This is a genomic window from Allobosea sp. Root483D1, from assembly GCF_001429505.1.
Lineage (GTDB): Bacteria > Pseudomonadota > Alphaproteobacteria > Rhizobiales > Beijerinckiaceae > Allobosea.
The window spans coordinates 194-55167 of sequence record NZ_LMJW01000019.1 but is presented as its reverse complement, the minus strand read 5'-3'; the positions used below and the strand labels follow the sequence as shown (position 1 = coordinate 55167).

At 65.8% G+C, this 54974-nt stretch carries 56 protein-coding genes, 3 tRNA genes and 1 riboswitch; of the genes, 29 read left to right on the top strand and 30 right to left on the bottom strand.

Annotated elements, in window-relative coordinates:
- Positions 1 to 73: 73 nt before the first annotated feature.
- Positions 74 to 985: a cell wall hydrolase gene (locus tag ASE66_RS32735; protein ID WP_244494978.1), complete on the bottom strand. Its 912-nt coding sequence runs from the start codon at positions 983 to 985 to the stop codon at positions 74 to 76.
- 228 nt (positions 986 to 1213) lie between these two features.
- Between ASE66_RS32735 and ASE66_RS18405 the strand changes: the two genes are divergently transcribed.
- On the top strand, positions 1214 to 1909 hold the full coding sequence (locus tag ASE66_RS18405; protein ID WP_057191220.1) for a pentapeptide repeat-containing protein: 696 nt from the start codon (positions 1214 to 1216) through the stop codon (positions 1907 to 1909).
- Positions 1910 to 1953: 44 nt separating this feature from the next.
- On the opposite strand, the gene ASE66_RS18400 is transcribed toward ASE66_RS18405, so the two are convergent.
- The 3 genes from ASE66_RS18400 to ASE66_RS18390 all read right to left on the bottom strand — a co-directional run bounded on the left by ASE66_RS18400 (position 1954) and on the right by ASE66_RS18390 (position 3365).
- A complete protein-coding gene (locus tag ASE66_RS18400; protein WP_057191174.1) occupies positions 1954 to 2178 on the bottom strand; it encodes a DUF4167 domain-containing protein in 225 nt (74 codons plus the stop codon).
- 414 nt (positions 2179 to 2592) lie between these two features.
- Positions 2593 to 2850 (bottom strand): hypothetical protein, encoded by a 258-nt coding sequence (locus tag ASE66_RS18395; RefSeq protein WP_057191173.1) that lies wholly within the window; start codon positions 2848 to 2850, stop codon positions 2593 to 2595.
- A gap of 182 nt (positions 2851 to 3032) precedes the next feature.
- Entirely contained in the window at positions 3033 to 3365 is a 333-nt protein-coding gene (locus ASE66_RS18390) for a DUF1236 domain-containing protein (protein ID WP_057191172.1), read from the bottom strand.
- Positions 3366 to 3587: 222 nt separating this feature from the next.
- Between ASE66_RS18390 and ASE66_RS18385 the strand changes: the two genes are divergently transcribed.
- Entirely contained in the window at positions 3588 to 6401 is a 2814-nt protein-coding gene (locus ASE66_RS18385; protein ID WP_057191171.1) for a phosphoenolpyruvate carboxylase, read from the top strand.
- Between the two features lie 253 nt (positions 6402 to 6654).
- On the opposite strand, the gene ASE66_RS18380 is transcribed toward ASE66_RS18385, so the two are convergent.
- The 3 genes from ASE66_RS18380 to ASE66_RS18370 all read right to left on the bottom strand — a co-directional run bounded on the left by ASE66_RS18380 (position 6655) and on the right by ASE66_RS18370 (position 8078).
- The gene (locus tag ASE66_RS18380) at positions 6655 to 6945 is read right to left on the bottom strand and encodes a hypothetical protein (RefSeq protein WP_057191170.1); all 291 of its coding nucleotides are present in this window, start codon (positions 6943 to 6945) and stop codon (positions 6655 to 6657) included.
- Between the two features lie 107 nt (positions 6946 to 7052).
- Positions 7053 to 7412, bottom strand: coding sequence for a hypothetical protein (locus ASE66_RS18375; RefSeq protein ID WP_057191169.1), 360 nt, complete (start codon positions 7410 to 7412; stop codon positions 7053 to 7055).
- A gap of 147 nt (positions 7413 to 7559) precedes the next feature.
- The gene (locus ASE66_RS18370) at positions 7560 to 8078 is read right to left on the bottom strand and encodes a hypothetical protein (RefSeq protein ID WP_057191168.1); all 519 of its coding nucleotides are present in this window, start codon (positions 8076 to 8078) and stop codon (positions 7560 to 7562) included.
- 259 nt (positions 8079 to 8337) lie between these two features.
- Between ASE66_RS18370 and ASE66_RS18365 the strand changes: the two genes are divergently transcribed.
- The 3 genes from ASE66_RS18365 (at position 8338) to ASE66_RS18355 (ending at position 10748) form a co-directional block, all read left to right on the top strand.
- The gene (locus ASE66_RS18365; RefSeq protein WP_057191167.1) at positions 8338 to 9918 is read left to right on the top strand and encodes an AMP-binding protein; all 1581 of its coding nucleotides are present in this window, start codon (positions 8338 to 8340) and stop codon (positions 9916 to 9918) included.
- Positions 9919 to 9947: 29 nt separating this feature from the next.
- Positions 9948 to 10601, top strand: a complete 654-nt coding sequence (locus ASE66_RS18360) for a DUF1190 domain-containing protein (protein ID WP_057191166.1) — start codon at positions 9948 to 9950, stop codon at positions 10599 to 10601.
- Positions 10602 to 10661: 60 nt separating this feature from the next.
- Positions 10662 to 10748: transfer RNA gene (locus ASE66_RS18355), tRNA-Leu, on the top strand.
- Between the two features lie 168 nt (positions 10749 to 10916).
- Here ASE66_RS18355 and ASE66_RS31455 read toward each other — a convergent pair.
- Together ASE66_RS31455 and ASE66_RS31450 are read right to left on the bottom strand one after the other, a co-directional pair.
- Positions 10917 to 11666 carry a phosphatase PAP2 family protein gene (locus ASE66_RS31455; protein ID WP_082613554.1) on the bottom strand — a complete coding sequence of 250 codons (750 nt, stop codon included), beginning with the start codon at positions 11664 to 11666 and terminating at the stop codon, positions 10917 to 10919.
- A gap of 56 nt (positions 11667 to 11722) precedes the next feature.
- Positions 11723 to 13495, bottom strand: coding sequence for an adenylate/guanylate cyclase domain-containing protein (locus tag ASE66_RS31450; RefSeq protein ID WP_082613553.1), 1773 nt, complete (start codon positions 13493 to 13495; stop codon positions 11723 to 11725).
- A 219-nt stretch (positions 13496 to 13714) separates the two neighbouring features.
- On the opposite strand from ASE66_RS31450, the gene ASE66_RS18345 reads away from it, so the two are divergent.
- Positions 13715 to 14080: a DUF1127 domain-containing protein gene (locus ASE66_RS18345; RefSeq protein ID WP_057191164.1), complete on the top strand. Its 366-nt coding sequence runs from the start codon at positions 13715 to 13717 to the stop codon at positions 14078 to 14080.
- Between the two features lie 50 nt (positions 14081 to 14130).
- Here the strand turns inward: ASE66_RS18345 and ASE66_RS18340 are convergent, their stop codons facing one another.
- On the bottom strand, positions 14131 to 15132 hold the full coding sequence (locus ASE66_RS18340; RefSeq protein WP_082613552.1) for a helix-turn-helix transcriptional regulator: 1002 nt from the start codon (positions 15130 to 15132) through the stop codon (positions 14131 to 14133).
- 226 nt (positions 15133 to 15358) lie between these two features.
- Here ASE66_RS18340 and ASE66_RS18335 point away from each other — a divergent pair, with 226 nt between their 5' ends.
- Together ASE66_RS18335 and ASE66_RS18330 are read left to right on the top strand one after the other, a co-directional pair.
- Positions 15359 to 16192, top strand: coding sequence for an acid phosphatase (locus ASE66_RS18335; protein WP_057191163.1), 834 nt, complete (start codon positions 15359 to 15361; stop codon positions 16190 to 16192).
- A 42-nt stretch (positions 16193 to 16234) separates the two neighbouring features.
- Positions 16235 to 17251, top strand: coding sequence for a DUF1254 domain-containing protein (locus tag ASE66_RS18330; RefSeq protein ID WP_156412226.1), 1017 nt, complete (start codon positions 16235 to 16237; stop codon positions 17249 to 17251).
- A 250-nt stretch (positions 17252 to 17501) separates the two neighbouring features.
- Here the strand turns inward: ASE66_RS18330 and ASE66_RS18325 are convergent, their stop codons facing one another.
- From ASE66_RS18325 to ASE66_RS18300, 6 genes are all read right to left on the bottom strand, one after another.
- Positions 17502 to 17828: an NIPSNAP family protein gene (locus tag ASE66_RS18325; protein ID WP_057191161.1), complete on the bottom strand. Its 327-nt coding sequence runs from the start codon at positions 17826 to 17828 to the stop codon at positions 17502 to 17504.
- Between the two features lie 106 nt (positions 17829 to 17934).
- Positions 17935 to 19158, bottom strand: coding sequence for an MFS transporter (locus ASE66_RS18320; RefSeq protein ID WP_057191160.1), 1224 nt, complete (start codon positions 19156 to 19158; stop codon positions 17935 to 17937).
- 175 nt (positions 19159 to 19333) lie between these two features.
- Entirely contained in the window at positions 19334 to 20260 is a 927-nt protein-coding gene (locus tag ASE66_RS18315; protein WP_156412225.1) for an ABC transporter substrate-binding protein, read from the bottom strand.
- A gap of 76 nt (positions 20261 to 20336) precedes the next feature.
- Positions 20337 to 21080 (bottom strand): ABC transporter permease, encoded by a 744-nt coding sequence (locus tag ASE66_RS18310; RefSeq protein WP_057191158.1) that lies wholly within the window; start codon positions 21078 to 21080, stop codon positions 20337 to 20339.
- Between the two features lie 97 nt (positions 21081 to 21177).
- A riboswitch (TPP riboswitch) is annotated at positions 21178 to 21274 on the bottom strand.
- 59 nt (positions 21275 to 21333) lie between these two features.
- Positions 21334 to 21981 carry a TenA family protein gene (locus ASE66_RS18305; RefSeq protein ID WP_057191157.1) on the bottom strand — a complete coding sequence of 216 codons (648 nt, stop codon included), beginning with the start codon at positions 21979 to 21981 and terminating at the stop codon, positions 21334 to 21336.
- A gap of 119 nt (positions 21982 to 22100) precedes the next feature.
- Positions 22101 to 22553, bottom strand: coding sequence for a VOC family protein (locus tag ASE66_RS18300; protein WP_057191156.1), 453 nt, complete (start codon positions 22551 to 22553; stop codon positions 22101 to 22103).
- 323 nt (positions 22554 to 22876) lie between these two features.
- Here ASE66_RS18300 and ASE66_RS18295 point away from each other — a divergent pair, with 323 nt between their 5' ends.
- Positions 22877 to 23506, top strand: coding sequence for a glutathione S-transferase family protein (locus ASE66_RS18295; protein ID WP_156412224.1), 630 nt, complete (start codon positions 22877 to 22879; stop codon positions 23504 to 23506).
- A 15-nt stretch (positions 23507 to 23521) separates the two neighbouring features.
- Here the strand turns inward: ASE66_RS18295 and ASE66_RS18290 are convergent, their stop codons facing one another.
- Positions 23522 to 24529: an AraC family transcriptional regulator gene (locus tag ASE66_RS18290; protein WP_057191155.1), complete on the bottom strand. Its 1008-nt coding sequence runs from the start codon at positions 24527 to 24529 to the stop codon at positions 23522 to 23524.
- A gap of 741 nt (positions 24530 to 25270) precedes the next feature.
- Between ASE66_RS18290 and ASE66_RS18285 the strand changes: the two genes are divergently transcribed.
- Positions 25271 to 27151: a methyl-accepting chemotaxis protein gene (locus ASE66_RS18285; protein ID WP_057191154.1), complete on the top strand. Its 1881-nt coding sequence runs from the start codon at positions 25271 to 25273 to the stop codon at positions 27149 to 27151.
- Positions 27152 to 27250: 99 nt separating this feature from the next.
- Positions 27251 to 27646 carry a hypothetical protein gene (locus ASE66_RS18280; protein ID WP_057191153.1) on the top strand — a complete coding sequence of 132 codons (396 nt, stop codon included), beginning with the start codon at positions 27251 to 27253 and terminating at the stop codon, positions 27644 to 27646.
- A 64-nt stretch (positions 27647 to 27710) separates the two neighbouring features.
- On the opposite strand, the gene ASE66_RS18275 is transcribed toward ASE66_RS18280, so the two are convergent.
- The gene (locus ASE66_RS18275; protein ID WP_057191152.1) at positions 27711 to 28139 is read right to left on the bottom strand and encodes a hypothetical protein; all 429 of its coding nucleotides are present in this window, start codon (positions 28137 to 28139) and stop codon (positions 27711 to 27713) included.
- A 59-nt stretch (positions 28140 to 28198) separates the two neighbouring features.
- A tRNA-Asn gene (locus ASE66_RS18270) sits at positions 28199 to 28273 on the bottom strand.
- Positions 28274 to 28461: 188 nt separating this feature from the next.
- Between ASE66_RS18270 and ASE66_RS18265 the strand changes: the two genes are divergently transcribed.
- A tRNA-Cys gene (locus ASE66_RS18265) sits at positions 28462 to 28535 on the top strand.
- Between the two features lie 74 nt (positions 28536 to 28609).
- On the opposite strand, the gene ASE66_RS18260 is transcribed toward ASE66_RS18265, so the two are convergent.
- Positions 28610 to 28921 (bottom strand): hypothetical protein, encoded by a 312-nt coding sequence (locus ASE66_RS18260; RefSeq protein WP_057191151.1) that lies wholly within the window; start codon positions 28919 to 28921, stop codon positions 28610 to 28612.
- Positions 28922 to 29120: 199 nt separating this feature from the next.
- Between ASE66_RS18260 and ASE66_RS18255 the strand changes: the two genes are divergently transcribed.
- Together ASE66_RS18255 and ASE66_RS18250 are read left to right on the top strand one after the other, a co-directional pair.
- Positions 29121 to 30218, top strand: a complete 1098-nt coding sequence (locus ASE66_RS18255; RefSeq protein WP_057191150.1) for a hypothetical protein — start codon at positions 29121 to 29123, stop codon at positions 30216 to 30218.
- A 172-nt stretch (positions 30219 to 30390) separates the two neighbouring features.
- Entirely contained in the window at positions 30391 to 31515 is a 1125-nt protein-coding gene (locus tag ASE66_RS18250; protein WP_057191149.1) for a helix-turn-helix transcriptional regulator, read from the top strand.
- Positions 31516 to 31536: 21 nt separating this feature from the next.
- On the opposite strand, the gene ASE66_RS18245 is transcribed toward ASE66_RS18250, so the two are convergent.
- A complete protein-coding gene (locus ASE66_RS18245; RefSeq protein WP_082613550.1) occupies positions 31537 to 32526 on the bottom strand; it encodes an OmpA family protein in 990 nt (329 codons plus the stop codon).
- 181 nt (positions 32527 to 32707) lie between these two features.
- Here ASE66_RS18245 and ASE66_RS18240 point away from each other — a divergent pair, with 181 nt between their 5' ends.
- The 3 genes from ASE66_RS18240 to ASE66_RS18230 all read left to right on the top strand — a co-directional run bounded on the left by ASE66_RS18240 (position 32708) and on the right by ASE66_RS18230 (position 35863).
- Entirely contained in the window at positions 32708 to 33349 is a 642-nt protein-coding gene (locus ASE66_RS18240) for a protein-L-isoaspartate O-methyltransferase family protein (protein WP_057191147.1), read from the top strand.
- Positions 33350 to 33572: 223 nt separating this feature from the next.
- A complete protein-coding gene (locus ASE66_RS18235; protein WP_244494977.1) occupies positions 33573 to 34970 on the top strand; it encodes a TolC family outer membrane protein in 1398 nt (465 codons plus the stop codon).
- Between the two features lie 311 nt (positions 34971 to 35281).
- Positions 35282 to 35863 (top strand): PopZ family protein, encoded by a 582-nt coding sequence (locus ASE66_RS18230; RefSeq protein ID WP_164470444.1) that lies wholly within the window; start codon positions 35282 to 35284, stop codon positions 35861 to 35863.
- A 183-nt stretch (positions 35864 to 36046) separates the two neighbouring features.
- Here ASE66_RS18230 and ASE66_RS18225 read toward each other — a convergent pair whose 3' ends face one another.
- Entirely contained in the window at positions 36047 to 36262 is a 216-nt protein-coding gene (locus tag ASE66_RS18225) for a hypothetical protein (protein ID WP_156412222.1), read from the bottom strand.
- Positions 36263 to 36272: 10 nt separating this feature from the next.
- Positions 36273 to 36758: a pyridoxamine 5'-phosphate oxidase family protein gene (locus ASE66_RS18220; protein ID WP_057191145.1), complete on the bottom strand. Its 486-nt coding sequence runs from the start codon at positions 36756 to 36758 to the stop codon at positions 36273 to 36275.
- 121 nt (positions 36759 to 36879) lie between these two features.
- Between ASE66_RS18220 and dps the strand changes: the two genes are divergently transcribed.
- From dps to ASE66_RS18195, 5 genes are all read left to right on the top strand, one after another.
- Complete coding sequence (gene dps / locus ASE66_RS18215; RefSeq protein ID WP_057191144.1) at positions 36880 to 37359, top strand: DNA starvation/stationary phase protection protein Dps; 480 nt, start codon at positions 36880 to 36882, stop codon at positions 37357 to 37359.
- 246 nt (positions 37360 to 37605) lie between these two features.
- Positions 37606 to 40434: a valine--tRNA ligase gene (locus ASE66_RS18210; protein ID WP_057191143.1), complete on the top strand. Its 2829-nt coding sequence runs from the start codon at positions 37606 to 37608 to the stop codon at positions 40432 to 40434.
- Between the two features lie 165 nt (positions 40435 to 40599).
- Positions 40600 to 41181 carry a YqaA family protein gene (locus ASE66_RS18205; protein WP_057191142.1) on the top strand — a complete coding sequence of 194 codons (582 nt, stop codon included), beginning with the start codon at positions 40600 to 40602 and terminating at the stop codon, positions 41179 to 41181.
- 208 nt (positions 41182 to 41389) lie between these two features.
- On the top strand, positions 41390 to 42334 hold the full coding sequence (locus tag ASE66_RS18200) for a hypothetical protein (RefSeq protein WP_057191141.1): 945 nt from the start codon (positions 41390 to 41392) through the stop codon (positions 42332 to 42334).
- Positions 42321 to 42998 carry an SH3 domain-containing protein gene (locus ASE66_RS18195; RefSeq protein ID WP_057191140.1) on the top strand — a complete coding sequence of 226 codons (678 nt, stop codon included), beginning with the start codon at positions 42321 to 42323 and terminating at the stop codon, positions 42996 to 42998. The genes ASE66_RS18200 and ASE66_RS18195 overlap by 14 nt, the downstream gene beginning before the upstream one ends.
- Positions 42999 to 43002: 4 nt before the next feature.
- Here the strand turns inward: ASE66_RS18195 and ASE66_RS18190 are convergent, their stop codons facing one another.
- Complete coding sequence (locus tag ASE66_RS18190) at positions 43003 to 43626, bottom strand: DUF938 domain-containing protein (protein ID WP_057191139.1); 624 nt, start codon at positions 43624 to 43626, stop codon at positions 43003 to 43005.
- 108 nt (positions 43627 to 43734) lie between these two features.
- Between ASE66_RS18190 and ASE66_RS18185 the strand changes: the two genes are divergently transcribed.
- From ASE66_RS18185 to ASE66_RS18170, 4 genes are all read left to right on the top strand, one after another.
- Entirely contained in the window at positions 43735 to 44997 is a 1263-nt protein-coding gene (locus ASE66_RS18185; RefSeq protein ID WP_057191138.1) for a hemolysin family protein, read from the top strand.
- Positions 44998 to 45320: 323 nt separating this feature from the next.
- The gene (locus ASE66_RS18180; RefSeq protein WP_057191137.1) at positions 45321 to 46139 is read left to right on the top strand and encodes a chromate resistance protein ChrB domain-containing protein; all 819 of its coding nucleotides are present in this window, start codon (positions 45321 to 45323) and stop codon (positions 46137 to 46139) included.
- A 10-nt stretch (positions 46140 to 46149) separates the two neighbouring features.
- Positions 46150 to 47556, top strand: a complete 1407-nt coding sequence (gene chrA / locus ASE66_RS18175) for a chromate efflux transporter (protein ID WP_057191136.1) — start codon at positions 46150 to 46152, stop codon at positions 47554 to 47556.
- Positions 47557 to 47652: 96 nt separating this feature from the next.
- Positions 47653 to 48285, top strand: coding sequence for a pyridoxamine 5'-phosphate oxidase family protein (locus tag ASE66_RS18170; RefSeq protein ID WP_057191135.1), 633 nt, complete (start codon positions 47653 to 47655; stop codon positions 48283 to 48285).
- Here the strand turns inward: ASE66_RS18170 and ASE66_RS18165 are convergent.
- From ASE66_RS18165 to ASE66_RS18150, 4 genes are all read right to left on the bottom strand, one after another.
- Positions 48282 to 48593, bottom strand: a complete 312-nt coding sequence (locus ASE66_RS18165) for a hypothetical protein (protein ID WP_057191134.1) — start codon at positions 48591 to 48593, stop codon at positions 48282 to 48284. The two genes, ASE66_RS18170 and ASE66_RS18165, sit on opposite strands and share 4 nt — an antisense overlap.
- A gap of 91 nt (positions 48594 to 48684) precedes the next feature.
- Positions 48685 to 49881: an FAD-dependent monooxygenase gene (locus ASE66_RS18160; RefSeq protein ID WP_057191133.1), complete on the bottom strand. Its 1197-nt coding sequence runs from the start codon at positions 49879 to 49881 to the stop codon at positions 48685 to 48687.
- A 36-nt stretch (positions 49882 to 49917) separates the two neighbouring features.
- Positions 49918 to 50172 carry a zinc-finger domain-containing protein gene (locus tag ASE66_RS18155; RefSeq protein WP_057191132.1) on the bottom strand — a complete coding sequence of 85 codons (255 nt, stop codon included), beginning with the start codon at positions 50170 to 50172 and terminating at the stop codon, positions 49918 to 49920.
- A gap of 121 nt (positions 50173 to 50293) precedes the next feature.
- Entirely contained in the window at positions 50294 to 51256 is a 963-nt protein-coding gene (locus tag ASE66_RS18150; RefSeq protein WP_057191131.1) for a DUF1624 domain-containing protein, read from the bottom strand.
- A gap of 152 nt (positions 51257 to 51408) precedes the next feature.
- Between ASE66_RS18150 and ASE66_RS18145 the strand changes: the two genes are divergently transcribed.
- Both ASE66_RS18145 and cysE read left to right on the top strand, forming a co-directional pair.
- A complete protein-coding gene (locus tag ASE66_RS18145; protein WP_057191130.1) occupies positions 51409 to 52176 on the top strand; it encodes an alpha/beta fold hydrolase in 768 nt (255 codons plus the stop codon).
- A gap of 187 nt (positions 52177 to 52363) precedes the next feature.
- On the top strand, positions 52364 to 53212 hold the full coding sequence (cysE, locus tag ASE66_RS18140) for a serine O-acetyltransferase (protein WP_057191129.1): 849 nt from the start codon (positions 52364 to 52366) through the stop codon (positions 53210 to 53212).
- 201 nt (positions 53213 to 53413) lie between these two features.
- Here cysE and ASE66_RS18135 read toward each other — a convergent pair whose 3' ends face one another.
- Positions 53414 to 53725: a SelT/SelW/SelH family protein gene (locus ASE66_RS18135; protein ID WP_057191128.1), complete on the bottom strand. Its 312-nt coding sequence runs from the start codon at positions 53723 to 53725 to the stop codon at positions 53414 to 53416.
- Between the two features lie 219 nt (positions 53726 to 53944).
- Here ASE66_RS18135 and ASE66_RS18130 point away from each other — a divergent pair, with 219 nt between their 5' ends.
- Entirely contained in the window at positions 53945 to 54778 is an 834-nt protein-coding gene (locus ASE66_RS18130) for a hypothetical protein (RefSeq protein WP_057191127.1), read from the top strand.
- On the opposite strand, the gene ASE66_RS32920 is transcribed toward ASE66_RS18130, so the two are convergent.
- Positions 54775 to 54974, bottom strand: a 200-nt coding sequence (locus ASE66_RS32920) for a hypothetical protein (RefSeq protein ID WP_210178642.1), incomplete at its 5' end; no start/stop codon positions are given. The two genes, ASE66_RS18130 and ASE66_RS32920, sit on opposite strands and share 4 nt — an antisense overlap.

Here is a 54974-nt window from a genome sequence, read left to right as displayed (position 1 = left end):
TTGTGCGCTCGACAAGCGAAGACGTGGATGGCCGGGACAAGCCCGACCATGACGAGGAGGCGCGGGGAGAAGCTCAGTCCTGCGCCACGCTGCCGCGCAGGCCGCGCGAGGCGGGCATCAGCGCCGCGAGGCGGGCGTCGCTCTTCGGCGGGACGATGAAGGCCTGGGCGGTCTTCCTGGACATGCCGAGATCATAGGGCCGGCTCGGCGGCAGTGTCATGTTGCTGACGAGATGCATCGCCGGGCTTGCGGGCGCGGCGGCTGCCGGCGTCTCCGGCGCGAAGGCCAGCGGCGCACTCGCGAAGGAGGTCGGCGCGGTGGAGGCGCTCGTGGCGAGCGGGGCGGGCTCAGAGACCGCGGCGAGCTGATAGCTCGGCTCCTCGATGCGGCGGCGCTCGGGACGCTCGCCCTTGACGTAGAAGGCGTTGCCGCCGGCCACCGTCACATAGTGCATGTTGGCATAGGAGAAGCGCAGGCCCGCCATGTGGAAGTGCTTGGCGTTGCCGACAGCCTCGTTGCGCTTGCCAGCGAGGATGGCTTCGGCGGCGGCCTCGGCCTTCGGCAGGTCGCGGGCGACCAACTGGCGGGTGAGCACGCCGGGGGCGAACTGGCGCGGTGCGCCGACGACGCCGCAGATCGTCTCAGGGTAGCGCGGCGCTCCAACCCGGTTCATCACCACCGTGCCGACGCCGAGCAGGCCCGACTCGCTCGAGCGGTTCGATTCGAAATACATCGCGCGGACGAGGCATTCCTTCTCGCGCGGATCGGCCTTGGCCAGTTCGATGGCGCGCTTGCGGATCTCGTGAGTCTGCTTCGTCGTCGTCGCGGGGCCGGCAGTCGTCGTCGCAGCGGTCTGGACAGGGGCCGTGCTGCAGGCGCCCAGGACCGGTGCTGCCAGTGAAATCAGAAGCGGGATCGCCTTGCGGCCGTAGCGGTTCTCAGCGGTGGAACGGACGGCATTTGCAGCGATCATAGCCCGCTTCATGCGGCAACCTCCTGAATTCGGGACCCTGGCTACCGCAAGCGGCGCGCCGTCGTCTCCGGCAAGGAAACCCGATCCTCTTATCAGAAAGTTAATTTCAGACGAAAGAGGCAAAGTACGTGACGGCTCGTCGCCGCCATTTCGAAACGCAGCCGGAGGCCCGGGCAGATTGCTCCACGGGCCCGCTTCGCCTAGCTGGAGCAGCTCCCAGACTCGCGGCGAGACATGACGATGACGGCGACCAACGAGTTCGACGTGGTTCTGGCGGATGTCGAGATCGGCAGGACCGAGGCGGAGCGCTACGCCAGGGACGGCAAGCGCCTCCACCTCGGCAATTGCACGCTGGAGGGGGCCGATCTCTCCAGCCTCGAGCTCAAGGGCTGGCATTTCGATCGATGCAGGCTCGGCCGCGCGCGTTTCGACGGTAGCGTGCTGGAGCAGGCCCGCTTTACCGCATGCCGGGCAGCCTTCGCCTCGTTCGCCGGAGCGAATCTGAGCGAGGCGGTGATAACCGGCGGCGATTTCAGCAATGCCAGCTTTCGGCGTTCCTCACTGGCGCATGCGAGCCTGTCGCAATGCAAGCTGATGGGCGCCGACCTCCAGGAGGCCAAGAGCTGGGGCCTGTCGCTCGACGAGGTAGTGCTCGCGCTGGCCAAGCTCGCCAAGGTCTCGTTTCGCAAGCTCACGCTGCGGCGGATCGACTTCAGCGAGGCTCAGCTGGTTGGCTGCGATTTCCGCGAGGCCGTCTTCGACGAGTGCTCGCTGCGTGACGCCGCGATGGTCGATTGCCGGTTCGAGCGCGCCGATCTGCGCGGCGCGGATCTCGGCGGGATACGTCTGGCGGATGCGAAAGCCTTCCGCGGCGCCGTGATCTCGAAGGCCCAGGCCGCCGTCCTCGTCCGTGAGCTCGGCCTGGATGTCGTGTAGAGCATGCGGGCGGGGTCGAGACCTTAGCCGCTTCGGGCGCTTCTTCAGGCCGCGCTGCCGTTGATCAGGCGGTGATAGTGCTCGGCATATTGGTAGTAGCGCTCGGCCTCGATGCTGTCGCCGGCGAGGGCCTTGGCCTTGGCCAAGGCGAGATAGCGCTCATAACTCGCCTGCGCGGTCGATCCCCGCCTTGTCTGCACGTCGTCGCGCGGTCCCGAGCGGGGAAAGCGGTTGTCGAAGGCTGTCGGTCTGGGTTGATGCGTGGTCATGTCCAGCCTCCTCATCCCAGCATCTTCTTGACGATGCGACGCAACTCCTGGCGGCTGAGGCCGCATGGCTGCGGCTTCCAATCGGGTGCGGATTTCGGCGGAAGCGTATTGGCGATCGCATTGGCGACACGCCCGGTCTCGGGTGACTTCAGTTCAATTGATTCTTGCATTTATATCCGTTTGCCGCCCGGCCAAGGCCGTGCGGTCTTGTGATGACATCGCCGGGCACAATGCGTGCGGCAATGGTGCTGCCATGGGCAGCATTCAGTTTTCGACGGTAGGATGGAGGCGCGCCGCCAGTTCCAATCAGGGAGCCGCTCGGTCATTCTTCGCCTGCGTGCTGTTTCTATCCAGGCAATGTGGCCAAATGAAGTTTGTATAGACAAAACCCTGCTATTTCGCGACTGCGGAACTTTACGGGAAATAGTTCTGCGGAACAGTTGCCGTACGATGACGGCATGGTCCTTTGAGGTTCTTCTCGATGGCCACCATGGCCGCGTCCACCGACAAGAACGGACCCTTCCGGATCTCGCTTAGACGCACGGCCTGATCCTGCGAGAGGATGATCCAGCAACTGCCGTGCGGATCGCGAATGATCGAGCAGATCGGACGCTCGAGCAGATCGTTGACGCCCCAGTTGTCGGAGAGATTGCGCCGCACTGTCGTGTCCATGGCGTCCTCCGGGTTGATCCCAATATGGCCATGGACGCGGTGATTGTAAGGGCAGGGCCGGGGCCTGGTCATTGTGCCGGGAGCGCCGGAAAGAGCCGTGTGCGTGACGGTTCGACCAGTCCGCGAAAAGGCCCGCCCTCAGGGGGCGGGCCTTCGATGCGAACGTAAAGCAGCCGATCGGGTCAGTTGATGACCTGGACGATGCGGCGCGTGCCGGGCTCGACCAGGACGGGCCGGTTGTTGACCACGGTGTAGCGATAGGCGCTGACGCCGTATTCCGCCGGCACGGGGTAATAGGTCACGCCGGTCGCGGGCAGGGTGGTGCCGACGATGACGGGCTGATCATAGCTGTACGAGGTCGGCCGCTGCTCGACCACATAGCGCTGGAAGCGCGGGGTCAGCTCGCTGCTGATGCCCGGCGGTTCCGGCAGGCCGTTGGGCTGGCCCTGATTCTGCGCCATCACGGCGCTGGAGCTGAGAACAAGGCCGGCGGCCAATAAGGCATGCTTGAGCATGGTCTGCTCCTTCCTGCATGGTACGGGGCTGAGGACGGATCGTGTCCGCTCCCTCTCAGGCCAACGAGGCGGGGAGGCTGATGTTCCTCACCAAGGCCAGATTTCGGGATCGGCGCTGCTCGCTGCTGCATTGCCGAAATGCTTTTCGCAGTTGCGGTAGAATCGGAATCCTGCTCACCTTCGGCCCGCCTCATCAAACGATTGAAAAAAGCGGAGAGCGGCGTGGCTGATGCGGAGGAATTGTCGCCATCGGCGCTGGCGGGCGAATTGTCGGCGGCGATCGTGCAGGCGCGTTCGGATGCGCGTGAGGACCCGTTCGGCAATCCGGTGCTGCGCGTCACGCTCTGGCTCACCCGCAAGATCGATCGCGGCGAGGTAACGCTGCAGGACACCGCGGCGCTGATCCGTCAGCTTGGCCGCGCTGCGTTGGCGGATCGAGCTGCCCGCGTGGCGTCCTATGTCGGACTGGAGCGGGACGAAGCCGAGGCCTATGCGGCGCTGGCCCGGCGTGTCGCCGACGAGGCGAGCGGCGCCGCCCAGCCCTTCGAGGCCTATGGCGCGGCGCTGGCGCGGGTGCGGTTCGCGGCGGTCTTCACCGCGCATCCGACCTTCGGCATGAGCCGGATGGTGGCGCATGCGCTGGCGGAGCTCGCCTCGAACGAGGGCGATGCGGCGGCGCTGATGGCGGCCGATCTCTCCTTCCGGCCGGATGCGACGATCACCCTGCAGGACGAGTTCGAGCAGGCGCGCTTCTCGGTACGCAACGCTCGCGATGCGATCGACCGGCTGAACGCCGCCTTCCTCGCCGAGGCGCGGGCGCGCTGGCCGCAGCGCTGGCGGGAATTGAAGCCACGCGCGCTGCAACTCGCCTCCTGGGTCGGCAGCGATACCGATGGGCGCACCGATATCGGCTGGTGGGACACGCTGCGCTACCGGTTGGAGTCCAAGCGCGGCCAGTTCTTCCGCCTGCTCGAGAAGTTGCCGGAGGCACAGGCGACCACCGAGGCGAGGGCGCTGGTCGAGGGCGCGCTCGCGGCCGTTGAGCGGCAGCTGGCGCTCTGCCCGCCGCTCAACAGCAAGCCTGAGATCGCGGCGTTGCAGACCTTCTCGCTGGCGCTGATCGGCGAGCGCGAGGCGGCCATGCCGGATGCTTCGAAGCTGCTCGCGGCGCTCGACAAGGCGGTCGTGCTGGCCGAGGACGAGGCGACGGCGAGCGCGCTGGTGCTGGCGCGAGCCGGCGTGATCGCGCATGGCGTCTCGATCGCGCTGCCGCATTTCCGGCTCAACGCCTCGCAGCTTCACAACGCGATGCGCGGCGTGATCCCGCTCGACGAGGAACCGGCCCAGCCGGCGCAGCGGCGCGCCTTCCTTGCCGCGGCGAACCAGGCGCTTGCCAGGGCGAAGCCGACGCCGGTCGATTTCGGGGCGCTCGCGGTCGAGCGCGCCTCGGCAGCGCGGATGATGATGATGGTCGCGCAGATCGTGAAGCATATCGACGGCTCGCGGCCGGTGCGCTTCCTGATCGCCGAGACCGAGACGGGCTATACGCTGCTGTCGGCGCTCTACCTCGCCAAGCGCTTCGGCATCGCCGACCTCGTCGAGATCTCGCCGCTGTTCGAGACTTCGGACGCCCTTGAGCAGGGTCCGCGCATCATCGACGAGGCGCTGCGCAGCCCGCATTGGCGCGACTATCTCAAGCGCCATGGCCGGCTCTGCGTCCAGTTCGGCTATTCCGATTCCGGCCGCTATATCGGCCAGGTCGCGGCGACCTTCTGGGTCGAGCGGCTGAGGAGCCGCATCCTCGAACTGCTGCAGCGCTACGGGCTGACCGAGGTCGAGCTGGTCATCTTCGACACCCATGGCGAGTCGGCCGGGCGCGGCGCCCATCCCGACAGCCTTAGCGACCGGCTCGCCTATCTCGATCCGGAATGGCCGCGGCGCGCCTTCGCCAAGGCTGGCGTCAGGGTCACACGCGAGACCAGCTTCCAGGGCAGCGACGGCTACCTGCTGTTCGGCACGAAGGGATTGGCGGGCGCGACGGTGGCGCGCATCGCCGAAGCCGTCTTCGCCGATCCGGCGACGAGCGCGGATGATCCGATCTATGCCGAGCCGGACTTCGCCACCGAGTTCTTCCAGACCGTGCGCGAGGAGATGACGCATCTCGTCGACGACCCCGGCTATGCAGCGCTGATCGGCACGTTCGGCCCGTCTTTGCTCGACAAGACCGGCTCGCGCCCGGCGGCGCGGCAGAGCGATGCCGGCGGGCCGACGGTGATCCGACATCCGCGGGAACTCCGCGCCATCCCGAACAACGCCATCCTGCAGCAGCTCGGCTGGTTGGCGAACAGTGTGCACGGCATCGGCCAGGCGGCGGGGCGCGCGCCGGAGCTGTTCGCCACGATGCGCGACGGTTCCGAGCGCTTCGGCCGGGCCTATCGCCTCGCGGCCCATGCGATGGCGCACAGCGATCTCGACGTCTTACGCGCCTATCTCGACACGCTCGACGCCGGCAGCTGGTTCGACCGGGCCCGGCGCACCGAGAAGGAGGGGCGGCGCGACGAGTTGCTCGCCGTCGCTGACGCATTGGCGCAGCTCGACCTCGCGCCGGCGTTGCGACGCCTCTTCTGGCGCTTCGCTTCCGACCGGCTGAAGCTGAAGGAGGCGGTGGGCGAACCGCCGGCCATGCCGGTCAGGCTGGTGGCGCTGCATACGCTCCGGCTGGCGCTGCTGCATCGGATTTGGCTCTCGGCGACGCATATCCCGGATTTCCGGCCGCATGCCGGGGTGACGCGCGAGCTTCTGGTGGAGCGGATACTCAGGCTCGACATGACCGGGGCGCTCGCGCTGCTCGGCGAGATCTTCCCGCTCAATCCCGACCCGGCGCTGGGGCTCGATTTCGGCGAGCCGCCGGGCCCGCGCGAAGGCGGCGCCTATGCGGCCCTGCACCGCGACGTCATCGAGCCGATGCGCGAGTGCTTTGCGCTGCTGCGCGAGATATCCGGCGCGATCCAGCACGAGATCGGGGCGTTCGGTTGAGAGGCTAACCATCGGCCGTTGGGCGCGGGGAACCCTTCTCCTGCATCGAAGTCGGATTCATCCGACTTCGAACACTTTGAGTGCTGAACTCGGGCAGGCCCGAGATCAGTGGAGAGGGCAGGGATGAGGGCCCGCCCCATCCGCAGTAGGCGCCACCGCGCCGCATCGCTCTAACAATCAGCGGCGGCCTCTCACCCTACCCTCTCCCATCCGGGAGAGGGGTTCCCGCGCGGATGTCGGGGAGGCTTACGCTCTACGCCGCCTTGTCGAGCGCGACCATGATGTCGGTGTATTCCGGATCGTGCGGGGACAAATTCCTGCGTGTCTCATCGCCCCAGCTTGCGAGCTTGACTACGCGTCCCATTGCCTCGGCGGTGCCATCCGTCTTGACCGGCTCGATGATGGTCAGCCCGCCGGCGTCGAGGAAGAAGGTGTGCTCGCCGAACAGCTCGCCGAGCTGGACCGTGGCGGGGTGGTTCTCCGGAATCGCCTGGGCTTCGAGCTGGTGCAGGGCGCTGTCGATGCTTGCTTCGGTCAACTTCATGATCAGTCCTTTCCATGCGGCGCTACGCGGGAACAGGGCAGGAGCGCCGAACTGCCCGTGGAAACGCTCCGGCCGTGCGGCCGGCATCCTTCGGATCGTCTGGTCTCTCAGATCGATTCTTCGGCGATCAGGGTCAGATCGCCGTCCTCGTCGAAGCCCACCGCGATGATCGCGGCCGAATTCATGCCCTTGGCCTGGAGTGCCTTGGCGGCCGCGGGAATGGCGTCGATCGACTGCCTGAGCTGCTTCAGGTCGTCGGGGCTGGCCTGTGCCACGGCGCTGTCGACCTGCACCCGCAGTTGCGGTGGCAAAGAGCCGCGCTCGACCACAGTGGCATTGCGGATGGAATCAGGATTCTGGAGCCTGGGATTATCCCGGATGGGGAGGGACGGGCCCTGGGCCTGTGCCGCGGCGGCGCCGGCGAGCAGCGCCAGCGACAGGCAGGCGGTCCTGACAAAATTACGCATCGTTGGCTCCTTTCCATCACTGGAGGGAGGGGCAAACGCCCGATGCGAAGCGACGCTAGATGCGAAATCCGGTCAGCCTCTGTCGCCGGTCTGACCGTTCGAAGGTATCAATGCGACGGGAATGCGATGGTCAGGGGAGCCCGGGGCTCAGCGCGCACGCTCCGACAATTCGGCCGAGGCGCTGGTATTGCGGTCAGAGATCGACTGGACTGGCTCCCAGACCGTATAGTTGTCCCTCGGGGTCGAGATCAGGTATTTGAGCTGGCCCTTGGCCTTGGCGGAGAGCAGCTTGCTGGTCTGGAAGCTGGCGAAGTTGGCATAGGCGCGGGCGCCGCCGTCGAAGACCACGACACGGTCCTTCAGGACGATGATGTCGCCCTTCTTCAGGGTCTCGTCCCGGAGATACCAGAACGGGTCGTTCGCATATTCCATCGGCTTGACGAGCGTGGTCTTCGGCCCGTCATTGCCGTCGAGCTTGACCGCCTTCTTCTGCTTCGGTCGCACGGTCATGTGCAGCGGGGTGCTTTCCGGCATGGGCGCAACGGCCCGGCGCTGCGGGACGCCGAACAGCGTCTCCCAGAAGCCCGCGGCGCTCGCCGGCGAGGCAGCAACCGAAACCGCGGCCAGCGCGGCGGCAGCTATGAGTTTTCTCGAAATGGTCGGCACGGCTGCAATCCCCAGCTCCGCAACCGGAGATAGCGATTAGTATGCCCGATCTCAATGACGATGGCGCGACGTGATGAACGGCTTCTTCGTCAAATTTCAGCGATTGCGCCGCCGCCTTTTCAGGATCGTTGAGATCATGGCGGTTTCGGGGTGATTCTTGTTGCGATGCAGCATGGCTGACGCGCCGGGCGCATTGCAACCATGCACCGGATCGCTACGTTCCGCTGTGGAGAGAGACGAACCCGGAGCGTCACGCGAGATGGCTGCGATCGAACTGCCGGCACAGCCCTTCGACGCCGAAGGCGCTCGATTGAGCCTGTTCCAGGCGCTGCTGGCGGCCGCCAGCAAGCATGGCAAGGGCCGCATCGCGCTGGAGGACCCGGAGCGCAAGCCGATCACCTATGGCCGGCTGGTGCTGGGTGCGTTTGTGCTCGGCCGCAAGCTCGCGGCGCTGACGAAGCCGGGCGAGACGGTCGGGCTGATGCTGCCGAATGTGCAGGGCATGGCGGTGACGCTGTTCGGGCTCTCGGCTTTCGGCCGCGTCCCCGCTTTGCTCAACTTCACCGCCGGCCTGAAGAACCTCACCGCCGCCTGCGAGATCGGGCCGATCTCGACCATCGTCACCTCGCGCCGCTTCATCGACCAGGCCAAGCTCGATGACATCGTCGAGGCGCTCGCGCCGGGGCGGCGGGTGATCTATCTCGAAGATGTCCGCAAGGAATTGACCAGCCTCGACAAAGCGATCGGCGCACTGGCCTCGCTCGTGCCCGGGATGGTGCATGCGCGCCATGCCGCCAAGCCCGACGATCCGGCCGTCGTGCTGTTCACCTCCGGCACCGAGGGCAAGCCGAAGGGCGTGGTGCTGAGCCATGCCAATCTGGTCTCGAATGCACGCCAGATCTTCCAGTTGGCGGCCGGCTTTCTCTCCGAGCGTGACGTGGTGATGAACCCGCTGCCGGCCTTCCATTCCTTCGGATTGACGGCGGCGCTGCTGATGCCGCTGACCCACGGCATGAAGGTCGTGCTCTATCCGAGCCCGCTGCACTACAAGCAGGTGCCGAAGCTGATCGGCGAAACGGCTGCGACCTTCCTGTTCGCCACCGACACGTTCCTGCAAGGTTACGCGCGCGCTGCGGATGAAGGCGACCTCAAGAGCGTGCGCTATGTCGTCGCCGGGGCCGAGCGGGTGAAGCCGGAGACGCGGCGGATGTGGGAGCCCTACGGCACCACCATCCTCGAAGGCTATGGCTGCACCGAATGCTCGCCGGTGCTGGCCTGCAACACGCCGGTCGCGACCAAGGATGGCAGCGTCGGCCGGCTCTTGCCCGGCATCACCGCTAAGCTCGAACCGGTCGAGGGCATCACCGAGGGTGGGCGGCTCTGCGTCAAGGGGCCGAACGTGATGCTGGGCTATCTCAACGCCGACAATCCCGGCGCGATCGTGCCGCCAGAGAGCGGCTGGCACGACACCGGCGACATCGTTTCGATCGATGACGGCTTCATCTCCATCAGGGGCAGGGCGCGGCGCTTCGCCAAGCTCGGCGGCGAGATGGTCTCGCTGGCGGCGGTCGAGTCGATGATCTCGGGGCTCTGGCCCGGTCACAACCATGTGGTCGTGGCGCTGCCGGATGTGCGCAAGGGCGAGCAGCTCGTTCTCGTCACCGAAAAGCCCGATGCCGAGAAGAAAGCTCTGCAGGACGAGGCCAAGCGCCAGGGTTTCCCGGAATTATGGCTGCCCAAGGCGATCCTGGTCACCGCGACGATTCCGGTGCTCGGCAACGGCAAGATCGATTATGGTGGCACGCGCGAGCTCGCCATCACGATGAGGCCGCTGCTGTGACGCCACAATCGCATGATCTGGGAAGCCGCATGATCACGCTTCTTCCCCTCGTCCTCGCCCGCGCGGCGGCCTTTGCCGTTGCCGGGCTTGCCCTGACACCCGCGGATCTCGCCGCCCAGGCGGCTGGCCAGACCTATGTCCGCCGCGATGAATGCATCGAGGCCGGCAAGCTCTCGGCCGAGCAATGCGAGCACGCCTATCGCAACGCTCGCGCCGAGTTCGAGCAGAAGGCGCCGCGTTACGGCTCGCGCGTCGCCTGCGAGCGGGCCCATAAGCGCTGCGGCGCCCAGGTCTCGACCACCGGCGGCTGGGACGCATTGGCGCGCGGCGGCGGCGGGCAATCTTACGTGCCGCGCTTCGTCGGCATCCGGGTGACCGGCGAGGGCGCCTCCGGCAAGGCCATTCCGATTGTCGAGGGCTCGGCCAAGGTCGCCTTCTCGGCCCGCCAGGTCGCGGCGCTCGACGACAAGGTCGCCGGCCGCCGGGCGGTGATGGGCGGCAGCGATGGCGGCGGGCGCGGCCAGCACAGCCAGCAGGCGAGCGGCCCCTATATCCGCCGCGGCGACCGCGACGACACCGTGCGCGTGCCGATGCAGGAGAAGAAGCTCGGCTCCGACGTCGCGCCGGGGCTCTATGTCGATCCGGACGGGGTCGAATGGTACAAGCCGGCGCACCGGCGCTGAGGACAAGCGCGCAACCGGCGCTTGTCGCCGGGCGCTGGTATCGCTAACCAGTTTCGCAGCGCGGACGTGGCGAAACTGGTAGACGCAAGGCACTTAAAATGCCTCGCCGGAAACGGTATGCGGGTTCGATCCCCGCCGTCCGCACCATGGCTTGAAAGATGAGTCGTCAGGTCAATAGTCAGCTGTGCGCCGATCGCTGACCTGGGCTCACCGCCGAGACGCGGACATGAGCGCGCGGGGAAGCCGCGTCCGTCTCCTTGATCGACGGACTCTCTACCCAAAGCTGGAGGACGATCAAATCTCAGGTCAAAACTATTAGCGCCATTCTTTCTTTGATTCAGTCCGCAATTTCTTAAAGCCAGGGCAGCTGGAAAGAATTTCGAATGCGCCTTTTGCGATGTCCTCTCCAGCGCTCGTATCGCTGGGATAATGCAAACCAGCGATTTCTCGATTTTTACCCACCCTGTTGGCCAGCACTGTCAGGGAGCCCTCGATATCTTTTCGCACCGATGCCGCTGTAAGGGACAGCATATGAGACATCAGGGAATGGCCACTCGGATACGAAGCGTGCCCGGGCACAGCCATCATCGGCATCAGCGCCGGACATAACTGATGCGGGCGCGGCCGGTTGAATTTGAATTTGTAGAAAAACATCACCATTTCACCGACGCGAGCTGCGGCTTTGATCATTTCGTATGTGGCAGGGTGAGACGTGCGGCTCATCATCAACAAGCCTAGCCAGTATTTTGGAAAATCAGTGCTCTGCGCTATAATTTCGTTTCGGGCTTTATTCCGTTCGCCCATCAATTCCAATAAATACTCGATTTCCTCGCGCGTCTCCTCCGATTTGGTCGATGGCGGCGGCGAAACAGATATTTGGCTTTCCCAGCCGGACGTCGCAAATTCGGGCAAGATTGCCAGGCCGACATAGTCTGGATCCCAATAGTGCCTTGGGAACTCTGTAATATCTGTGAGGAGATCGCGCGGACCCTCTCGCAAGCCGGGCTGATCCGGGTGAGTGGGAAATTCCGGCAAATCTAGCGGATCATAGAAGCAGTTTCCCATAATATTACCCCTGTTTACATTATCGGATGCTGCTCGCGGCCTCCGACTCGTCTTGCTCACTCGGGAAGGCCGGCGTCCACCAGGCGCCTCAAGAATGTTTCTCGGACCTCGTTATCCCACCAGGGGCACTGAGGTGCGTACACAGAGACCCGGAAGGATGGCTGCTCAGCAAGGAGGGCGCGCGCGACTCCCTGCGCCTCTTCCAGTCTGCCGAGCGCGACAAGACTGGCTATCAGGACTCGCAGCCCCGCTCGAAAATGGGGATTCTGCCCCACGGCCTTGCGGTCGCAATCCACGGCCGCCTCGTAAGATTCACCGGCGTAGTGGGCAAGGCCTAGGAAAGACAGATAGTAGAATGCATGCCGGTCTGCGGGTGACAGCGCGATCCCGCGCTCGGCGCGTTCGACCGCCTCTTTGGCGTCTCCCATGTAGGCGTATGTGCCGCTGCTGAGGGCCCAAGCCCAGGCGTGGCTTGGAGAACAATTGATCGCGCGCTCAAAGTAAGATGTAGCTGCTGCGTACTCGTGAAACAGGAATGACTTGACGTGCCCGCAGATTGCGAGCGCCAGCGAATTGGAGGCATCCCGATCGACAGCGGCGGAGGCCAACTGCCAGGCTTGGTAAGCATCTAATGTCGGATCGGCCGACCAGCCTTGGCCAATATTGAAAATGTGCCAGAGGGAGGCGTAAGCGTAAGCTGGGGGATACCGACTGTCGGTCTCGATGGCACTGCCGAGAAATTTTCGTGCGCGAACGAACTGCTCACTGTCCATTCTGTAGAGCAGGTCTATACCTTGAAGAAGCAGATCATAGGCGTCCATATTCTCGGGGCGCTTCATCACAGCCCGCGCAAGTTCGGCTTCGCGGACATGGGGAGCGATCGTCCCAACGACCTTGGTCGCGATACTGTCCTGCATATCGAATATCGACGACAAGATGCCGCCCATGTGATCGGACCAAAGAACGCTGCCGCTCTTCACATCAGTTAGTGAGCAGGTTACGCGAATTTCATTGCCAGATCGCCCAATTACTCCTGTGAGAACGTAATGCGCCCCCAGTCGTTTTCCCAGAAGGGCGGGAGGCTCTTTTGTGCAATAGTCAACGGTTGATCCCCGATTGATTGTCATGATATCGCGCAGACTACTGAGGGCACCAATTATGCCATCCATCAGTCCTTGCGAAAAATAATCTTCGACACCACTGCTGCCAAAAGCTGAAAACGGAAAAACAGCGATGGTTGGGAGACGCGTTCGCTTACGATGCGGTTTCGTAATAAAAGGAAATGAATCTGTGCCCGGCGTATTTATTAAAAACGCGTGCGTCGGGCTATGAGAATTCTTTAACCTGATCCGGCCCCAATCGCTGGAAGATATATTGATTTTGCCGTTAACTTTAGTAAATAGATCGCTTGAAATCAATACAGCGCCGGGAGTGGCTATTTGCTGAAGTCGTGACGCCGTATTTACAGCAATTCCAAAAATATCGTTATCTTCGATAATCACACTGTCGATTGTTGCCCCAATTCTAAATTGAATCCGACGTTCAGGATCGCGTTTCAATTGGGATTGGCGCGTAAATTCCTGTACCTTCAGGGCGCAATTTACTGCTGCGACAGCGTCGCTAAAGCAGGCGAGAAAACCGTCGCCGGTGAATTTGACAATTCTACCTTTGTACTTTTCGACGACAGGAATGACCACGGTCGCCCAGAGCCACGTCAGCTGCTTGTGGGTCTCTTCCTCCGCCGTATCCATCATTCGGCTATAGTCGGCGACGTCAGCGCAGAGGACTGCGAGGACAGAACGATCCAACGTTTGCGCCGTCGACAACATGCGCAGTCCGCCTACGTCTGATGGCAGGAGGGCAAATCAGGCCAGAGGGCAAGGCTGTCGGCGTAACCGGCACGGGTTACTGGCAGCATCATGTCGTCTCTTCGCCTTCTTGGAAAGGGGCAGACGTGTGCGGCACCTCACAGACGAGATGCCCCCGAACCGCCACAACGCTGCAACACCGCCTGAGGCGGCGGCGGGCAAGGCAATGGGAGCGGCGCCATGTATGCGGTTAGAAGCGACTTTCTTCACGACATCGAAGACCTGACCGACATGCTGCGGCCTCGCACCAAGTCGGTGCTCGACCGGTTGGTTGGTCGCAGGGCTGTCGGGCAAATCCTCGGTGAGCAGTTTATCTATGAGGTCCATGGTCCATTCGTCCCACCTCATCGAAAGCCTGCCCGGCGTCCCCTGACGACCAGGCTGATCGAGGCGCTGTCGGGACGGCTCCGCGGTATCCGCGACAGGGTGCAGATGCGCAACGCGGCAAACGCGTTGCCGATTCTCGATGACAGGACGCTGAAGGATATCGGCATCAATCGTTCGGAGATCGAGTTCGCCATCCGGCGCATCAATCCGCAGCCGTGACCGCTCACTCCCCGGCGCCAGCCCCTGCTGGCCGCCGGAGGCGTTGCCGCTTAGCCAAGCCGCGATTGCTCGCGAAACCGGCGTGGCGTGACGCCTGTCATCCGGCGGAAGGCGCGGCTGAAATGCGCCGGGTCGGTATAGCCGGAGGAAAAGGCGACATCGATGATCCTGCAATCGGTGTCCTGCAGTAGCCGGCTCGCATTCTCGTATCTGACCGTGTCGAGGATGTCCGAGTAGGACAGGCCGATCAAAGCGAGCTTGCGCTGAAGCGTCCGCGCGCTAACGCCCGCGATCTCGGCGACGTCGGCCAGCGCCGTGGTTCCCTCGTCGAGATAGGCCGGCAGCATCAGCTTGAGCAGGTCGACGATGTCGTAGGCGGAAGGGCCGTCCTCGTTGTTGCGCGTCGGCGCAAACGAGGCGGCCGAACGGTTGGGGAGGCTGAGCAGCGCGATCGGGAGGCTGATCCAGGCGGCATGCTGGCCTGATAGAAACCGCACATTCGGCCAGCAGGATCGCGTCGCCGGGCTTGGCGCATAAGACGATTCAAAGGCGATCGCCGTCGGCATCCAGCCGGGCCCTGCGAATTGCCTGACGATGTAGACCGAGAAAATGTTCTGGATCCATTGCGCGTGTTTCAGATGCAGCAGCCCGGCCGTGCCGGCCAGCCTGCTGCAGACCCGCACATGATCCGCGTCATGTTCGATCCACATGCTCAGAATGGTGTCTTCCCGCGACGCCCAATGGCAGGCGTGCCGGAGCGCGACCAGCAGCGTCGGCGAATGCGCGATCAGGGCCCGGGTCTCTTCCCTCATATGCGAGAAGTGCAGGCGCTGGGCAGCGAGAAAGCCGAAATCCGCGATGCCCTGGCTTCTCTGGGCGGTCTCGACGAAGCGCAGCGCCGGCAGGAGCGGCAAATAGAGATCGCTCTTTTCGGCCAGGGACGATGGCAGCCGGGACCGCTCCAGAAGCGTCTCCGTCGGCGCGCCGATATCGTCGAGGATGCTGACGAAGGGCAGCAGGAACTGCCCGCGCGTCAAGGGGATATCAGCCATCGGACCTCGCCGCGATCACCGGGTTGATGCTTTTTACAAGGCCGAATCCCGGAGGGCTCGTGGTCGGCGATGACGGAGAATAGCCGGTCGCGCTTGGCGTGAAATGGCAAGACGGGCAGGTTGCCCATGCACGAGATGCTCGCGACGACATTCGCCGGCCGGTCGGGCCGCGATACCGGTTCTGACCGGGACCTTGATGAGTTCGGCAATGTCGAAAGGAATGGGAATGGCGATGACTGCGAATGCGCTTCGGACCGCAGGCGTTTCCGCGCTGGCGCTGCTCGCGATCTGCGGACAGGCCCTGGCGCAGGCGGCCGACGCGCAGCCCAAGGTCACCGACCCGCATTTCAAGATCGCGCCGGGCTATCTGAAGCGATCCGACCTGCCCGACAGCCTGGTTCTGCTCGGCCCGCCGCCCGAGACGGGCTCTGCTGCGCTGGCCCGGGACGAGGAAGCGCGCAAGGCGACGCTTCCCCTGCGAAACACTGAACGCTGGAAGCTCGCCCGTACCGACGCCGACCTCGCCTTTCCGCAGGCCGCCGACAACTTCTCCTGCGCGATGGGCGTCCGGATCGATAGCCAGAACACCCCGCGCCTCTACGCGATGACGCAGAAGATGCTCTCGGATTTGGGCCTCTCCACCTATGGTGTGAAGACCAAGTACAACCGGGTCCGCCCCTTCGTGGTGCACAACGAAGCGACCTGCCGGGCCGATCAGGAGGCCATCCTGCGGGATGACGGCTCCTACCCGTCCGGCCATACGGCCGCGGGCTGGGGCTGGGCGCTCGTCTTCGCGCAGATCAATCCCGAGCGCGCCGATGCGCTGCTCAAGCGCGGCCTCGAATTCGGACAGAGCCGGGTGATCTGCGACGCGCATTGGCAGAGCGATGTCGATGCCGGCCGGATCATGGGCGCGGCAACCGTCGCGCGGCTGCAGACCGACCCGACTTTCCTCGCCGATCTCAAGGCCGCGAAAGCGGAGGTGAGGGCCGCGAAGGCGAAGCGGACGCCCTCAGCCTCCGAATGCGCCGCGGAGGCTGCTGCGCTGTCCGCGCGATAGCGACGAGCAAATCGATCAAAGACACCAATGAGGTACCGTTCGATGCGAATGAAGCTGGTCTACAGCCTGGGTTTCCTGGTTCTCGCGCCGTGCGTGGCGTCCGCACAGCCCGTTCCGGTCAATCTCGACAACTTCAAGCGAGCCGAGAGCGATTTCTATATGGTCAAGACGGCCAACGCCGGTGCCCTTGGCAAGTTCGTCCACACCAGGGCGCCGACGCCGATCGACAACCAGCCTGTGGTCCGGATGAACCGGGATACGCTCTATTCCCAGGCGCTTTTCGACCTCGACGCCGGCCCGGTGACCATCACCCTTCCCGATGCCGGCAAGCGCTTCATCTCGATGCAGGTCATCAGCGAAGACCATTACACCCCGATGGTGGTCTACAAGCCGGGCCGCACGACGCTCACCAAGGACAAGGTCGGCACCCGCTATGTGTTCATCGCGGTCCGTATCCTCGTCGATCCCAACGACGCTAAGGACCTCGCGCAGGTTCATGCCCTGCAGGATGCGCTGAAGGTGGAGCAGAAATCGGTCGGCAAGTTCGAGGCCCCGAACTGGGACCTGGCTCAGCAGAAGAAGATCCGTGATGCGCTCGAAGCGTTGTCCGCCGCATCATCGGGCAGCTTCGCCAACGCTTTCGGCCCGAAGGGGAAGGTCGATCCGGTCATGCACCTCATCGGCACGGCAGCCGGCTGGGGTGGCAACCCCGACAAGGACGCATCCTACCTGTCGTTCACTCCGGCCAAAAACGATGGCAAGACGGTCTACAAGCTCAGGGTCAAGGATGTCCCCGTCGACGCGTTCTGGTCGATCAGCGTCTACAACGACAAGGGCTTCTTCCAGAAGAACGACTACGACGCCTATTCGGTCAACAGCATCACCGGCAAGACAAGCGCCGATGGCGCGATCGACATCCAGTTCGCCGGCTGCGACGGCAAGATCGCGAACTGCCTGCCGATCACGCAGGGGTGGAATTACACATTCCGGCTCTACCGCCCTCGCGCCGTGTTCCTGAGCGGCACGTGGAAGATGCCGGAAGCGCAGCCTGCATCGTAGAAGGCATCAGCCTCGCTCGATTGTCCCGGCAAGCAGCGGTAGCTTTCCGCCCGACCTTGTCGCTGGCCGAATGCTGGCGGCGCGGCGGTCGGCCACCGTGCCGGGGTACCACAAGCCCGACTGGCCTTGGCGACGAACTCCGGACCGTTGCCACGGCTGCGCAACTACAAGGGCGTCAACTCAACTGACAGCAAGGGCGACATCGCCCTTGCTGCTCTTGTTTTGGCAGAGGCAATCGCCTGCCCGGCGCTTACTTCACCGCGGAGAAGGCCGTCGGCGCCAAAATCTGGCTGACGATGTTGCCGACAATCTGGCCGTCCGCTTCACTCTTGGTGCGCGCCTCGGTCCAGTCCGGATCGGTCGCAAACGCCGTCCATTTCGTCTCGCGCTCGGCAAGCGATTCCCAGGCCAGGAAATAGGTCAGGTCCTGATTGGACTCCCCGATCAGCGTGGTGAAGAATCCGGCTTGCCGGATGCCGTGCTTGTCCCACAGTTTCAGTGTGGCCTTGTCAAAACGGTCGAGCAAAGCCGGAAGCCGACCAGGCAAGCAGCGATACACCCGCATTTCGTAGATCATTGAAAATCACGTCCCAATGTTGTCTTGCGGCAAGCAATTTGCCGCAACGATGGCCTGCTCCGATCGTGTGACCAGACCTCGGTCCTGCTGGCGGCAGTAGCGAATTCTACCCCCTCCGATGCTCGACCTTCGGCAGGAACCAGGCGAGCAGGCCGATCGCCGGCAGGAAGGCGCAGATGCGGTAGACCGCCTCGATGCCGATCCAGTCGGCGACTTCGCCGAGGATCGCTGCCGCGAGTCCGCCGAGGCCGAAGGACAGGCCGTAGAACAGGCCGCCGATCAGGCCGATCCGGCCCGGCATCAGCTCCATGGCGTAGATCAGGATCGCGGCGAAGGAACTCGCCATGATCAGGTTGATCACCACCGTCAGCACGCCGGTCCAGAAAAGGTCGGCGAAGGGCAGCATCAGCGAGAAGGGCAGGGCGCCGAGGATCGAGAACCAGAGGATGCGGTTGCGGCCGACCCTGTCGCCGATGATGCCGCCGGCGAGCGCCCCGACGGCCGCGGCGGCGAGGAAGAGGAACAGCATCAGCTGCGAAGCCTGCACCGAGACGCCGAACTTCCCGATCAGATAGAAGGTGTAATACGAGCTGAAGCTCGACGAGTAGGCGTTCTTCGAGAACAGCAGGATGACGAGGATGGTGATCGCGAAGGCGATCTGGCCCTTCGAATGCGCGGGCGCCGCGGGCGCGGCCGCCGCGACCTTCGCGGGCTTCGCCGCGGCGGCGGCAGCGGCCGCCTTGCTCAGCTCGGCATAGCGGCGCGCCGTCCAGACCATCAGGACCATGGCGAGCAGGGCTGCGGCCGAGAACCAGGCGACGCTGGTCTGGCCGCGCGGTACGATGATGAAGGCGGCGAGCAGCGGGCCGAGTGCGCCGCCGCTCTGGCCGCCGACCTGGAAGATGCCCTGCGCCAGCCCCTGCTGGCCGCCCGATGCATTGCGCGCCATGCGGGTCGCTTCCGGATGGAAGATCGAGGACCCCAGGCCGACGCAGGCCGCCGCGAGCAAGAGCAGCGGATAGCTGCCGGCATAGGCGAGGCCGATCAGCCCGGTCAGCGTGCAGCCCATGCCGACCACCATCGAATAGGGCATCGGGTTCTTGTCGGTGTAGTGCCCGACGAGCGGCTGCAGCAATGAGGCGGTGATCTGGAAGGTCAGCGTGATCAGGCCGATCTGGCCGAAATCCAGCGCATAGGCCGTCTTGATGATCGGATAGATCGCCGGGATCAGCGACTGGATCATGTCGTTGAGCAGATGCGTCGCGCTGAGCGCGAACAGCACCGGCAGGTCGGCGCGGCGGGTGGAGGCGATCGGCTTGCTGACGTTCATGCGGATGATTTCGCCGGGCGCAGCTCCGATTCCGGGCGAGGGCGCCCGATAACTGCGAAGTCGGCTCATAGCATCGCGCTCGGCGCCAAACCCAGAGCCATCAGCACAGAGCGGCTCTGATGTGGGCGCGGGTTAGGGCGCGGCGACAGACAGGCCTGCCGCCGCAATCCGTCCGCTATTTCACCTCGCCCGCGATCTCGGCGAGCGCCGGGGCCTTCTGGATCAGCCCGCGCTCGACAAGGAAGGCGCCGAAGCGCTCGTAGCGGCTGGTGTCGAGGGCGCGCGGGCGCTTGGCGAAGCGCGGCATCGTGTCGATCCAGGCCTGGCGGTTGAGCGCGTCGTCGAGATCGGGATGGGCCGCGATGAAGAGCTTCCAGGCCTCCTGCGGATGATTGGTCAAATAGAGCGCCGCCTTCTCGATCGCGTCGAGGAAGCGCGGCAGGCGGGCGTCGCCGATAGCGTCGCGGCGCGTGATCAGGATCAACTCGTCATAGGCGGGAACGCCGTGCTCCTCGGGGTAGAAGGCGGTGCCGGGATGGCCTTCGAGCTTCAGCTGGGTCAGCTCGAAATTGCGGTAGCCGCCGATGGTGGCGTCGACCCGGCCGCTGATCAACGCGGCCGAGAGTGCGAAGTTGACGTTGACCAGCTTGACGTCTTCGAGCTTGAGGCCCGCCTTGGCCAGCATCTGGCCGAGCAAAGTGGTCTCTGTGCCGGAGACGGCATAGCCGATGGTCTTGCCCTTGAGATCGGCGAGGCTCTTGATCGGCCCGTCGGCCTTGACGATGACGCTGTTGAGCGGCGTCTCGACCAAGGTGCCGACGCGGACGATCGGGATGCCGGCGGCGTGGTCGAGATAGAGATTGGGCTGGTAGTGGATGCCGATATCGGCCTGGCCGGCGGCGACGAGGCGCGGCACAGCGGAGGGATCGGAGGGCGGCACCATAGTGACCTCGAGCCCGGCTTCCTTGAACAGGCCGAGCTGCTGCGCGACGACCAAGGACGCATGGTCCGGGTTGACGAACCATTCGAGCATCACCGTGAGCTTGTCGGCGGCGCGCGCCGGGCTGGCGAGGCCGGCGGCCAGGGCGAAGCCGGCAGCCATGAGGGCGCGTCTGGTTGGGGCGCGTAGGGTCATCAGGCGAAGTCCTTCTGCGTGATCGGCTTGAAACGGGGCGGCGTCATTGTTCGCCCGCCCAGGGAATGAGGCGCGGGCCGAGCGCATCGACGAGATGGCGCAGAACCAGGCTGAGCACGGCGAGCACCGTCATCGCGGCGAAAACCGTGTCGGTCTGCATGCGGGCATTGGCCTGGACCATGACGAAGCCGAGCCCGGCCGAGGAGCCGACCCATTCGCCGATCACGGCGCCGAGCGGGGCCAGCGGGGCAGCGACGCGCAGGCCGGTGAGCAAAGCGGGCATGGCGAGCGGCAGGCGGACATAGCGCAGCGTCTGCCAATGCGTCGCCGAGGTCAGCGCGGTGGCGTCGATCAGCTCGGGGTCGGTCCGGCGCAGGCCGTCGGCGAAGGCGGAGGCGACCGGGAAGAAGATGATGATCGTCGCCATGATCACCTTCGAGCCCATGCCGAAGCCGAACCAGACGACCAAAAGCGGTGCGATGACGAAGACCGGGAAGGACTGCAGCACGAGCAGCACCGGCCAGAGCAGGCGCCCGAGCCGCGGCAGCGCCACGATGGCGAGCGCCGTCAGCGCCCCGAACAGCGAGCCGAGCGCGAAGCCGAGCGCGATTTCGGCCATGGTGGTCAGGCTGTGACTGGCGAGGAAGCCGGGCTGGCGCTGGAAGGCGAGAGCGACGTCGAGCGGCGAGGGCAGGATGTAGCGCGGCGGCTGGAACAGCCAGATCGCGCTTTGCCAGGCCAGAAGCAGGACGAGGATGGTGCGCAGGGCCGGAGCGAGCGCGGCCATCACCGGCCTTGCGGAAGGTCCTCTCCGCTCTGTCGCGCCGTGCGTCGTCAAGGCTCGCCTTTCCGGTGGAAGGCGGGCGCGGGGATAAGCGCTGACGAGGCTGCCCCGAGCGACTCCCTCCGCCAGCATGATCTGGTTCAGGTTCGAAGGGTGCTTCTCAGCTCGCCTTGCGGCGAACGCCCCCGTCTCTCGATCGCCCTTGTGACAGAGCGGCCCCTGCCTGTCACGTCTGCCTCAGGCGAGACGGAGCCGGTCAGGCCTCGCCGTCATAGGCCGCGTCGAAGAACGCCTTCTCCAGCGCGACGGTGCGCAGGAAGAAGTCCCGGCTTGTTTCCGCTTCTCCCGGGCCGACGCGGTCGAGCTCGGCCCGCAGGAAGCCGACGAAATCGCGGAAGTCGGGATTGTCGTGCAGCGTGATCCATTCGGCATGGACGAAGTTCGCCGGGAGTGGCTGCGACGCCTGCTGGGCCCAGTCGAGGTAGAGCCATTCGGCCACCACCAACACGGAGAGGGCGGCGGCGTAGGAACGCGTCGCGGCGGCTTCGCGCATGATTGCCTTGAAGCCGGCGGTGGGCTTGCTATCGGCAGGCGCTATTCGCTCCTGCTCGCTGACGCCGAGCGCCGCGAAGGAGCGCAGGAAATAGGTGTTCTCCTCGCCGCTGACCATGCCGATGAAGCGCCCGAAGCGGATGCGTGCCTCAAAGCTATCGGAGCTGGCGAGCGCGGCGCCCAGCAGCGTCAGGAAGCTGTCGAGGAAGCGGTGATCCTGGATCAGGTAGCGGCCCATGACCGCGTCGGAGACCGTGCCATCGAGCAACTCAGTGACGAAGCGGTGGCCGACGGATTGCGACCAGGCCGGCTGGCTGGCGAGGCGGAGGGTCTCGGTGAAACGGGCGGTCATGAGGTCACGGCCTTTTGCTGATCGGGCTCTCCCTATCAGCAGCGGCGCGCCACGACCACGCCCGGGCGGCCGGAGCTTATGCCCGGCCGCCTTCTCAATGGGTGTTCGAGCCCGAGCGATCAGCCCTGCGGTGGCTTCCAGTCGCCGGTCGGGATGGTGTTCACCATCCACGGCACGCCGAACTTGTCGACGAGCGAGCCGAAGCCGGGCGACCAGAAGGTCTCGCTGAACGGCATCACGGTCTTGCCGCCGTCGGCGAGCTGATCGAACCAGCGCTGGCCTTCCGCCTTGTCATTGGTGTGCAGGGTGACGTCGAAGCCGTTCTTGGGCTTGTCGATATTCTGGGCCCAGTCGACATCCATGTCGGCGCCCATCAGCGCCTGGTCACCGACCTCGAGCCAGCAATGCATAAGCCAGGTCTTGTACTTGCCGTCAGTGTCCGGCATGCCCATGCCGGGCGGCGCATCGCCATAGGGCATGGCAGCGGTGATCTTGCCGCCGAGGACCTTGGCGTAGAACTCGAACGCCTCGCGGCACTGGCCACGGAAGCTCAGGCTGGTCACGATTTTCATGGTCGTCTCCTCTTGCACCCCCAAGGGGGCATGTCCGGTCCGCGCATCGGCTGTGTTCGATGCGCGCTTATTGAGTTGATATCAACATTCTACGTTTCGACGATGTCAATTGTTCCGGTTCTCCTCCTCAGTCGGCCCTCTTTTCGAACTCAGGATCGCAGCAACCAGCGCTTGTCCGTGTCAGCAGCTGAAGGAAGGCGTCAAACTAGCCGCGATGGTGGCGCGATGATGGCGTTGCCGGAGGCCGCGATCGAGAATGCTGACAGAGGTTGTCAGTCGGAGTGCCGTCAATACAAACCAATCGGTATGTATAGGAGAGAGCGATGATGAAGCTCTATGGCTTCGGGCCGACGCGGACGCTGCGTGCCCTGTGGGGCCTGAAGGAACTCGGCGTGCCGTTCGACTATATCCATGTCGACCTGCTCGGCGGCGAGGCGCAGACGCCGGAATTCCTGGCGATCAACCCGGCCGGCAAGCTGCCGGTGCTGGTCGACGGCGACAATGTCCTGCCGGAATCGGCGGCGATCATCCTCTATCTGGCCGAGAAATTCCCGGAGAAGCGCCTGCTGCCGGATGATCTCGACGAGCGGGCGCAGGCCTATCGCTGGATCCTGTTCGCGATGACCGAGCTGGAGCAGCCGCTCTGGCGCATCACCAAGCACAGCTTCCTCTATCCCGAGGAGCAGCGGCTGCCGCAGGACATCGTGCTGGCCAGCGAGGAGTTCCGGCGCATGGCGGCCGTGCTGGAAGCCCATATGGAGGGTCGCGACTTCATCGTCGGCGACAAGATGGGGGCTACCGACTGTGTCACCGCCTATCTGATGGACTGGGCGAACGAGGTGGGATTGCTCGACGGCTTCCCGCGGCTGCAGCGCTATCTCGAGCGCATGTATGCCCGCCCGGCGGCGCCGCAGCGGATTGCCGAAGCCTTCGCCAGCGTGCAGCCGGGATAGCGCGCCGCGGCTCCGTCAGCTCCGGCGGCGGCGCAAGGTCGCCAGCGGCGTCTCGCCGAAACGGGTGCGGTAGCGCGTGGCGAAGCGGCCGAGATGAGTGACGCCGCAATCGAGCGCGATCCGCGTGACGTTGTCCCCGGGCGCGGCGGCGAACAGCCTGGCATGGGCGGCGTCGAGGCGGAAATCCTCGAGGATCTGGCGCGGCCCGACCCCGCGATACTGGCGGAAGGCGAGCTGCAGCGATCGGGTGCTGACGCCGACCCTGGCGGCGAGCGCCGTGATCGAGAGCGCGTCGTCGGATTTCGCGCGCATGATCTCTTCGGCGAGCGCGACCTGGGCCATGCCGGCCGACCTGACGCTCTGTTCGGAGCCTGCCGCCCCCGCCTGCCAGGCGGAGCCGAGCAGCTCGGTCACCATCAGCGCCGCGGCGTTGGCGGCGCCGCGTGCCACGAGCAGCGTATCCGGCTGGTCGAGCTCGTAGGCGAGATGGCGCAGATGGCGGCCGAGCGCGGCACCCTGCCCGGCGGTGACGCTCATCAGCCCCGGCGCCTGTCCGTCCGGGCGCCAGCGGTCGTCGGGGTTGAGCGCAGCGGCGCTGCGCAGCCGCGTCAGCGGAAGCTGGACCACGAGCCCAAGATAGCCCGGCTCGCAGACGGTGGTGCGTGCTCCCGGCGTCGGAATCAGCATCGATTCCGTATTCGCGGTGATCCGACGGCCGATGTCGTCGGTCTCGATTGTTCCGGTCCAGGGCAGCAGCAGGGTGACGTTCTCGTCCTCGACAAGACGCACGCGGTGGCCGCTGGTCTTCACGGCGCTGATGCGGATATCGTCGAGCAACACGGAGTTGATCGACATGCGAAAAGGCTCCTCCCGATCGAGCGGTTCGAGAAAATCCTGGCGCTCGAAGAGGATCGTCTGCCGGCAGGCGGCGGTAGCATTATCGGTTTCGAACTGATTATGACGCGCCAGCAAGTCATCCTGCTCTGCGTCGGCTGGATAGTGCGCGCGCCCCTGCTGCGTCATGCAACCTTCACTGCTTCTTCGCCGCACGATCCGTGCGGCCACAATGTCGGGGCGAGCGACTTTAGTCGTATCCCGAGATAAAAATGGCGGTATCGCGGCAGCGAGGGATTTTGACCGGCTCCAGGCAGGAGAAGAGAATTTTCCTCTCTTTTTGAGAGCTATAAGGGATTTTTCTTATCCGGTTGTGGCCTGTCGATCGGCTGCTCCTGGTTCGGTGAGGCAAGCTGAGTCGCGGCGGGGTCGGCGGCGCAATACCGGGCCGGCGCCAGGGGCATACGCATATCCGGTGCTTCCTTCCGTCCACGCGTCTGTGATTTTCGCATCACGGCAGAGCGGTCGCAGTGCGGGGCAGGTATCGGATTACGCTTTCCGGACAGATGCTTTCGCTTTTCGGATATCGGACCGGCGCGCTTTGGCCGAGGATCGAATCGGTAAGCTGGGGCTACACCTCTCCAGGGCGTGGGCGACGCGCTGGAGATGCGGAATTTCAGCTTACCAAGTACCTCCCCTTGATTTGGCTGACGACGTGAGGCCTCCCGTCACGTCACAGTCAAAATGACCTATGATCTAGTTGTGTTTGAATTTTCATCGTTCTTCGATGGAGATCTCAAGGTCTATATCGATCCCGCTATCAGCACCCCCCGCTGATGGCGGGATTTTTTTTGCGTATTCTGAATCGTTTTCTATTTTTTTACTTTGACGGCACAGGTTTTTTCATCGTCGTTCTGGGCGCGGGAAATCATGGCCAACTCTGCATTCAACCTGAGCAATATCCGCATCGGCACCAAGATCGCGGGTGCCGTCACCCTCGTCGGTCTGATCGGCCTGGCGGCGTCTGTCTTCATCAGCCGGGAACTCGCCCGCGCCGATGCAGTCTATAGTGAGATGCTCGATACAGCTCCGCCGGCGCTGTTCGAGACCGGCCGGGCGGCGCGGCGTGTCAACGACATGCTGGCGCAGTCCTATAAAGTCATTGCCTACCCCGCTGGTTCGAAGGGTGGACAGGACGGCATTACCCAGATGAACGCATCCTATCAGCGAGCGACGGCGCAATTGGCGGCTGCCGCCGCCAAGGAGCCGCAACAAAAAGCGGAGTTCGACCGCCTGCTCGCCGGCGTGAGGGAGATGAAGAATTCGCTCGACGAGGCGATTGCTCTGGGAGCCCGCGACGAGAACGCCAAGGCGCTGGCGATCATGGACAGGGCCGATGCCAAGACCGCCGAGCTGGCAGAGGCCGTGGTGACGCTCAGCAGCACCGTGCTGAAAGAAGTCGACACCCAGTCCGCCGCGATGAGGAGCGATATCGCTTTCACCACCAAATTGATGCTGGGGCTGAGCCTCGCCGGCATCCTGCTCGGCATCGGGCTCGCGCTGCTGATGTCGGCAAAGACCATCACCGGCCCGCTGGCGCGCCTGCGCGGCGCCATGGACAAGCTCGCGAGCGGTGATTTCGATGCCGCTGTCGAGAGCAGCCAGCGCCGGGACGAGGTCGGGCTGATGGCCAAGACCGTGCTCGTCTTCAAGGAAAACGGCCTGGAGATGAAGCGCCTCGAGGCGCAGGCGAGCGAGCAGGAGCGCGTGACCGCCGCCGAGCGCGAAAAGAACGAAGCGGAACGGCGCCGCGCCGAGATCGAGCGCGAGAAGCTCGCCAAGGAGCAGCAGCAGGTTGTCACCTTGCTCGCCAATGGGCTCGACCTGCTGGCGCAGGGCGACCTGACCTATCGCATCGGCGACCAAGTCGCGGCCGACTATCAGAAGCTGCGCGACGACTTCAACCGCGCCGTCAACCGGCTGGCCGAGACGGTCAAGACGATCCAGACCACGGCCTCGGACGTCGGCACCGCCGCGCGCGAGATCAACATGGGCGCCGACGATCTCTCCAAGCGCACCGAGGAGCAGGCCTCCTCGCTGGAGGAGACTGCGGCGACGACCGAGGAGCTGGCAGCCTCGGTCAAGGCCTCGGCCAGCTCGTCGCGGCAGGCTGCGGCGCTGGCCGGCGAGGCGACCCAAATCGCGGTGCAGGGCGGCGCGATCGTCGGCAGTGCGATCGAGGCGATGACGCAGATCGAGCAAGCCTCGCGCAAGATCTCCGACATCACCTCTGTGATCGACGAGATCGCCTTCCAGACCAATCTGCTGGCGCTCAACGCGGCGGTCGAAGCGGCCCGGGCCGGCGATGCCGGCAAGGGCTTTGCGGTCGTCGCCTCCGAGGTCCGTACCTTGGCGCAGCGCTCCAGCGTGGCCGCGAAGGATATCACCGCCCTGATCAACGAATCGGGTGCCAAGGTCGATCAGGGCGTCAGCCTGGTCAGGGAGGCGGGCGAGGTGCTCGGCCGAATCGTCGAGGCGTCGAAGCGCGTCTCGGCCACGGTCTCCGACATCTCGACGGCTTCCGCCGAGCAGGCGAACGGCATCGACGAGATGAGCCAGACCGTCGCCCATATGGACGAGATGACCCAGCAGAACGCGGCGTTGGCCGAGGAGAGCGCCGCCTCGGCGACCTCGCTCTCGGACCAGATCCAGCGACTCAACGGGCTGGTCGCGACCTTCAGGATCGGTGGCGAGCAGGGCTCCACGCGTCTCAGCGTCGTGCGTCCGGAGCCGATGGCCCGCTCGGCCTGAGCATGACGGGAGGCAGCGGGCTGCGCCGTGAACGCCGCCCGCTGCCGTGTCCCATCGCGTCGCTTGAGTCGGAAATGAGATGACGGACGAGACCCCACCATGAGCCAGGTCCAGCAGGAGCGTGAGACCTCGCCTGCAGGCGGCCGGCTGCTGTGGAGCCTGCCCGTGCTGCTTTTCGCCGTGCTGGCGACCGGCGTTCTCTACGAAGGGGAGCGGGAGGCGCGCGACGACCGCGCCGCGCATCAGCACTGTCGCGCTCAGGCCACCGACATCGTCGAGACGGCGGCTTGCGCCTGCGTCCTCGAACGCGAGGGCGGCTCGTTCCGGCATACGCTGGTGATGTTCGCCCCGAGGAGCTGGCAGGAGCTCTGGCACCGGGCGACGCGAAATGAATGCGCGGCCGAAGCCTATACGCGCATCGTGACGGAGCGCGGGATCCATGCGGTCCGGCCCCTGCCATTGCCGGGCACGACGGCAGGCAGTCTCAGCCCTTAGCCGCACGGCGCTTGGATGGGTGCATCAACCCGCTCGCTATCGAGCGAGAGGTGACACGAGAGAATCAGCTCGTGCGGCGGGTTGCCGCCGGGGCGACACGCTTCGACCAGAGCCGCTCGCACAGGGTGACGACGACAAGCCCGCTCAGGCCACCCGTGATCTTGACCAGCGCATCCAGCGCACGGGCATGCCGGCTCGCTTCGAAGTGCTGGGCGAGTTCGAGTCCGGCGGCGCCGGCGATGATGCACAGGAGAATCACGCCTTTGCGCGCCGGATAGGCGATGGCGAGCGCCGCGGCGGCGACCAGATAGGCGGCGAAACGTTCGATCTGCGGTCCGAGATGCGCGATATGCGGGCGAGCGCCGATCGGGGACAAGGTCGCGACGATGACGAGGGCGACTGCGCCCCAACCGATCAGGGCGGCCCAGCGGCGCACGGATAGCTCGAGCCCGAAGAACCGCAGCACCGCTGTTTGCCTCTCGCGCTGCACCATTTTCCGTCTCCGGAAAGCAAAAGGGCTCAAGCGGTCGCCGCTCAAGCCCTTGAAACTGCTGGCTCCCGGAGCAGGATTCGAACCTGCGACCAATCGATTAACAGTCGATTGCTCTACCGCTGAGCTATCCGGGATCGGTGGGCGGCGTATAGCGACGCTGCCGGGAAGGTGCAAGCCTTTTGCTGGCATCAACGTCGAGAAAATCGTGGCCGCCCGGTCTGCCCCAGCGTCAATTCACATTGCCGAGAGAGTTTCGGTTGCGGCGCGCTGCGGCATGTGGTTATACGCCCGCCGAGGAGCGCGCTTCGAGCCGCTCCGGGATGGCCTCGTGGCGGAGTGGTTACGCAGAGGACTGCAAATCCTTGCACCCCGGTTCGATTCCGGGCGAGGCCTCCAAATTCCCTTTCACGCGCTGATCTCCCGATGATGCCCCGCCGGGGCGGGTTCTCCTCGCGCACGGCGCTGATTCATCAGCCCGAGCGACGACGCCTGAAGCGCTCGATCAACCCGAGGCACCAGGTCGCGAAGCGCGCCATCGGCCGTTGCAGAAACGGGATATCGGCTGCGAGCAGCATCAGGCCCAGCGGCAGCATCCAGACCCCGAGAATCGGCAGGAACGAGAAGACGCCGCCGATGATCAGGCCGAGTCCGGCTGGAATCCTGATCAGGCGCGAATCACGATGCCGGAGCCAGCGCATCGCCTTGGCGAAGCGGGGAGGGAGCTCGGCTTCGATCCGCCTGAAGGCGGTTCTCAGCTCTTGCCGCGCGGAGGGAAAGCCCATGTCACCTCGGTCGTTGCCACCCAGCTGAAACGCCCGGCTTGCCCGATCGTTCGCCCGCGTCAGAGATATCCGCTGGCGGAGCGGCGATACGGCGGCGGATGCAGGGCAAATTTGGCGAGAGCGGCGCTGATTTCCGCAAGGCACCGATGCCGAGCGGCCATGTAAGGCGCCGGCGGGGCGGGGCGGGGAAGGGGACGGCATGGGTTGGAAGGATCTCGTCCGCAGCGTGCGCGACAAGGTGCTGGGCAGGCCAGCCGCGGAGCTGGCCGAGGAACTGACCAATTACGAGATCCTGCTGCGGGACTACGATCTGCACTCGCTCTTCCTGCATGACGAGATTCCGCGCCTCTTCGGCGAGCGCGATGCGATGCGGCGGGCCTGGCAGGAACGGGATTTCGCGGCCTATCGCGCCGCCTTCGAGGCGGCACGCGTGCAAGGCGATCTCGCCGAGAACGGCAAGCCGCGCTACCTGCTGGTGAAGGACTGGTTCCTCGAAGAGTTCATGGCGCTTCCCGGCAGCGACGACGCCGGGCCGCGGCACGAGGCGCTGCTCGACGGCTTCGCCGCCTATTTCCAGAACGATCCCTCGCCCTTCTCGGCGGCGACCTATGCGGATGCGCTGCGGGTGACGGCCTATGCCTGGCGCGGCACTGCCTGCGCCGCCGACGTCAATATGGACCAGGCCGACCAGTTCCGCAGGTTCCTGCGGCAGGCGGATGCGGTGCTCGACAGCCAGCCCGATCCGGAGGATTTCGCCTGGCGGGCCAGCCATTTCCGGCGCGGCGCCGAGACCGATTCCTTCAGCGAGTATCAGCGCCGCTTCGAGGCGGCCTGGGCGCTCGACCGCTACAACATCGACCTCTGCCGCAACTTTGCCCGGATGATCATGCCGCGCTGGCTCGGCCGCGATGAGCATGACCTTGAAGTCTTCGCCCGGCGCGCCGCCGAATTGACCAAGGACCGCTTCGGCTATGGCTTCTACGCCCTGGTCCAGGCGGCCAATACCGAAGTCGGCGAGCACGAGATCGAGGACACGCTTTGCGATCCCGCTTTGGTCAAGCAGGGCTTCGAGGACCTCGTCGCCCGCTTCCCGACGCCGAGCAACTTCAATCTCTACGCCGACATGCTGGAGTGGATGAAGGATACGCAGGCCCTGGCCGACCTGCTCGATACCCGCTTCCGCACGATCGTGCCGGAAATCTGGTACGGCGACACGCTCGACGACAAGTTCGTCTACGCCTTCGAGACGCTGCTGGAGGCCGACGAGGTGCTGAAGGCACGCCGGCGGCCAGCCTGAAACCTCGCCTGCCGAGTGACCCTGGGGAAGATTTAGGCTTTGCTGCGCCGGATCATGAGGTTAGCCTGATTCTCCGGCGCGCGTTCCGCGGCCGGTGCCGTAGCGGACGATGCCGGGCCGAGGGGGAAGGTCAGGTCACGCCGGCAAGGCGCGTGGCTGGCCGAGGACTGAGATGGCGCGGGCGAATCTCGATGTGGTCACCGGGGCCATCGACGGGTTGTTGGATGCAGCGCTGGACTTCGGGCAGATGCCCGCGGCGATCGAGCAGGTTCGCCAACTGTTCGGCGGCTCCAAAATCTGCCTCGGCTGTTTCGGTCCGGACTCCCATCCCGACGACGCGATCACCAACGTATCCGATCCGGACCTCAACGCGTTCTGCCATCGCGAGCTGATGTCCGAGATCGTTTTTTTCGGCGCGCGGGTCGCCTCGGTCCCGGTCGGCTCGGCCTATCGGGACCATGTCCTGTTCGGCGAGAGCTTCCGCGACAGCCGCATCTGGCGCGAATGGATGGCGCCGCAGGACATGTATGGCGGGATGGCCAGCCGCGTGCTGGATGTCGACGGCTCCTTCTGGATGTTCGACATCCAGCGTGGACGCTGGCAGGAGCCGTTCGACGCCAATGAGTTCGGGCTGTTCGAGCGGCTGGCCGCCGTGATGCGGCGCGTGACGATGCTGCACCAGCAGCTCGGCGGCATCAGCATCGAGCGCGAGATGGCGCGGCGGGCGCTCGACGAGCTGTCGCTTGCGATCATCATCGTCGACCGCTCGCTGCAACTCGCCTATGCGAACGCAGCTGCCGATGAGCTGCTCGCCGCTCCCGGCAATCCGCTCGGACTGCGCGGCGGCAAGGTATGCGCCCGCGCGCCCCGCGAACAGAACGGCCTCAGGGACCTCGTCGCAGGAGCGAGCGATCGCGCCGCCGCGCAGAGCCAGATGCTGCTGCGCGCACCCGATTTCGAGGGGAGCGACCTTTCGGTCTGCGTTACGCCGCTGCCGGCGAGCTATGCCCTGCCCGGACGCGCGAGCGACGTGATGATCGTGGCGCGGATGCTTGCGCCCGCCAGCGGCCAGCTCACCACCGTGCAGCGGCTTTTCGATCTGACCGAGGCCGAAGCGAGACTGGCCCTAGGCCTTGCCTCCGGCCTGTCGCTGGCCGAGCTGGCGCAGCGCCAGGGCATCAAGATCACGACGGCGCGCACCCATCTCGCCCGCATCTTCTGGAAGACCGGGACACGTCAGCAGAGCCAGGTCGCAGCCTTGCTGCGCGCAGCGGAGCTGCCGGTTCGGAACCGGTAGTGCGTCGCTCCGGGCCATGCCTCAGCGCCGGACCAGCTCGACGCGGCGGTTGCGTGCCCGGCCGGCTTCGTCGGCGTTCGACGCGACAGGCTGCTCAAGTCCCTTGCCGACGGCGTTGAGGCGGCTGCGATCGATGCCGTAGCGGGTCGCCAGCTCGGCGACGACCGAGAAGGCGCGCATGTCGGAGAGCTTGAGATTGTAGGCGGCGCTGCCCTGGTTGTCGGTGTGCCCGACCACGTCCAGCCGCAGGGCCGGGCTCTTGCTGAGCAGCTCGGCGATCGCCTTGAGTTGAGGCTGCGATTCCGGCCGGATGTCGGCCTTGTCGTAGTCGAACAGGATGCCATAGAGGTTGGCGCGGCCGTGCTGGTCGATCTCGCGGCCGAGCTGGCTGGCCTCGACCACCTGGATCTGGCCTGTCTGCATCGCACCTGCCTCGATGACGCGCGCGATCACCGTCCGACCGCGGCTCTCGTCTTCGGAGAAGGCGAGGCTGACATGGACGGTGCCGGTCGGCCGGTTCAGCCTTGCGTAGAGATAGCGGCCATTGCCGTTGCCGAAGAAGTTGCGAACGAGATCGCCGAGCTGCAGCTTCGGCAGGTCGGTGGTTCCGTCGAGCGCCAGGCCAAGGAACAGGCCGGGATATTTGCGCCCGTCGCTGAAGCAGCTCCCTGCCTCGGTCGAGCAGGTGAACGGAATTTCGAAGCCGGCGCTGGACAGGCTCGCCTGGTAGTTGCGCAGCGCCTCGAGGCCGGTACGCCCGGGCGGCAGCTTGTAGTAGAGCGTGAAGACCTTGCCCTCTACCGTCTGCCAGCCGGCGCCGCTCTGCTCGCGCGAGCTGCGCTCGTCGATCGGGCCGGTGATGATACGGGCCTCGTCGAAGGCCGCTTCCTTGAACCCGACCTGCTGCGACCCTTGGAAGCGGCCGAGGAGGGGATGATCCTGAGCCAGCCCCGGCATGGCGAGATGGCACGCCAGCATTAGGGCCGACCAGAAGAAAGGCTTTGCTGTCATGGCTCGTCACCCGCGATGAAAGGGATGGGTGACGAGCATTGCGACGATGCCCGGACGGCTGCGTCCTCCATTCGAAGGAGCCGGCGCCATCACCCGGCCTTGCCTTTTGCGGCGGCCTCGCCCAGAAACCGCGGGCAGGCTCGAGGTGCCCGTCCGGGTGCCTTCTTCCGGAGATTTGAGCATGAGCAGCTTCGCCGAACTGCGGCGCATGATGGTCGATTGCCAGTTGCGCACCTATGACGTGACCGATCGCGCCGTGCTCGCCGCGGCCGACACGGTGCCGCGCGAGGTTTTCGTGCCGGGCGAGCTGTCGCATCTGGCCTATCTCGATCGCCAGGAGCCGCTGCCGGGCACGAGCCGGGCGCTGCCGGCGCCGATGGTGACGGCGCGGATGATCCAGGTGCTCGATCTGCAGCCGGGCGAGGAAGCCCTCGAATATGGCGGCGGCTCGGGCTACGGCGCGGCGCTGATGGCGGAGATGGGCGCCAGGACGACATTGCTGGAGCCGGACGAGGCCGCACTGGCGCTGGCGCGTACCGCCTTCGCCCGGCCGGGCGTCGCGGCTGCCGAGCTCGTCGCGAGCCTGCCGAAGGAGCGCCGCTTCGACGCGGTCCTGGTCAGCGGCTCCTGCGAGGCGCCGCCAGAGCCGCTCTTCCATCATGTCCGCGAGGGTGGGCGACTGATCGTTGTCGAGGGCGTCGGACGCTCGGCGCGTGTCGTGCTTTATCGGAAGGTGGGCGAATCGCTCTCCGGCCGACCGGTCTTCGATGCGGCGGCGCCCGCGCTGCGCGAGTTCCGGAAGGCGGAGGTGTTTGCTCTCTGAGGGCTGGTTTTCCCCAGAAGGGGTAGGTCGTCGGTACTAATCGCCGGCGAAGTGTCGCATTTATGCGGCAGTGCAGAATTGAAAAGCGGCCGGTTCCTCTCGCAACATTGGCGAAGCGAGCTGCAAAGCTTATGATTTTAAATCGAGTGCCGAGGCTGGGGCGATGCCTGGGCGTGACTAGAGTCCGCACAAGAGGCGTCCAGTGATTGTAACGCGACCGACTTTGAAGAAGACCGCGAGCCGTCTGGTGATCGCCGGCATACTGGGAGCCCTCGCAGGCTCCCCGGCGCTGGCGCAGACGATGGACGCGGCGCTGGCGCGCGCCTATTCAGCCAATCCGACGCTGAATGCGCAGCGCGCCGCGGTACGCGCCACCAACGAAAACGTGCCGCAGGCGCTCTCCGGCTATCGGCCGCGCGTCACGGCCTCCGCCGATATCGGCGCCAGCATCACCGAGAGCGACACGCCGTTCAATTCGCAGGGCACGGGCAGCCCGCATAACCGCAACCTCTCGCGAACCAATCCGCGCGGCGCCGGCCTCCAGGTCGACCAGAACATCTTCGACGGCGGCAAGACCCGCAGCACCGTCAGCCAGGCCGAATCGCAGGTGCTCGGCGCCCGCGCGACCCTGCAAAACACTGAGCAGAACGTTCTGCTCGACGCCGCCACCTCCTATATGAACGTGCTGCGCGACACGGCGATCCTCAACCTGAACCGCAACAACGTCGAGGTGCTGGAGGAGCAGCTGCGCCAGACGCGGGATCGATTTCAGGTCGGCGAGGTGACACGCACCGACGTCGCGCAGGCCGAAGCTCGCCTCTCGCAGGCCCAATCGCAGGCGATCCTCGCCGAATCCAACCTGAAGACCTCGATCGCCCGCTTCCGCCAGAACATCGGCATCGAGCCGAAGCAGCTCGCGCCCGGCCGGCCTGTCGAGAACCTTCTGCCGAAATCCTTGCCGGCGGCGCTCAACATCGCGTTGACAGCGCATCCGGCGATCATTGCGGCGCTGCACGGCGTCGATGCGGCGGAGCTGCAGGTCAAGGTCACCGAGGCGGATCTCTATCCGGTGCTTGGTGTGCGCGGCGTCGTCCAGCAGCGCTACGACAACCAGTTCTTCGGCGACAATCGCACCTCGGCCAGCGCGGTGGCGACGCTGACCATCCCGATCTACGAGGGCGGGCAGGTCTATTCGCGCACGCGCCAGGCCAAGGAGACGGCCGGGCAGCGCCGGATCGAGGTCGACACCTCGCGCGACACCGTCCGCGCCGCGGTCGTGTCCGCCTGGGGCGCGCATGATGCGGCCAAGGCGCAGATCACCGCCGCGCAGGCGCAGGTGCAGGCGGCCGAGACCGCGCTCGCCGGCGTACGCGAGGAGGCCAAGGTCGGCCAGCGCACGACTCTCGATGTGCTCAATGCCCAGCAGGAGCTGGTGATCGCCCGTTCGACGCTGGTTACGGCACAGCGCGACCGTGTCGTCGCGACCTATGCGGTGCTGTCGGCGACCGGGCGGCTTTCGTCCGACACGCTGAAGCTCAAGGCCGAGCGCTACGACTCCCGCAAGCACTATGATCAGGTCAAGGGCCTGCTCTGGGGCACGCAGACGCCGGACGGGCGCTAAGCCGGCTTTCGCTCGCTTGAGAACCGCTCGTCTTTCCGGGTTCAGGCCAAAGGCCTGAACCCGGAATGCGGAACTGCCTTCAAGTCCGGAAGAGCGACGGCATCTGCGCTTCGAGGGCAATCGGTTCCAGATTCCCGGCCCTTCGCTGACGCGACGTCCCGGGATGACAGCGCAGCACCGGCGCAACACTCCGGATTTCTCCTGTGGGCCGGCCTCCGGCCGCCTTGCCTGCCGGTTTTCCGGTGAAATACTCATGCAGCGGGGCGTACTGATTCCATAGGCGTCCCTTGAGTCGAGTGACCGGAATCAGCATGAGCGCGCAGCCCAAGGCCAATGAACCTTCGATGGAGGAGATTCTCGCCTCCATCCGGCGGATCATCGCCGATGACGAGAAGCCTGCTGCGCCACCGGAGGAGGCCGCGCCGGAGCCGGTCGCGCTGGCCCCACAGCCGCAGCCCGAGCCGGAACCAGAGCCAGAGCCGATCGAGGACGACGTGCTCGATCTCGGGGCAGAAGCCGAGCGCGTCGAGGAAGAGCTGGCCGCGCCGGCGGACGATATCGATTTCGTCGAGCCGCAGGCCGTGATGCAGCCGGAGCCCGAGCCCGAGCCGCCTCAACCGCAGATGTTCGTGCCGCCTCCGATCCAGCCGCAGCCCGCGCCGCCGATGGATATGACGGCGCTGATCTCGGACCAGACCGGCGCTGCCGTGCACAACGCCTTCGGCGCGCTTGCCAACACCGTGCTCAGCAACAATGCGCGCACGCTGGAGGATCTGGTCAAGGAGATGCTGAAGCCGATGCTCAAGACCTGGCTCGACGACAATCTCCCGACCATGGTCGAGCGGCTTGTGCGGGCCGAGATCGAGCGTGTCGCACGCGGCGGGCGGCGCTGAAGCCGTCCAGAGTCCGTTCCGATCAACTTGCGGGGCAAGTTGATCGGAACGGGCTCTACTCAAAGTGAGAGACGGCTTCGGCTCTAACATCGGACCGAAAAATGGAATCCATTTTCCGTAAAATCCGATGCCATAACAACGGGATAGATCATCGTGACAGCGTCCGATCGGACGCGCGATAATCTAGCGGCGCCGTTTCCGGCGCTGCGTCCGGGGCGACCCAAAGGCCCCGCCTTCGTTGAGGCTCTGGATGGCATAGCCGGCGAGTGCCATCAGCGCCGTCTGCGGCCCGAGCCGCGAGACCAGAAGCTGCATGCCGAGCGACAGCGGACGAGGATAGCGGCCGGAGGCTGCTTCCGAGGCGACCCAGGCGCCGACCAAATGAACGAGAAATCTCATCGTCGCCCCCTCAGAGCAGGACTTTGCGGTTGCTGCCGAGATCGGGCCGCGAGCCGGTCACGGCTGCGGCCGCCATCTTCACCGTGGTCACGATCTTGCCGGGGCTGTCCCAGAACTCCGCCAAAGCAGGGCGCACCTTGAGGATGCGGATGTTCGGATCGTCCTTGCTCTCCCAGAAGGCGCGCGCCGCCGGCGACCAGAGTTCGGCCACCCGGAGGCGATCGTCGAGCAGATTGGCCGTGCCGGAGACCGAGACATAGGTGTGGGAGCCGCTGCCGGAAAAGCAGAGGCAGACGGTCTCGTTGATCTCGATCTCGTCGTCCTTATGGGAGCGCAGATCGGTCAGGAAATAGATCGCATCCTCGTCGCGGCGCGGATGGGCGCTCATCGGGCGAGCGCGCAGGACCTCGCCGCCTTCGTCGTGGCTGACGAGCATGCACAGGCCGATCTCCTCGATCAGCTCCCAGGCGCGGTCCTGGTCCCTCTTGCGGGTCATATCTCGGCTCCTTCTGCAGTCCCTCTCCCAACTGCGGAAGCGTGGCCGGGGTTCCGTTGCCGCGGTCGCTGAATTGCCTCCTTTGCTGGTATGGTCGCCCTTCACGAGGCGCGAGGTTGCCATGGCCAAGTTCAAATCCCGCAACGACCTGAAGTCGAACACCAAGACGACGATGATCGAGCTGCTCAATGCGCGGCTCGCCGACGGCATCGATCTCGCGCTCGTCACCAAGCAGGCGCACTGGAACCTGAAGGGGCCGGGCTTCATCGCCATCCACGAGATGCTCGACGGGTTCCGGACCGAGCTCGACACCCATGTCGACACGGTGGCCGAGCGGGTGGCGCAGCTCGGCGGCATCGCGCTCGGCACGGTGCAGATCGTCGCCGGCGCAACCAAGCTCAAGGCTTATCCGACCGACATCGTCTCGGTGAAGGATCACCTCGCCGAGCTGATCGAGCGTTATGCCGAGGCTGCGAAGTCGGTCCGCGCGGCGATCGATTCTGCCGATGAGGCCGGCGATGCCGATACCGCCGACATCTTCACCGGCTATTCGCGGGCGCTCGACAAGGCGCTCTGGTTCCTGGAGTCGAACGTCGCCTGAGAGCGCTTGCGAACCCTGCCGGCGTCTCCGGCGCTCATGGCATTGGTTCGCTTCGCTCCGGTTCTCCGTGGCCGCGCCATCCGGTGCGGGCCGAGGAATTTTCAAGCACCCCCGCCTGTCGGGGCGCCCCCGCGTCGAAAGCGTTGACGCGAGGCCGTTGCATGCGCTCTTAAGACCGCAGACCTTTTGGCCAATGATATCGCGGCCGGGGCAGGTTCCCCGGCCGTTTGGCGTTCGAGCGAAACGATGATGGACAAGACATTCGAGCCGGCCGCCGTCGAGGCGCGCATCAGCAAGGCCTGGGAGGAGGCGGACGCCTTCAAGGCGGGCCGCGGAGCCGCGCCCGGGGCCGAGCCCTATTGCATCGTGATCCCACCGCCGAACGTCACCGGCTCGCTGCATATGGGCCACGCGCTCAACAATACGCTGCAGGACGTGCTCTGTCGCTTCGAGCGCCTGCGCGGCAAGGACGTGCTCTGGCAGCCCGGCACCGACCATGCCGGCATCGCGACCCAGATGGTTGTCGAGCGCAAGCTCGCGGCCGAGAACAAGACCGACCGGCGCACGATGGGCCGCGAGGCCTTCCTGGCTGAGGTCTGGAAGTGGAAGGCCGAGTCTGGCGGGACGATCGTCAACCAGCTCAAGCGCCTCGGCGCCTCCTGCGACTGGTCGCGCGAGCGCTTCACCATGGACGAGGGGCTCTCGGCCGCCGTGCTCAAGGTCTTCGTCGGTCTGCACCGGCAGGGGCTGATCTACCGCGCCAAGCGGCTGGTGAACTGGGATCCGAAATTCCAGACCGCGATCTCGGACATCGAGGTGCTGCAGCTCGAGAAGACCGGCTCGTTCAAATGGCAGCGCGGCGGCGAGGAGGCGTTCGACGCCGCCAAGCTGGAGAAGGCGCTCGCCAAGGACCCGAGCGGACATCTCTATTATTTCGACTATCCGATCGAGGGCGCCACCTACGATCCGGAGGACGCCTCGACCTATATCTCCGTCGCGACCACCCGGCCGGAGACGATGCTGGGCGATACCGGCGTCGCGGTGCACCCCGAGAACGAGACGCTCAAGGGGCTGATCGGCAGGAGCGCCGTCCTGCCGCTGGTCAAGCGCGTCATCCCGATCTTCGGCGACGACTATGCCGACCCGGAGAAGGGCACCGGCGCGGTCAAGATCACCCCGGCGCACGACTTCAACGACTTCGACGTCGGCAAGCGCAATTCCCTCAGGGTCGTCAACATCCTGGACGGCGAAGCTCGCATCCTGATTCAGGATAATGCCGACTTCCTGGAAGGCACGGCGCCCGAGCGCGAGACGCTGGCGCTCGACGGCCTCGACCGTTTCGCCGCGCGCAAGGCCGTGGTCGGGCTGATGGAGGCGCGCGGGCTGCTGCGCAAGGTCGAGCCGAACACCCACACCGTGCCGCATGGCGACCGCTCGGACGTGGTGATCGAGCCCTGGCTGACCGACCAGTGGTATGTCGACGTCAAGCCGCTGGCCGACCGCGCGCTGGCGGCCGTCAAGGACGGCAGGACCCGGATCACGCCGGAAAGCTGGACCAAGACCTATAATGACTGGCTCGAGAACATCGAGCCCTGGTGCGTCTCGCGCCAGCTCTGGTGGGGTCACCAGATCCCGGCCTGGTACGGGCCGGACGGCGAATGCTTCGTCGCCGAAACGGAAGCCGGCGCGCAGGCGCTGGCGCTTGGCCATTATGGCGGGCCGGTCGCGCTCAGGCGCGACGACGACGTGCTCGACACCTGGTTCTCGTCCGCCCTGTGGCCGTTCTCGACTCTTGGCTGGCCGGAGGAGACGCCGGAGCTGAAGCGCTACTACCCGACCGCGACCTTGGTCACCGGCTTCGACATCATCTTCTTCTGGGTCGCCCGGATGATGATGATGGGCCTCAACTTCATGGACGAGGTGCCGTTCCGCGACGTCTATCTCCACGCGATGGTTCGCGACGAGAAGGGCGCGAAGATGTCGAAGTCGAAAGGCAACGTCATCGACCCGCTGGTGCTCATCGACACCTATGGCGCGGATGCGCTGCGCTTCACCTTCGCGGCGATGGCGGCGCAGGGCCGTGACATCAAGCTCGCGACCTCACGTGTCGAGGGCTATCGCAACTTCGCGACCAAGATCTGGAACGCGGCGCGCTTCGCCGAGATCAATGGCTGCCTGCGAGCCGAGGGGTTCGACCCGGCGGCGGTCAAGCTGCCGCTCAACCGCTGGATCCTCTCCGAGGCGGCGCGCACGGCCGATGCGGTCGCTGCAGGGATCGCGGACTTCAAGTTCAACGAGGCGGCGGATTCGGCCTATCGCTTCGTCTGGGGCCAGTTCTGCGACTGGTATCTCGAACTGTCGAAGCCGGTGCTGCAGGCCGAGGAACTGGACGCTGCCGGTACCGCGGCGCGGGCGGAGACGCAGGCGACCGTCGCCCATGTCATCGACCTGATCTGCCAGCTGCTGCACCCGTTCATGCCGTTCCTGACCGAGGAGCTCTGGGCGCAGAAGGCCAATGCCGGCGCATCGCGCGTCGTGCCGGCCGGGGAGGCGGGCCTGGTCTGCCTGACGCGCTGGCCCGAACTCTCCGCGCTCGTTGATGAGGCGGCCGAGGCCGAGATCGGCTTCGTCGTCGATCTCATCTCCGACATCCGCTCGATCCGCTCCGAGACGAACGTGCCGGGCGGGACGCAGGTGCCGCTGGTGCTGGTCAAGGCGAGTGCGGCGACCAGGGCCGCGGTCGAGGCCTGGGCGCCGATGATCGAGCGGCTGGCCCGGCTCTCCGCGATCGAGTTCGCCGAGCAGGCGCCTGGCCAGTCGGCGCAGATCATCGTGCGCGGCGAGGTCGCGGCGCTGCCGCTGGCGGGGATCATCGATCTCGATGCCGAGCGGGCGCGCCTCAACAAGGAGCTCGCCAAGCTCGACCAGGACATCGTCGCGGTCGAGCGCAAGCTCGGCAATCCCGACTTCATGGCGCGCGCGCCGGAGGAGATCGTCGAGGAGAATCGCGAGCGCAAGGCGGCGGCCGAAGCCCGCAAGCTCAAGATCAGGGAGGCGCTGGAGCGGCTCGCCTGAGCCGCTCCCGCAATCTCGTCACGAAAGCGTCGTGCTGTTGACGCCCATCTGCGCAATTGACTCTAGCCCAAGAGATTTCTGGCCTGACCGCGCCAGATAGATTAATGCATGGGACGCAGGGCAGCCCTGCAACCGGCGCGAGAACCCAGGAACGGTTTCCCCTTCATGCTCAAGCGTGCTTACGACTGGTGCGTTTCCTATGCGTCCCATCCCGGTGCTCCCTGGCTGCTCTTCGCCATCACCTTCGTCGAAAGCTCGGTGAGCCCGCTGCCGCCGATCCCGCTGCTGATTCCGATGTGCATCGCCAGGCCCGATCGTGCCTGGTTCTATGCCGGCGTCTGCTCGCTCGGCGCCGTCACCGGTGGCTATCTCGGCTATGCGATCGGCGCGCTCCTCTATGAATCGGTCGGCGCCTGGCTGATCGGCATCTATGGCCTGCAGGAGAAGGCGGCCCACCTGATCCACACCTCGCAGGACTACTGGTTCTGGGTGCTGCTGACCAAGGGCCTGACCCCGATCCCGTTCAAGATCGTCACGATCATGTCCGGCTTCCTGCATTTCGACATCTGGAAGTTCACGCTCGGCATGGTGATCTCGCGCGTCACCTTCTTCGCGATGATCGCGGTGGCGTTGCGCTATTATGGCGACGACATCCGCATCTTCATCGAGAAGCACCTGCCGATGACGGCGCTGGCGCTGGCGGTGGTGGTCATCGGCGGCTTCTTCGTGCTGCCGATGGTGCTCTGATCGGCGAAAACGCCTCAGACACCCGCAAGCTGCTGATGGACCGGTTGCTCGCCGCCTGACCTTTGGGCGGCGTTGCCTTATGGTCATGCCGATGACGCAGAGCATTGTGACTTTGCGCCAGTTCTGGTCGTTCAGCTGAGCCAGCCGAACGGAAAGCGCGCTGTGTGGAGGGTTTGATGCGCCCGCTCCAACGACCGGACGGTGAGGCATGAGCGCCCGCCGCCCGGACCTCGCCGAACTCGATTTCGCCAATTTCGCCCGGCAGTTCGACCGCTGCCTGCGGCAGGACAAGGTCATCGCCTTCTCGCGCTGGCGCGACATCGTCGAGGCGGTGCCCCCTGGCCTGCAGGACTTCTTCTGGCGGGTCGTCGAAGTCAATCTCAGCCCGGCCGCCGAGACGCGGCTACGGGCGATACGGGAATGGCGCGACTTCTACAGCGAGATCCTCGACGCCCGTTTCCGCCGCCCTTCCGCCGACCGCCCGCAATTTCGCACGCCGAAGCAGGCCTTCGATTCCTATTCGGCGATCTTCTGGCGGTTCGGCTCGACCGATGCGCGCTTCGACCTCCGCTTTGGCCGCCTCGTCCTGCTGGCGCTACGCAAGGAGAGCAGCACGATCGCCAAGCACGGCAAAGGCTCCTATGACGACCTCGTCGTGGTGATGCGCCGGACCGGGCGCTTCCGCGAGCTCACGAGCTTTCCGATCTGTACCGAGCCGGGCGCGCAGTATTCGCAGCGCGCCGGCAGCGGCGACAAGCGCTACAAGGGCGTCGCGTTCAAGAAGGCGGATGGCGTCGACATCAACAAGGACGGCATCAAGGATGCCGGCCGCCTGACCGAGGGCACCTACCAGTATTTCGAGAAGAAGGGCGGCTTCCTCGGCGACCGGGCTTTCCAGGTCAAGACCACGCAGATCGCCGAGCGCGACACCGACGGCGATGGCCGCTTCACCCAGGATGACAAGAGCCGGATCGACCCGTCGGGGGCGGGGACCAGCATGTACATCCACCGCGGCGGGGCGGACAATGTGCTCGAACCCAATACTTGGTCGGCCGGCTGCCAGACGGTTCCGAAGAACCGCTACCCGATCTTCCTGAAGGCTGTCGGGAAACCCAACGCCTTCTACTACGTGCTGGTCAATGCAGCGTCGTGAGATCCTCACAGCCAGCCTGACGGCTGCTCTGCTGCTCTCTGCGCCGGTGGCGCGGGCGCAGTCGGAAAGCGTGGCGCCAGCGCCGGCCGGGCAGGTCGCCTGCACATTCGGTGCCTTCGTCAGCGAGACTGATCCGGAGGGGCTCAATGTCCGCGCCGGACCGGGTACCAATCACAAGGTGGTCGGCACGCTGCCGCCGGTGAAGCTCAGCCGCGACGATCCGCCGGTGCGCGCCATGGTCGAGGTCGAGGTCAGCGCCGGCGCCAATGGCTGGTTCAGGATCGCCAAGGCCCGCGACAACGAGATGCTGACCGACGCCGCGTCGCGGCCGATGTTCAAGGGCTCGGGCTGGGTGAGCGGGCGCAAGCTGACCGTGAAGTCGCAGGCCGCCGCCGGCCGGCAACGCCCGGACGCCAAGGCTCCGGCCGTGCTCTCCGGCCAGGACGGAGCGAGCTTCGACGGCGACGCCTTCGTCCAGAACGGCCGACTTCTCGGCTGCAGCGGCAAATGGGTGCTGGTCGAGTACGGCCTGCCGGCGGGCAGCGAGGCCCTCTCCGGCGTCGAGATCAAGCCCGCTGCCAAGGCAGGAGCAGAGGTCGGCCGCTTCCGCGCCTGGCTCGACCGCATCTGCGCGACGCAGGAAACCAGCTGCGACGGCGGGTGAACGATCACATCCGGCGAAACACCACGCTGAGATTGTTCGCCGGCATCGCCGTCACTCGCGGCGCGCCGAAGCGGGCAGCCCTCGCCAATTCGGCCACGGCGTCGAGCTCGCGCAGGCCCCATTTCGGATTGCGCCGGCGCAGGCTGTCGTCGAAGACGGCGTTGCTCGCCGCCAGGGGCACGTCGCTCTGGCGGTAGGGGCCGTAGAGATAGAGCGGCCCGCCCGCCGGCAATAGCTGCGCCGCGTGCCGGATCAGCCCCTCGGTCGCCGCCCAGGGCGAGATGTGGATCATGTTGATGCACAGGATCGCGTCGGCCTCCGTGACCGGCCAGCGCGGCGCGGTCGCATCGAGCCGGATGGCCGGGCGCAGATTCGGCAGCGCGCTCTCGCCAGCCCAGGCATCGATGCTGGCGAGCGCGGCCGGATCGGGGTCGCTTGGCTGGAAGGTCAGGCCCGGGAAGGCGGCGGCGAAATGGATGGCGTGCTCGCCGGAGCCGCTGGCGATCTCGAGAATTTGCCCCTGCGCCGGCAGCACCTCACGCAGCACGGCGAGAATCGGTTCGCGGTTGCGCTGAGTCGCCGGCGCGAGCTGGCGGGGATCGCGTTGATCGGAATCGTCCTGGGGCATCGCCTTCTCCCATCGCGTTCGGCCGTCAATGCGTTATAAGCGGCTCAGAAGCAGACCGATACAGAGTGCGGCCCTGCAGTTTTCGAGCCGGTTTTGTTAACCGAGATATTGATCGTCGTCGTCCTCACCGTCATCAACGGTGTGCTCGCCATGTCGGAACTCGCGGTCGTTTCTTCCCGGCCGGCACGGCTGAAAGTCCTCAGCGATCGAGGCAGCAAAGGGGCCGCGAAGGCGATCAAGCTCGCCGACAACCCGGGCCGCTTCCTCTCCAGCGTCCAGATCGGCATCACCCTGGTCGGGGTGCTCTCCGGTGCCTTTTCGGGCGCCACGCTCGGGGCACGCCTGTCGGAATGGCTCGGTACGCACGGATTCTCGAATGCCATGGCCGATACGCTCGGCGTCGGAACCGTCGTCGTCCTCATCACCTATCTCTCGCTGATCGTCGGCGAACTGGTGCCGAAGCAGATTGCGTTGCGCGATCCAGAGCGCGTCGCCGCGCGCGTCGCTCCGGCGATGGTGGTGCTGGCGAAGGTCGCCTCGCCGCTGGTCTGGCTGCTCGACGCGTCGGGCAAGCTGGTGCTGGCCCTGCTCGGCCAAAAGGGCGAGTCGGAAGAGACGGTCACCGAGGAAGAGGTCCGCACCATCATCGCCGAGGCCGAGAATGCCGGCGTTCTGGAGCGCGACGAGCGCGAGATGATCTCCGGGGTGATGCGCTTCGCCGACCGCTCGGCCCGGGCGCTGATGACACCCCGGCGCGAGGTCGAGGTGATCGATCTCGCCGACACGACCGACGAGATCAAGATCCAGGTCCGCGCCACGAAGCGCTCGCGCCTGCCGGTGCAGGACGGCGAGGCCGATTCGATCATCGGCGTGGTCACCGTCAAGGACATGTTCGATGCGCTCTCGGACGGCGACGGCCGCGATCTGCGCAGTCTCGTGCACGAGGCGCCGGTGGTGCTGGACACCAGCGGTGCTCTCGACGTGTTGCGCGCGATCCGCGCTTCCAATGTCCATCTCGCGCTGGTCTTTGACGAATACGGCCATTTCGAGGGGATCATCACCTCGAGCGACGTGCTCGAGGCGATCACGGGAGCCTTCCAGGACGAGGACGAGGAGGAGCCGGCGATCGTCACCCGTGCCGACGGCTCCTTCCTGGTCGCCGGCTGGATGCAGGTCGACGAGTTCTCGCATGAGCTCGGTATCCATGTGCCGCGCGACGCCGACTACCAGACCGTTGCCGGTTTCGTGCTGGCCGAGATGAACCGGCTGCCCAATGTCGGCGAGAGCTTCGAAAAGGGCCATTGGCGCTTCGAGGTGGTCGATCTCGACGGCAGGCGGATCGACAAGCTGCTGGTCAGCCGGATCGATTGATACGCTTGCAGCTCTAACCCTGAGGCTTGGCCGAAAAGAGGTTAGGCTTCGACATCTATCACAGTGTCATCCCGGAAAGCCGCGAAGCGGCGCCGATCCGGGATCCATTCCGGAGCCTTTCCGAAAAGGTTCCGGAATGGGTCCCGGGTCTCCCTTCGGTCGCCCGGGACGACCCGCGTTTACTCCAATAAGAGGGACGCGAGCGATTGTTGACCCTGCCTCGGCGTAGTGATCTAAACTCTTCGCAGGGGCTTATCGCGACCGCCCCGTGAGGCGTCAGCCCAAGGATCGCGTCCACACTCCTTGCTCAAGGATGGACGCTCATGTCTTCCAATATCCAGATCACGCCTGCACAATTGTCCCGGCTCGTCGGCCTGCCCGATGCGCCTGTCCTGATCGATGTCCGCATCGACGAGGACGTCGCCGCCGAGCCGCGCCTGCTGCCGGCCTCGGAACGGCGCAGCCATCGCGACGTCGCCGCCTGGGCCGGCGCCTATGCCGGCCGCAAGGTTGCCGTCATTTGCCAGAGAGGCCAGAAGCTTAGCGAAGGCACCGCCGCCTGGCTGCGCCATGAGGGCATCGAGGCTGAGAATCTGACCGGCGGCTTCGAGGCCTGGCGTGAGGCCGGCGGCCTCCTCGTCGATACGAGCAAGCTGCCGAAGCGCGACGCTACCGGACGGACGCTCTGGGTGACCCGGGCGCGGCCCAAGGTCGATCGCATCGCCTGTCCCTGGCTGATCCGCCGCTTCGTCGATCGCGAGGCTGTCTTCCTGTTCGTCTCGGCTGCGGAGGTCGCGGATGTTGCCGACCGCTTCGGGGCGACGCCGTTCGACATCGACGGCGTGTTCTGGAGCCATCGCGGCGAGCGCTGCAGCTTCGACACGATGATCGAGGAGTTCGGGCTGGCGTCGCCGGCGCTCGACCAACTCGCCGCCATCGTCCGGGCGGCGGACACGGCCAGGCTCGACCTCGTGCCGCAGGCTGCCGGCTTCCTTGCCGCTTCGCTCGGCCTGTCACGGATGTATCGCGACGACCTGGCACAGCTTGAAGCCGGCATGCTGCTCTACGACGCCTTCTATCGCTGGTGCCGGGACGCCGGCGAGGAAACCCATAACTGGCCGTCCGCGCCGGGAAAGATCTGAGGACCGGGCGATGACGACTGCAATCAACGAAGGGGCGGCTATCGCCGTCCCCGCCGCCCCCGCCACGCCGACACTCGCCGAGGCGACACGGGTGTGGCTCAAGATCGGCCTGCTCTCCTTCGGCGGGCCGGCGGGGCAGATCGCGCTGATGCACAAGGAGCTGGTCGACGAGCGCCGCTGGATCGGCGAGCGCCGGTTCCTGCATGCGCTCAACTACTGCATGCTACTGCCCGGCCCCGAGGCGCAGCAGCTCGCCACCTATATCGGCTGGCTGATGCACCGGACGATCGGCGGGCTGATCGCTGGCCTGCTCTTCATCCTGCCGGGCGCGCTGGTGATGTGGGGCCTCTCTTTGCTCTATGTGCTCTATCGCCAGGTTCCGCTGGTCGATGCCATCTTCTTCGGCGTGAAGGCGGCGGTGCTCGCCGTGGTGATCGAGGCGGGCCTCAGGATCAGCCGGCGGGCGCTGAAGAACCGGGCGATGGTTGTGATCGCGGTTGCGGCTTTCCTCGCGCTCTTCCTGCTCAAGGCGCCGTTTCCGCTGGTGATCTTCTGTGCCGGGCTCGTGGGTTGGCTCGGCAATCGTTGGGCGCCGGCGCTGTTCGGCAATGGCAGCCATGCCGGCAAGGACGGCGCGCCGGAGTTCAAGGGCGTGGTCGACCTGATGTTCGAACGTGGCGAGCTTACGCATGCCGAGCCCTCGGTGGGGAAGGCATTGAAAGTTCTGGCGGTCTGGCTGCCGCTCTGGCTCGGGCCGGTCGTGCTGCTCTGGGCGCTGCTCGGCAGCGGCAACGTTTTCACGCAGATCGGCGGCTTCTTCAGCGCCATGGCGGTCGTCACCTTCGGCGGCGCCTATGCCGTGCTGGCCTATGTCGCGCAAGCGGCGGTCGAGACCTATGGCTGGCTGGTCGCCGGCGAGATGGTCGACGGGCTCGGCCTCGCCGAAACGACGCCGGGCCCGCTGATACTGGTGCTGCAGTTCACCGGTTTCCTCGCCGCATGGCGGGGGCATGGCGGGCTCGATCCGCTCGTCGCCGGCAGCCTCGGCGGGTTGCTGACAGTCTGGGTGACCTTCGCGCCCTGCTTCCTCTGGATCTTCCTCGGCGCGCCCTACATCGAGGCATTGCGCGGCAACAAGGCGCTGTCGGCGGCGCTGACCGCGATCACGGCCGCGGTCGTCGGTGTCATCGCCAATCTCGCGCTCTGGTTCGGCCTGCATGTGCTGTTCAGGGCAGTGCGGCCGGTCGTGATCGGGCCGCTCGCGCCGGACCTGCCGGTGCTGGCTTCACTCGACTGGCGGGCGGCCGTACTTGCTGCGGCGGCGATGATCGCGCTGCTGCGCTTCAAGTTCGGGATGATCCCGGTGCTGGCCGCCTGCGCGGCGGCGGGTGTCTTGCTGGTGCGACTGCCGGCGTGACAAGGATTGTTCCGCTCAGCGGAATTCTGAACTGTTGATAGCAGTGATTGCGAACCATTGGTGAAATGGTCATCTCACCGGGCGGAGGCCCATGAGATGACCCACCGTTTCCTTGAGATCGCAACGACACCGGCCGTGAAGGCGGCGCAGGAGGCGCAGGGCAGCCGGCGCGCCTATGCCAGGCAGGAGGAGGGCGAGGCGCATCACGACCGGATCGGCGAGGCCGAGGCCGGCTTCATCGCGGCGCGCGATTCCTTCTATCTCGCGAGTGTCTCGGAGACCGGCTGGCCCTATCTGCAGCATCGCGGTGGGCCACCCGGTTTCCTGCGCGTGCTCGACGAGACGACGCTGGGCTTCGCCGACCTGCGCGGCAACCGGCAATATCTCAGCCTCGGCAATCTCTCGGCCGACGACCGGCTCTGTCTGTTCCTGATGGATTACGGCCATAAGGCGCGGCTGAAGATCTTCGGCCGGGCTCGCTTCCACGATCTCGCCGCCGAGCCGGAGCTGGCGCGGCGCCTGATCGTGCCGGGCTATCGCGCCGTGCCGGAGCGCGGTGTGACCATCAAGGTCGAGGCCTTCGACTGGAACTGCCCGCAGCACATCACGCCACGCTTCAGCGAGGCAGAGCTGGCGCCAGCGCTCGCACCGGTGCGACAGCGGCTTGAAGAGTTGGAAACGGAGAACACCCGGCTGCGGGCCGAATTGGCCGCGCGGGCTCCGGCTTAGCGCCGCTCGCCCGGCTCGATCACCCGGTACTCGGCGTCGACGATCTCGCCGCGTGCAGCGTCGGGCTGCCTGCGCTCGAACGGCTTTTGCGGATCGATGCCGGCGGCGCGCATGCGGCGGCGCAACTGCCAGCTGGCGAAGGCGGCGCCGGCGATGACCAGCGGCACGAGGATCAGCGCCAGGCTCGCCGCGACCAGGAAAATCAGCACGCCGACGACTAAGGCTCCGGCCATGACCAACCAGCTCGCCCAACGGGGCAAGCGAACCAGACGGGCACTGGCGGCATTGTTGAGGTCGATGCGGATCATTGGCTCGTTTCGTTTCGTGTCGCCTGCCGATAATCTAGGAAGCGAATGCGGCGTTGACGAGATCAGGCGAGGCGAAGGGATGACGATTTCGTCAGCCCGGTGCCCGCCAGTCATAGATCCAGGCATGGCGCTGGCGCATGCCGTCGGGGCCCAAGCGGCGCATGGCGAAGTCGCGCGCGAAGCTCCACGGGCGGCCGAGATGGTAGGCCTCGCCATTCTTGCGGCTGGCCTGCTGGACCCGCGCCGCGCGCTCGCCGCGCGCCTTGGCATAGGCGGCAAGCGCCGCCGGCACGGCCGCTGTCCCATCGGTCGCCAGCCGCGTGGCGAGCTCATGGGCCAGCACGGCGGCGTCCTCGATGGCAAGCGCCGCGCCCTGGGCCAGGAAGGGCAGGATCGGATGGGCGGCGTCACCGAGCAAAGCGATGCGGCCCTTGGCCATCCGCGCAGGGGCGCGGTCGTAGAGCGACCAGATCCGCCAGTTCGGCGCGCGCTCGATCAATTCGCGCAGGCCGGGGCCGGCATTGCCGGCGATCTCGGTCAACTGCGACGCCTCGCCCTCGCGCGACCAGCCGGGACGTGCCTCGCGTGCGGCGCGGATCAGGACGAGGTTGATCTCCTTGCCGCCTGAGACGGGGTAATGCACCGCATGGCGGGCGCGGCCGAGATGCAGCGCCACCGCCGGGCGGCGCAGCGCCTCGGGCAAGCCCTCCGCCGGGACCAGCGAGCGCCAAGCCTCCCAGCCGGTGAAGCCGGGCTCGGTCGTATCGCCGACGAGGGCACGGGCGCGCGACCAGAGGCCGTCGGCGCCGATCAGGCCCATGGCCTTGACCGTCTCGGTCCCGCCGCTCTCGCTACCCAGAGTGACGGCGACGCCGGCTTCGGTTTCGCGCGCATCGACGAGGCCGCGGCCGATAATCCAGCGGATGTTCGGCAGGGTCCGGGCCGAATCGAGCAAGAGCTGGTGCAGATCAGCGCGCTTCAGCGAGCGCGACGGCGTCGCGCCCTCGACGGGCGGGGCAAAAGGCATGGCGAGCAGCGGCTTACCGCCTTGCCAATGGCCGATCGCCAGCGCTTCGGGCCGAATCGCGGCGCGGCGCAAGGCCAAGCCGAGATCGAGCGATTCGAGCACGCGCCCGGCATTGGGTGAGACCTGGATGCCGGCGCCGGCCTCGTCGAAGCGCGTGCGCTTCTCGGCGATGGCGACGGGGATGCCGCGGCGGGCGAGCGCGATCGCGGCGGTCAAGCCGCCGATACCGGCGCCCGCGATGAGGATCGGGAGATTGGCCATGATGTCATGTCCTGCCGCGCCCCCGGCAGGGTGTCCTCACGCCGCTTTGGCGGCGGTGTCGTGGTATTCGCACTCGGCCGGCTTGCAGTGGCCATGGCCGACCGACGGCTCGTATTTGAACAGCGTCGAGCAATAGGGGCAGACGATCTCGTCGTCCGAACCCATGTCGAGGAAGACATGCGGGTGGTCGAAGGGCGGCTTGGCGCCGATGCACATGAACTCGCGCGCGCCGACATGGATCACGGCGACGCCGGGATCATTGTGGAAATGCGGGGTGCCGTGATCGGCCATGGTTCTCGTCCTTGCGATTTGGGCGGCACCATAATCGTTCGTCGCGGGCCGCGCCAGCGCGCGCGAGATAGATCGACATCGATGCTGCCGTGACCTGTCGCCGCTATGGGCGGCGAGACGATTAGGGTTGGCGGGCGCAGCTCTGGCCGATCTCCCGAGCCCGCTCGATTTCCGCCGGGCTCAGCGCGTCGGCGAGCGCCTTGACCCAGAGGTTCGCCTGCTTGAGCCCGTCCATCGAGCAGCCGCAGACACGCTCGCAGATCTCCTTTGGCGTGCCTGTTGCTGTGCAAGAGCGCTGGCAGGAGGTCAGGAAGGTCACGGCTTCCGCGTCGGGCAGCTTCGGGCCGGTTGCCTGCATGAACAGGAACAGCGCGCCGATGAAGAGCGGCTGGTGGACGAGATAGACGAACAGGCTGTTGCGGCCGCCGAGGACGACGAGCCTGGCCGGAGCGGACGTCGCCCGCCAGCGGCCCCAGCTGCTCTCCTGCGCTTTCGGGAGCGCGATCCGCGCCAGCGCCATGCCGGCAAGCACGCAGCTGAACCAGGGGAAGACAGGCACGAAATCGGCGGTGAGCGGCCAGGGCCCGAAGCCGAGGAAGGACAGCCAGTCCTGCGTAAAGAGATCGTGCCCCAGGATGAAGGGCAGGGCAAAGACGACGACCGCCGCGAGCGCGATGACGGCGGTCGGCAGGAACAGGAAAGGCAGGGCCAGCACGCTCGCCAGCGCGATATGGTGGAGGATGCCGAAGAAGATGAAGATGTCCGGCAGGGCGAACCAGGTCGCGGAGGTGACCAGCACCGCAGCGCAGGCGACGAGGGCGAGACGGCGCAGATAATTGCCGCGATCGAAACCGTTGCGCGTCGACAGCACCAGGCTGAAGCCGACGATCGCCAGGAAGGAGCCGGCGATCAGCCGGGCGAAGGCGCGCCAGGCGGGATCGCTGACGACATCGACCCGGATCAGCCGGAAGTAAGAGAGATCATAGGCGAAGTGGTAGACGAACATCGCGAGCAGCGCGATGCCGCGGGCCAGATCGACCAGTTCGATACGGCCGCCGGCCGGAGGTTGGGCTTGCTCGCTCATGGTCTCGTCATAAGCGGCGCGCGGCGTTGCGGAAAGGGGCCGGCCATCCTCATCAACTTGCGCGAGTCATCCCGGACGTAGCGAAGCGCTACCCAAAGCCACGCCGTCATGGCAGACCTGCCCTGAGATCAAGCAGCTTGGCAGTAGGGCCGATGCAGACATTCGATTCCGACGGCGTGGCAATCGCCTATCTCGACCTCGCCCCGACCGGCGAGGGCAGCGGCGATCCGATCGTGCTGATCCATGGCTTCGGCTCGAGCCATGCGGTGAACTGGGTCAACACGCAGTGGACCAAGACGCTGACCCATGCCGGCCGGCGCGTCGTTCTCTATGACAATCGCGGCCATGGCCGCAGCCAGAAGCTCTACGATCCCGAGGCCTATCATTCGAACATCATGGCCGAGGATGCGCGCCGGCTGATGGACCATCTCTCGATCGAGCGCGCCGACATCATGGGTTATTCGATGGGCGCGCGTATCTCGTCGCATCTGACGCTTGCCCATCCCGAGCGCGTGCGCTCGCTCCTGCTCGGCGGGCTCGGCATCCATCTGGTCGAGGGCGTCGGCCTGCCGCTCGGGATTGCGGATGCGATGGAGGCGCCCTCGCTCGCCGATCTGACCGATCCGATGCAACGCATGTTCCGCGCCTTCGCCGAAAACACCGGCAGCGATCTGCGCGCGCTCGCGGCCTGCATCCGCGGGACGCGCCAGACGCTGAGCAAGGAAGAGGTCGGCCGCATCGCGGTCCCGACCCTGGTCAGCGTCGGCACCAAGGACGACGTCTCCGGCTCCGGCCCGGAGCTGGCGGCGCTGATCCCGGGCGCGCAAAGCTTCGCCATCGAAGGACGCGATCACAATCTCGCGGTCGGCGACCGCACGCACAAGCAGGCAGTCGTCGAGTTCCTGGCGCGCAGGCCGTAGCGTGCCGGGTGTAGAATAATATTCTCCGCTGGTAGAATATTATTCTACGGCAATGACTTGGCAATATTCATTCGCAAATCGATTCTTGTTCTTCGAGGCTTGATTCAGCGAGAAGGCGGGTCCATGTGCTCCGGCACGATCTTCTCGTGCCAGACTATTCTACGAGCGAACCGCAGCGGAGAACGCCATGCCGTCCGGGCGTCCAAACATCGATATTCGCGATCCCGCTACCGGGCTCGACCGGGTCGACCCGGTCTGGTCGCGGTTGCGCAGCGAGGCCGAGCAGGCGATCGCGAGCGAGCCGGCGCTGGCGAGCTTCATCCTGGCGACGATCGTGAACCAGCCGGGCTTCGAGGCGGCGGTGGGCCATCGCATCGCCGCACGCCTCGGCCATGGCGCCGTGCCGGCCGAACTGATCGCCCAGGCCTTCGACGAGGCGCTCGCTGCCGATCCCGAGATCGGGCAGGGCATCCGCGCCGACGTCCTTGCCGTGCTCGACCGCGATCCCGCCTGCTACCGGCTGATCGAGCCGGTGCTCTATTTCAAGGGCTTCCACGCGTTGCAGACGCATCGCCTGGCGAACTGGCTGTGGCGGCAGGACCGGCGCGACTTCGCGCTCTATCTGCAGAGCCGTTCCTCCGAGGTCTTCCAGACCGACATCAACCCGGCGGCGAAGATCGGCAAGGGCATCTTCCTCGACCATGCCACCGGCCTCGTCGTCGGCGAGACCACGGTGATCGAGGACAATGTCTCGATGCTGCAGGACGTGACTTTGGGCGGCACCGGCAAGCAGGGCGGCGACCGCCACCCCAAGATCCGCAAAGGCGTGCTGATCGGCGCCGGCGCCAAGATCCTCGGGAACATCGAAGTCGGGCAATGCGCCCGCGTCGCGGCTGGTTCGGTCGTGCTCGCGGCGGTGCCGCGCAACACCACGGTCGCCGGCGTGCCGGCCAAGGTGGTGGGCGAGGCCGGCTGCGCCGAGCCGTCGCGCTCGATGGACCAGATCTTAGCCGGCGATTGCGGCGGCGGAATCTGACTCGTTTTCTGCGACGTTTGAAAGCGAACTGATTCCGCCCGGCTTATTTGACTCGGAAACACGCGGGGTCATCCCGGGCTTGACCCGGGACCCATTCCGGAGCGTTTCCGTCAAAGGTTCAGGAATGGATCCCGGCTCTGCGCTTCGCTACGGCCGGGATGACCACCGTTTGAGCGCAGCGGAGCATACGCGCGCGGCCGCTCAGCCCTCCACGAGCTTCTTCTTGTGGTCGTCGAGATGACCGAGGTCGCGCTCGGGATCGAGCCGGTCGCGCACGCGCTGCTTGAGTTGTTTCACATCGGGGAAGCCGCCATCGACGGTGCGGTCCCAGATCAGCTCGCCATCATAATGGATCAGGAAGATGCCGCCGGTGCGCGGGATCAGCACGACCTCGCCGAGATCCTGGCCGAAGGTCTGCAGCAGCTCCTGCGCCATCCAGGCGGAGCGCAGCAGCCAGTTGCACATGCTGCAATAGGTGATGGCGATGCGCGGGCCGGGTTTGGGTTCGGTCATGATGTGTTCCTGAAACCGATAGAGAGCCCGCTCTTACGCCACGGCTGGCATGGCGCACCAGCCCATTATACGGCGAGTGCCGCTGCGTCATTGTTCTCGCTCAGGTTGTGTGCGAGCATCCGATTGTGACGTGAGGGTGGGGTCGTCATGGTCAGAGCGTTGCGTGCGTTCGTGCTGGCATTGGCTTGCCTCGCGGGCTTCATTGTGTCCGCGGCAGCATTGGATCGAGCGCGGCTGAACGAGGCGCGCCCGGTCAGCGAGGCGGAGCTGGCGGCGCTGCTGCAGGCGGCCAGCCGCGGCCGGACCGGCGTCAGCGGTGCGCGTGTCGATGCCGGTGACTTCGTCGTCGTCGCCGGCGGCACCGAGATGCGCTTCGGGCTGGCGAGCCTGTCGGCCCAGCTCAACCGGGAGCCTGATGCGAGCCACCGGCAAAAGGCTTTCGACAGTCTGCTGCAGAAGCTCGACCGGATGGCGGCCGGCGGAGATCCGAGCAAGCCCAGCCCGGCCGAGGTCGCGCGTTTCCGCGATGCGCTGCTGCCGGTCCTCAAGAACCGCTCCTATGTCGACGACTTCGCGGCACTCGCCCGCAAGCAGGGTGTGCCCGACGGCAAGCTGCTTCACCTGCCGCTTGCCGGCGACGTCATCGTCGTGCCGGCGCTCGACCTGCCGCGGATCACCCGCTTCGTCCCGGTCGGGGAAGGGCGGCGCTATGGCATGAGCGATGCGCAGGTGTTCGAGGCGGCGCTCGCCAATCTCGAACGGCGCGCCAATCGGTTCGAGATCCACGATCACGGCGCGTTCCGCGCCTTCGACTTCGACCTGCCCGACTACAACGCCTCGCTGCTTCTGCTGCCGAATCCATGGAAGGACATTCCCGATCTGCCGAAGACGGTGGTGATCGCCATGCCGGGGCGCAGCGTGCTCGCCTTCGGCGATGGCGACGACCCGAAAGCCGTGGCGGCTTTGCGAGCGATCGCCGCGATGAAGGACGACTATCCGGTCAGCCGCATGCTGTTCCGCCTCGCGCCCGGCGGGTTGCAGCCGTTTCGTTAGAGAGCGGCCGGGAGCCTCGGTGAGCGCCGCGCCTTGCGAGCGCGTTCCAGCAAGGTGCCGGAAATTGTTGATGCGATGCCGTTCCAGAAGGGCCGGGCAATGGTCTCGGCTCCCTCCAGCTTGCGCTTCGCCCGAAAACCCCCTAATGCGACCCCGTTTTTCCGGCCCTGCGCGGGCATCGTCAGGAACAAGGTGT

Coding starts and splice junctions, on each gene's coding strand:
- ASE66_RS32735 (WP_244494978.1), bottom strand. CDS start 985: ATGAAGCGGGCTATGATCGCTGCAAATGCCGTCCGTTCCACCGCTGAG.
- ASE66_RS18405 (WP_057191220.1), top strand. CDS start 1,214: ATGACGGCGACCAACGAGTTCGACGTGGTTCTGGCGGATGTCGAGATC.
- ASE66_RS18400 (WP_057191174.1), bottom strand. CDS start 2,178: ATGACCACGCATCAACCCAGACCGACAGCCTTCGACAACCGCTTTCCC.
- ASE66_RS18395 (WP_057191173.1), bottom strand. CDS start 2,850: ATGGACACGACAGTGCGGCGCAATCTCTCCGACAACTGGGGCGTCAAC.
- ASE66_RS18390 (WP_057191172.1), bottom strand. CDS start 3,365: ATGCTCAAGCATGCCTTATTGGCCGCCGGCCTTGTTCTCAGCTCCAGC.
- ASE66_RS18380 (WP_057191170.1), bottom strand. CDS start 6,945: ATGAAGTTGACCGAAGCAAGCATCGACAGCGCCCTGCACCAGCTCGAA.
- ASE66_RS18375 (WP_057191169.1), bottom strand. CDS start 7,412: ATGCGTAATTTTGTCAGGACCGCCTGCCTGTCGCTGGCGCTGCTCGCC.
- ASE66_RS18365 (WP_057191167.1), top strand. CDS start 8,338: ATGGCTGCGATCGAACTGCCGGCACAGCCCTTCGACGCCGAAGGCGCT.
- ASE66_RS18360 (WP_057191166.1), top strand. CDS start 9,948: ATGATCACGCTTCTTCCCCTCGTCCTCGCCCGCGCGGCGGCCTTTGCC.
- ASE66_RS31455 (WP_082613554.1), bottom strand. CDS start 11,666: ATGGGAAACTGCTTCTATGATCCGCTAGATTTGCCGGAATTTCCCACT.
- ASE66_RS31450 (WP_082613553.1), bottom strand. CDS start 13,495: ATGTTGTCGACGGCGCAAACGTTGGATCGTTCTGTCCTCGCAGTCCTC.
- ASE66_RS18345 (WP_057191164.1), top strand. CDS start 13,715: ATGTATGCGGTTAGAAGCGACTTTCTTCACGACATCGAAGACCTGACC.
- ASE66_RS18340 (WP_082613552.1), bottom strand. CDS start 15,132: ATGGCTGATATCCCCTTGACGCGCGGGCAGTTCCTGCTGCCCTTCGTC.
- ASE66_RS18335 (WP_057191163.1), top strand. CDS start 15,359: ATGGCGATGACTGCGAATGCGCTTCGGACCGCAGGCGTTTCCGCGCTG.
- ASE66_RS18330 (WP_156412226.1), top strand. CDS start 16,235: ATGCGAATGAAGCTGGTCTACAGCCTGGGTTTCCTGGTTCTCGCGCCG.
- ASE66_RS18325 (WP_057191161.1), bottom strand. CDS start 17,828: ATGATCTACGAAATGCGGGTGTATCGCTGCTTGCCTGGTCGGCTTCCG.
- ASE66_RS18320 (WP_057191160.1), bottom strand. CDS start 19,158: ATGAACGTCAGCAAGCCGATCGCCTCCACCCGCCGCGCCGACCTGCCG.
- ASE66_RS18315 (WP_156412225.1), bottom strand. CDS start 20,260: ATGGCTGCCGGCTTCGCCCTGGCCGCCGGCCTCGCCAGCCCGGCGCGC.
- ASE66_RS18310 (WP_057191158.1), bottom strand. CDS start 21,080: ATGGCCGCGCTCGCTCCGGCCCTGCGCACCATCCTCGTCCTGCTTCTG.
- ASE66_RS18305 (WP_057191157.1), bottom strand. CDS start 21,981: ATGACCGCCCGTTTCACCGAGACCCTCCGCCTCGCCAGCCAGCCGGCC.
- ASE66_RS18300 (WP_057191156.1), bottom strand. CDS start 22,553: ATGAAAATCGTGACCAGCCTGAGCTTCCGTGGCCAGTGCCGCGAGGCG.
- ASE66_RS18295 (WP_156412224.1), top strand. CDS start 22,877: ATGATGAAGCTCTATGGCTTCGGGCCGACGCGGACGCTGCGTGCCCTG.
- ASE66_RS18290 (WP_057191155.1), bottom strand. CDS start 24,529: ATGACGCAGCAGGGGCGCGCGCACTATCCAGCCGACGCAGAGCAGGAT.
- ASE66_RS18285 (WP_057191154.1), top strand. CDS start 25,271: ATGGCCAACTCTGCATTCAACCTGAGCAATATCCGCATCGGCACCAAG.
- ASE66_RS18280 (WP_057191153.1), top strand. CDS start 27,251: ATGAGCCAGGTCCAGCAGGAGCGTGAGACCTCGCCTGCAGGCGGCCGG.
- ASE66_RS18275 (WP_057191152.1), bottom strand. CDS start 28,139: ATGGTGCAGCGCGAGAGGCAAACAGCGGTGCTGCGGTTCTTCGGGCTC.
- ASE66_RS18260 (WP_057191151.1), bottom strand. CDS start 28,921: ATGGGCTTTCCCTCCGCGCGGCAAGAGCTGAGAACCGCCTTCAGGCGG.
- ASE66_RS18255 (WP_057191150.1), top strand. CDS start 29,121: ATGGGTTGGAAGGATCTCGTCCGCAGCGTGCGCGACAAGGTGCTGGGC.
- ASE66_RS18250 (WP_057191149.1), top strand. CDS start 30,391: ATGGCGCGGGCGAATCTCGATGTGGTCACCGGGGCCATCGACGGGTTG.
- ASE66_RS18245 (WP_082613550.1), bottom strand. CDS start 32,526: ATGACAGCAAAGCCTTTCTTCTGGTCGGCCCTAATGCTGGCGTGCCAT.
- ASE66_RS18240 (WP_057191147.1), top strand. CDS start 32,708: ATGAGCAGCTTCGCCGAACTGCGGCGCATGATGGTCGATTGCCAGTTG.
- ASE66_RS18230 (WP_164470444.1), top strand. CDS start 35,282: ATGAGCGCGCAGCCCAAGGCCAATGAACCTTCGATGGAGGAGATTCTC.
- ASE66_RS18225 (WP_156412222.1), bottom strand. CDS start 36,262: ATGAGATTTCTCGTTCATTTGGTCGGCGCCTGGGTCGCCTCGGAAGCA.
- ASE66_RS18220 (WP_057191145.1), bottom strand. CDS start 36,758: ATGACCCGCAAGAGGGACCAGGACCGCGCCTGGGAGCTGATCGAGGAG.
- dps (WP_057191144.1), top strand. CDS start 36,880: ATGGCCAAGTTCAAATCCCGCAACGACCTGAAGTCGAACACCAAGACG.
- ASE66_RS18210 (WP_057191143.1), top strand. CDS start 37,606: ATGATGGACAAGACATTCGAGCCGGCCGCCGTCGAGGCGCGCATCAGC.
- ASE66_RS18205 (WP_057191142.1), top strand. CDS start 40,600: ATGCTCAAGCGTGCTTACGACTGGTGCGTTTCCTATGCGTCCCATCCC.
- ASE66_RS18200 (WP_057191141.1), top strand. CDS start 41,390: ATGAGCGCCCGCCGCCCGGACCTCGCCGAACTCGATTTCGCCAATTTC.
- ASE66_RS18195 (WP_057191140.1), top strand. CDS start 42,321: ATGCAGCGTCGTGAGATCCTCACAGCCAGCCTGACGGCTGCTCTGCTG.
- ASE66_RS18190 (WP_057191139.1), bottom strand. CDS start 43,626: ATGCCCCAGGACGATTCCGATCAACGCGATCCCCGCCAGCTCGCGCCG.
- ASE66_RS18180 (WP_057191137.1), top strand. CDS start 45,321: ATGTCTTCCAATATCCAGATCACGCCTGCACAATTGTCCCGGCTCGTC.
- chrA (WP_057191136.1), top strand. CDS start 46,150: ATGACGACTGCAATCAACGAAGGGGCGGCTATCGCCGTCCCCGCCGCC.
- ASE66_RS18170 (WP_057191135.1), top strand. CDS start 47,653: ATGACCCACCGTTTCCTTGAGATCGCAACGACACCGGCCGTGAAGGCG.
- ASE66_RS18165 (WP_057191134.1), bottom strand. CDS start 48,593: ATGATCCGCATCGACCTCAACAATGCCGCCAGTGCCCGTCTGGTTCGC.
- ASE66_RS18160 (WP_057191133.1), bottom strand. CDS start 49,881: ATGGCCAATCTCCCGATCCTCATCGCGGGCGCCGGTATCGGCGGCTTG.
- ASE66_RS18155 (WP_057191132.1), bottom strand. CDS start 50,172: ATGGCCGATCACGGCACCCCGCATTTCCACAATGATCCCGGCGTCGCC.
- ASE66_RS18150 (WP_057191131.1), bottom strand. CDS start 51,256: ATGAGCGAGCAAGCCCAACCTCCGGCCGGCGGCCGTATCGAACTGGTC.
- ASE66_RS18145 (WP_057191130.1), top strand. CDS start 51,409: ATGCAGACATTCGATTCCGACGGCGTGGCAATCGCCTATCTCGACCTC.
- cysE (WP_057191129.1), top strand. CDS start 52,364: ATGCCGTCCGGGCGTCCAAACATCGATATTCGCGATCCCGCTACCGGG.
- ASE66_RS18135 (WP_057191128.1), bottom strand. CDS start 53,725: ATGACCGAACCCAAACCCGGCCCGCGCATCGCCATCACCTATTGCAGC.